Raw genomic sequence first — 57671 nt, forward strand, 5'->3', positions numbered from 1 at the left:
TCCTGTACGCGGCAAGAACGGGACTTATTAGAGTATGCTGCTGTTTGTGGCTTTGAGGTGGTTGGTGTTTGGAAGGAAACAGCCTCTGGAATTAAACACAACCGCTGTGAGCGACAAAAGATTATGGCGTTAGCGCAAAGTCATAGCATTGATGCGATTTTGGTGACAGAGATGACCCGGTGGGGACGTAGCACCATTGACCTGATTGAGACGTTGCAGTCACTCCATAGTTGGCATATTTCCTTAATTGCTCAAACCGGATTGCAATTCGATCTGAATACACCACAAGGCAGGTTAATCGCCCATCTTATGGCATCTTTGGCTGAATTTGAACGAGATTTGCTGCGAGAAAGGGTGCGTTCGGGGGTAGCGGCGGCTAAAGCGCGAGGTCAAAAGTTTGGCAGGCAACCAGGACAACGTGTGAAAGCAGATAAGTTGGCACCCAAAGTTTTGCAGATGGTTAATGACGGGTATTCTTACCGCAAAATTGCCGACAAACTCAACCTCAGCAAGACAACTGTCAATGATATTGTCAAACGCCACAGACAGTCACCAAAGAAATCATCCTCGGAGAAATAAATCTGAAATCCTTATCCACTAATCGTTTCAGCCAAAGCATGGCGGCAAATTCTCTCTTCGCTACTTTTACCCCGTATAGGTACTGAATACCCTTTGTAATTCTGGTGTCTGGTTAGCACGCTCTAACAACTTACCCATCGTTTGTACGAGGGTATCGATCTCGTTGTTATTACTCCGATCTTGCAACTGAAAGACAAAACCGCCTATACTACCTAAACCTTGAATCGCCGGAGGATTTACGGGAAGTACGGTTGCTTCCAGAATTGAAGCAAGGGGTTTTTGGACTTGAGCGATCGCCGCTTGAGCCGACTGGTAAGATTGTTGGCGATCGCCCCAAGGCTTAAGCGGTGTTAAAATCAAACCTTGGTTAGCAGTGTTACCTGTAAAGCCAAAACCACCCAAAGCAAACGTTCCGGCAACTTCAGGATTTTGCAGCAGTATAGTTTCAGCTTGCTCGATAACTTGACTGGTGTAATTGAGCGAAGTGCCATCCGGTCCCTGAATCAAGTTGATAAAATAGCCTTGGTCTTCATCGGGAAGAAAGGCTTGCGGCGTGCGCAGGTAAAGCCAAGCCGTGAGAAATAATGAAGCAACGAACGCCGCAACTAAGACTATTTTGATGCGTATGAGGAAGTGGAGCATCTGCTGATATCTTCGGCGCACCCATTCTAGAAACCGATTCAACCGAGTAAAAATCCAGCCCAAGCTCCTTGGATATCTCGGCTGTTGGCTCAATAGCAAGGCAGAAAGCGCTGGCGTGAGCGTGATGGCATTGAAGGTAGAAACGCCTGTCGCAAAGGCAATGGTCAGGGCAAACTGTTGGTAGAGTTGTCCGGTAGAACCTGGAAAGAAAGCCACTGGAACGAAGACTGCCATGAGTACGAGCGAAGTTGCAATCACGGCTCCAAATAGTTCGTGCATTGCCTCTGATGCAGCTCGCAGTGGACTTAGCCCTTTTTCTTTCATCAACCGCGCAATATCTTCGACAATGACAATGGCATCATCGACGACCATGCCAGTGCCCAGAATAATGCCAAACAATGTTAGGCTGTTGAGGGAGAAATTGAAAACTTTCACAAAGGCAAAAGTGCCGATTAAGGAAACCGGAATCGCGATCGCGGCAATCAGGCTAGCACGCCAGTCTTGTAAGAACACGAAAATCACCAGCACGACCAGGGCGATCGATTCCCACAACGTATTCACTACCTCTTGACGCGACTCTTCGACAAACTTAGTGCCATCGTAAGGAATTTCATAGACAATCCCTGGGGGAAAATTCTTTGCCAGTCGCGCCAATTCAGCTTTAACTCCATTGGCAACACTCAAAGCATTACTGTCAGGTAGCTGAAAGATTTGATAGCCCACTGCCTTACGCTTGCTGTAGCTAGCTGTAGAGCTATAATCTTCGGCTCCTAATTCTGCTCGCCCCACATCTTTGAGCTTGACCAGCGTACCATCTGCACCCGTTTTCAACACCAAATTCTCAAACTCGGTTGCTTTTTTCAACCGACCTTGAGCCTGTACGTCAATTTGATATAGCTGCTCGTTAGGAACAGGCGGTTGCCCAATACGTCCGACTCCCAACTGGATATTCTGCTCGTCGAGCGCATCTACCACGTCTTGGGTAGTCAAGCCGCGACTTGCCATCTGAGTCGGGTTCAGCCACAGTCGCATGGCATAGCGGCGTTCGCCGAACCGAGCAACGTTACTCACGCCCTCGACTCTTTCTAGAGTATCTAGGACGTAGAGATCCATGTAGTTGCTGATGAAGTTCTCGTCGTATTTGTCTGACTCTTGGCTGTAAACGGCGATGCCCAAAATGGCTGCACTCGATTGTTTGCTGACGGAGACTCCCGTTTGTTGTACCACGTCTGGTAGTCGCGGTTCGGCGACAGAGACGCGATTGAGAACGTTCACCAATGCGGTATCGGGATTGTATCCTAGTCTAAATGTCACGGTGATGTTGCTACTACCGTCGTTGCTGCTGGTTGAAACCATGTACCTCATGCCCTCAACGCCATTAATTTCCCGTTCCAATACATTTGTTACTGTTTCTTCTACGACTGTGGCACTTGCGCCCACGTAGTTTGCCCTGACGACGATTTGTGTGGGGCTGATGTTGGGAAACAGTGCTACGGGTAATGTAGTCAGGCTAATCAGTCCGACTAGCAAGATGACGATGGCGCAGACAATAGCGAAGACGGGTCGCTTGATGAAGAGATCGACGAACATGGTTTACATCTCGATGAATGAGGGCGATCGCGGCTTGTGAAGTAGGGGAGGATTGGCTTTGCGAGGAAGAATTGGTGCGCCATCTTTCGCCAACACACCTGAAAATACGAGGACTTTTCCTGGCTGAGGTTAGTCAACCTGGCGCATCGTTCAATGCTTCTTAGTTTGGCGAGCTACCTGCGATCGCCTCACCAATCTCTTGCTTCAGTTGACTCACCCAAGTTTTGATGCGCTCATCTGTTAAGTCTGATTGATTATCTTCATCTAATGCCAGACCGACAAACTTGCCATCGCGCAAGGCTTTAGAATCAGTAAATTCGTAACCATCTGTAGACCAATAGCCAACTGTTTCGCCACCTTGTTCTGTAATTTTTTCTTCTAACATACCCATAGCATCTTGGAAAGTGTCGGGATAGCCTACTTGGTCGCCTTCACCAAAATAAGCTACTTTCTTACTCGTGAAGTCGATGTTGTCAAGCTCATCGTAAAAATTTTCCCAATCGCTTTGCAGCTCGCCAACATTCCAGGTAGGGCAACCGATGATGATATAGTTATAGCCTTCAAAATCACTTGCTTCAGCCTTGGAAATGTCATTTAAGTCAACAACACTATCTCCGCCAAACTCTTTCTGAATTATTTCTGCCGCAGTTTGCGTGTTGCTGGTTTGAGTTCCAAAAAATAAACCAATCTTAGTCATTTCTTTTCCTCATTAGAACTAAAACTAATTTAAATTCTCTAGCTAACTGGAGAGTCAAGGGGGTAAACCAAAATAGAGCTAACTGATGGTGAAGATTTGAAGCATGAAATAGATAGTGCTTAATTGAAAGAAGCACTAAATGTAAAAACTACATTTACAAAGATGTTAGTGGTAAACTTAGAAGCGGCTAATAACCGAGCCTCAGACTGTGTTTATTGCTTTTTCAGCACAGTTTTTAAGGTTGACGTAGTAAACTGGCAGAGCGGTCGCCAGTGAAATAAAGAAGAGCGAGAATATGTCTAAAACCTTTGAAATACTAAGTTTTGGAGTATTTTATAACTCAAATCGTACTAAGCTTTAGTGGCGAACTAGAGAAACAAGAAAATTTGATAGGGGTTTTCGTAGTGACAGAACAAATTTTGTCGCTAAGCCCATACACTTGTCACGTTCAGTTTGAGAATTCGTAGAAGGTGATACAGATACCTGCCGAGTCTAGGATTGCAAACTCTCTTGTTCCCCAAGGCTTCATCTCAAGCTTGCCATTCGGATGAATCATCTCGCTGCCCTTTGCCTGAAGCTCCTCATAAAGTTGCTCAACGTGTTCGACGTGGATGCGAAACGTAGTCCATTCTGCCAGGTGCCGATCGTCGTTCTTTTGAAGGAATATCTCTGCCGAGTCACGTTTGACAATAGCCATTGTCACGGGATCGCCTTCTTTATGGATTGTTATGAAGCCAAGCTGGTCTTCATAGAAAGCTATCGCCTTTTCCATATCATTACCCGCCGGAATAATCGGGCTAATGTTTCCTAGTCGAGGTGACTTGCTCATAATTTCACGATCGATGGCGTTTTTACAGTAAAACAATAAACTTCATTAAGAGAAAAGCGATCGGCTGAGACTTCTAATAATACTCCTTATCAGTAGCTAACAACCCGAAATACGTATGATAATACGCTTAGTAGCATTAATTTGGAAGATGTAAGGACTTCCGATCGCAAGAGGCAATCGCATCCTCCATTTGCTTTTCAGTCTTAACGTCGTTTTTTGTTCCTTTACTAAGCAAATCTCTGATAGCAGTGCCAGCAGACTCGTGGCGAGCAGAAGCTTGTTTACGCACCTTCAATAATAGGGCAAATTGTCTGTTCGGGATTTTCTGGTATTGTCTCCCAACCAGAGAGTAACCCTTTTAACTCTAGTTTGAGAATCTGTAGCTGCTGAATTTGTTGCTCGATTTGGGAAATCTTATCTGACAATTTTATTTGGACATGTTCGCAAGGTAACTCGCCGCGATCGTGAATTTCTAAAAAATCTTTAATTTCTGCTAGACTTAACCCCAGTCTCTGCGCTCGTTTAATAAAGTTTAACCGAGCTAAAACATCAGAACTGAATATTCTAAATCCACCTTCCGTTCTCCCCGTTGTTTTGAGTAGACCTAACTCTTCATAGTAGCGAATTGTTTTAATTGGTACGCCACTTTTCTTAGCAACTGAACCAATTAATTTTGTCTGTTCTTGAACTAACATATTCAACTCATAGTCTCGTAAACTCAGTCACCTCTATCCTAAACTCTCTAGTTGACTGGAGAGGCAAGAGGATAGGCGACATTGATTGATGAACAATGATGTAGATCGGCTCAGTGAAGGGCAGATGCTTTCCCGTTGTTGGCAACACTGGATGGCTGTACTGCGATCGTAGAATCGGCTGCTTGAACTTCGATCGCGCCTCGAAACATATTCATGCCGCAGGTAAACTCGTATTTACCAGGTTTGTCGGGCGTGAACTCAATCGGCGTAACTTTGTTCAAAGGTAGTTCCTGGGCAATATGAAAGTCAGGAAAACGGACTTCTTCAAGGCAGCTGCTAGGGTCTTTACGGTAGAAGTTGAGCCGCACTGGTTGACCTGCACTCACTACAACTCGGCTGGGTTCGTAACCGCCATCTACTGTAACTGTAATTTCTTGAATTCCTGCTTGAGTAGTTGCCTGACGAGATTTAGGCTTGCCCAGCAAGAACCACCATAGCTCTAGCCCAATTAATCCTAAGCCACCAACCGTAACCGCACCTTTTAACCATAGAGGTTGTTTGATACGCTCAAACTGACTGGTGCGTTCTGATTCGGAGCGTTGCATTCCTTCGTGCGGCATTTGTGCCACTGCTGAACCCGAAGCAATTCCTAAAGCCAATCCCAAACTCGCGATCGCACTTGTAATCGCACTCTTATTCACCATTGGAAAACCTCCTGTGTTATTGCTCCTGAAATTGCTCCCAATAGAAATCCAAATCCTGCTAATATAACGAAAAACGTCACTTTCTTGAGCATTGTTACTTCTCCTGGCATATCGGTCGCTTTTCAACTCGTTTTTGGGTGGAAGTTACGCAAACGCAGTGCATTTGTTACTACAGAGACAGAACTAAATGCCATTGCCGCACCTGCAATAATCGGACTGAGCAACCAGCCGAAGATGGGAAAGAGAATCCCTGCGGCAATTGGGATGCCAGCTACGTTGTAGATGAAAGCAAAGAACAGATTTTGTCTGATGTTACGAATCGTGGCACGCGAGAGCTGAATCGCCGTCACAATGCCTTGTAAGTCGCCAGAAATTAGCGTCAGGTCGCTAGCGGCGATCGCCACATCCGTCCCCGTACCAATTGCAATTCCGACATCCGCTTGCGCCAAGGCTGGTGCATCGTTAATCCCATCCCCCACCATCGCCACAACCTTACCTTCTGCTTGAAGATTCTGCACTTGAGTAGCTTTTTGGTCGGGACGAACTTCAGCAAAGACTCGCTTAATCCCCACTTCACGGGCAATAACTTCAGCTGTGCGGCGGTTGTCGCCTGTCAGCATCACCACTTCTAATCCCATTCGTTGCAGCGTGCGGATTGCCCCAGTCGAAGATGGTTTGACCGCATCGGAAATTCCCATAATTGCTTGGACAGTGCCATCGATCGCAATCCAAACGACCGTTTTCCCCAAATACTCCAATCGATCCCACTGTTGTTGCAATTGGCTGGTATTGATGCCCAATTCATTCATCCAACGGTACGTACCAATTTGGATTAGTCGGTCAGATACATATCCTTGCACGCCGCTACCTGCAATTGCTTCAAACTCTCGTGTTTCGGTCGGTTCCACACCCTGCGAACGAGCATATTGCACGATGGCTTCAGCTAAGGGATGCTCGGAATTGCGCTCGACCGATGCCGCTAGGCGCAACAGTTTTAACTCGTTTCTATTTGCCGTACCGTTAACCGTCACGAAGTCAGTGACAGTTGGTTTACCTTGCGTAATCGTACCTGTCTTGTCGAGAACGATTGCTTGCAGTTTGTGCGCTAGCTCCAAACTTTCTGCACCTTTAATTAGAATGCCGTTTTCTGCACCTTTCCCCGTCCCCACCATAATCGAAGTTGGTGTAGCCAAACCCAAAGCACAAGGACAAGCAATAATCAGCACGCCAACAGTGGTAATCAACGCCATCGTCACGTTGCCCATGACGTTGAACCAGATGATAAAGGTGAGAATGGCGATCGCAATGACCGCAGGCACGAACCACCCCGTCACTCGGTCTGCCAATCGCTGAATTGGTGCTTTGGAACCTTGGGCTTGCTGTACCAGCTTGACAATTTGCGCCAAAAATGTATCCTTACCAACTCTTGTTGCTTTAAACTTAAAGCTTCCAGTTTTGTTGATCGTCGCGCCAATCACCTCATCACCAGACTGCTTTTTCACAGGCAAGCTTTCACCTGTCACCATCGACTCATCAATCGTAGAAGCACCGTCTACGATCTCTCCATCAACGGGAATCTTTTCCCCAGGACGTACCAAGACGATATCGCCTAAAACCACTTCGGCAATGGGAACGTCAATTTCTTTTCCATTGCGAATTACCCGCGCCGTTTTTGCCTGCAACCCCATCAGCTTGCGAATTGCTTCTGAGGTTTGTCCCTTAGCACGGTTCTCTAGGAGTCGTCCCAGCAAGATTAAAGTAATGATGACCGCAGCAGCTTCGTAATAAACATCCGGTTGGAGTCCTTGCGCGATAAACCACCCAGGAAAGAAGGTAGGGAACAGGGAATATAAGTAAGCTGCACCCGTACCGATCGCCACCAACGTGTCCATCGTGGCTGTATGGCGCTTGAGGGCTTTCCAGGCGCTAATGAAGAAGGAGCTACCCGCCCAGAACAACACCGGAGCCGTTAGCACAAGTTGTAGCCAGGGATTGTGCAACCACATCGGGATGAAGGGGATGGGTAACCCTGTCATAGCGGGCAGTGACCCAATTACCAAAATGGCACTGACAATGCCGCTAATCCAAACTTTTCGTGTTAATTTTTGGTTCTCGGCTAGTCGTTCCCGCCGTTCCGCATCATCTTCTGGAGCAAGTACGTCGTCTTGCATGGCTATAGCAGAATAGCCAGCCGCATCAACTGCATCCTGAATTGCTGCTACGCCAGTTTTATTAGGATCATAGGTGACTGTCGCTTGCTCTGCACCAAAGTTGACGCTGCACTCACTCACCCCAGGAACAGAGCGGATGGCATCTTCAATATTATTCGCACAGGAGGCACAACTCATGCCTCTTAGTTTCAGGCTAGCGTTTTCCATTTTTGACTCCTTGGCAGATGCAACTGTAACTATGCAACTGAGTAGCCCGCAGCGGTAATGGCTTCCTTTACGGCTGCTTGGGATACCTGGGTTTCGATATTAACCTGCTTGGTTTTCGGATCTGTCTGAACTATAGCTGTAGGATCGATTGCTTTGATTGCCTTGGTAATCGTTTGTCCACAAGCTGAACAAGCCATGTTGGAAACTTTTAATTGGAGTGTCATGGTTCAAATCCCCTTTGGTTTAACTAACTCCATCTTGCAATCTCCAGTTGGCTGGAGAGTCAAGAGGGTGGAGAAAGAATTTTTGTGAGGACAAAAAGTAGGAGCTTGATTAGCTCAAAACCAAGCTCCTATTCAAAACCAGTAATAACGTAGTAACCGAGCGCTTATTAGGCTAACTACGGTTGTTCATTGCTTGGAGCAACTGCTGCATTTGGGCAATTTCAGCACTTTGACTCTCAATAATGTTTTGAGCTAAGTTACGAATTTCACGGTGTTGGGCGCTGTTAACAACCAAGCCAGCCATCATTGTTGCCGTTCGGTGATGGCGAGTCATTTGACGGAGAAATTCTCGATCGAAATCCTGGGCATTTTCCAGCGCTTCCATCATTTCCCTATCCATCATCTCCATCTGCATCATGGCTTGCATCATTGACTCGTCCATCCCACTATCCATTCCCATGTTCATTTCAGTAGTAGGTACTTCAGTGCCATACCACTGTTTATACCAAGTTTGCATCTGCTCAATTTCACGGGTTTGCTCTTCGATAATGGACTGAGCCAGCTTTTTAACTTCTGGGCTTTTGGCTCGGCTGAGAGCCATTTGAGCCATTTCATTAGCGCTTTGATGGTGAGGAATCATCATTTCGATAAAAGGCTTATCTACTTCAGTCCTCATGTCCATCCTACGCTCTGCCGAACGAGGGATCTGCGCCTGAATCTGCTCTTGGGCTTTAGCTATGTCGATGAGAGAAAAAGCTGTAATAGAGGTGCTTGTCAGTAAAGCAATAAGACTGTAGATAGCAAACTTTTTGTTTTTGTTCATTTTTGAATGATATTCAAATCGCAGATAAGTTTGGTACTTTTGCTACTTTTTAGTGTGAATAGGTTTAAGTCAAAGCTATTTTGTGCAGTTGACTAAAGAGTCAAGCGGTGAGGTAGATCTGTTCGCAACAGATTGTGGCAAAAGTTAAAGACATGCGGTTTCAAAATCTGTAGCGATCGCAGTTATTGCACGCGATAGTACTGTCCCTAAAATATCTTGCCGTTTGAAGCAATTTGGGCAGTACTAATCGTGCTCTACCTCTCTGCCTTTGGATAATTAAGCTATGCCTGCAACGCTAGCAACCTTGCGGTATTCCTCAACAGCACGCCGACAAGCTTGAGCGCATTTTTGACAATGGGGGCTGTCTTTGTGCTTCTCGCATTCAGTGGCACATGCTTCGCAGATTTCGATACACGAGCGAACGATTTGAGGAATAAAGCGCGAGCCACGACTAATGTAAGCAGCAGAAGCCCAGCAAATATCTGCACAATCGCGGCAGACGCGAGCGCATTCTGGCATACTACCGAGACACGCATCTTCGCAGTGTTCGCATTCATAGGCGCAGTGAACGGCAGCATCTATAATTGATTGGTAATCTTGATGCGGCATGAGAACTCTCCTAGCACTTAAGTATTAACTTCACGATCGAGCTTAGAGTCTCTAGTTAGCTGGAGAATCAAGACGATCGAGTACTACTAGAGACAGATTTTGGCGATCGTGGTAATGCGTCTGTCCATCCAAGGAGCAGACGGCAAAGACAGTTTTTACGCAGCCATAGCTGTAGCCATTTGACGGCAGGACTCGGCGCAACGGCGGCAGGACTGAGCGCAACGCTTGCAGTGGTCGTGGTCGTGCTTTTCGCACTCAGCCGCACAGCGATCGCAAGCCTCGGCACAAACGCTGCATAACTGACCGTGGAGGTCGGAGTTACGGGACATAAAACGAGCGCAGATATCGCAAGTATCAGCACAATCGCGGCACAGCTTGATACATTGAGCCATCATTTGTACCATGTCGCTATCTAAGCAGGCAGTGGCACAGTTTTCACACTCGCGCAGGCAATCAAGACAAGCTTGAATGCAAGTTTCAAGTTGGGATTGGTGAGATTGAGCAGTTGTCATAAGTTTCCTCCGAAAGCTTTAAAAACAAAATGAAGCAGTCATTATGCTTCTGTAGCTTCACTTTAGAAAGTGGCAAACGCGCTCGCGTCTCTCTAATGGTATGGAGTGAATTTCTTACTGTAGAGATACAGCAATTTCATCCAAATTTCATCTCCATGTGATATCTGTTTTAGCTAATACACGATCGCGAATATTTCACGCTAATTTCATTTCCCTGTGAGAACCTGTAGATATAAGAATAATGAGTAATGGGTGTTAGTAAGACGAAGACCATTAACTTAATTACCACTTTTGTATGACTAATACACGTTTTAAAAGCATTACTAATAAAAAAGCTATTACTCTACTGGTAGCTACTACTATAGTCGTTATATTCCTACCAAAATTAACCGATCGCATTGCCAATTTCTTTTCTGCTCTTACCTTAAGAACCACCAATATCGTCACTGCACCCAAGCTAAAGCAAGCCGTTCAAATCTACAGCAAGCCAGAACAGCTAGGTAACGGAGTTATTCGCTCCTTTATCACGCTTGATGCTAAGAAAAATCCCTCCACAATTGGCGTTACTTTTACTAAGGAAGCACTGTCGAATCTACCAGCAACACCCCGCGAATACGAGCTTTCGCTACCGCCAGAAGCTTCTGCTTCAGCATTTCGCTATGTTGTCATCACTTGGAATCTGCAAGGGCATCAACCGCTTGATGTATATAATCCTCCTCACTTTGACTTTCACTTCTACTCGCTGGGTGCTGAGGAACGAAAGAAAATTACGGCAAATGGGGACGATTTGATTAAGGTATACAAGGCACCCTTAAAGAAATCACTCCCAACAGATTACATTCCAGAGCCTACCAATCCTGCTCCTGGAGAAGGAAGGCATTGGGTTGACAGCAAATCGTCAGAATTTCGGGGTTTACCCTTCACTAAGACGTTCATCTACGGAACATACAACGGAGAAATAGTCTTTGGAGAACCGATGCTGACCAAATCTTGGTTAGAAACACAACCAAATTTTACCGAAGCTATCAAACTTCCAGAAGCATATTCTAAGAGTGCCTACTATCCCACTTCATATAGCGTTAAATACGATCGAACACAACAAGTTTATACCGTGTCTCTCGATCGATTGATGTTTCGTTCTTCAAAATCTTTCTAAGACAAGAGTTAAGCGATCGTCCACATAAGACGAGCGCAGCTCTTTTTGATAGGAAAGTATAAGCTTCAAGACAAGCAAAAAAGCTGAAGTTTATATCTTCAATGTTGAAATACTTTTTACTTGAGTTAGCAATGAAGCTGATATTACTTTCTAAAATCCAAATTCTTGCTTCAGTTGACTCACCCAAGTTTTGATGCGCTCATCTGTTAAGTCTGATTGATTATCTTCATCTAATGCCAGACCGACAAACTTGCCATCGCGCAAGGCTTTAGAATCAGTAAATTCGTAACCATCTGTAGACCAATAGCCAACTGTTTCGCCACCTTGTTCTGTAATTTTTTCTTCTAACATACCCATAGCATCTTGGAAAGTGTCGGGATAGCCTACTTGGTCGCCTTCACCAAAATAAGCTACTTTCTTACTCGTGAAGTCGATGTTGTCAAGCTCATCGTAAAAATTTTCCCAATCGCTTTGCAGCTCGCCAACATTCCAGGTAGGGCAACCGATGATGATATAGTTATAGCCTTCAAAATCACTTGCTTCAGCCCTTGAAACATCATTCAAGTCTACAACGCTGTCACCGCCCAATTCTTTCTGAATTGTTTCCGCCGCAGTTTGCGTATTGCTGGTTTGAGTTCCGTAAAATAAACCGATCTTTGCCATGATTCTTCCTCCTTTCTAGTTAGTATTAGAAATATTTGCATCATCATCCGCAAGTGCAATTGTAAATCTCTCTTTATTGTTTACGTACTTGACAGATAAATACTTCCTCCATAAGAGAGAGCGGATTCTTAAGTAAGTCAAGAGGTAAAAGATAGGCGAAACACTTCTATTGCGTCAAACCTTTAGGCAGAATTAGCTTACGCTATTACAATGAAATTCCAAGTATTTATTCTCTACTTTAGAGGATTATAAATATGGGTTTCATCGCTCTCTTACACGTTTGTAATTTCTAGCTTTCGACAGATAAAGATTTCATGCTAATTTCATATCGATATGCATAGCTATTTTAAAGTCTGGCTTATTAAGAATTTCATACTCATTTCATTTCTTAGTGAGAAAATTAAGTATAAGAGAACTTATCGCTGGTAGAAACTTGCCAGTAAGATTGTTATGGGTTTTGATTACGACCTATTTATAATTGGCGCGGGTCCTGGAGGCATTGCGGCTGCTAGACGCGCTGCTGAATACGGTGCTCGCGTAGCAATTTCAGAACGCGATCAAGTAGGCGGCACTTGTGTCGTTCATGGCTGTATTCCAGAGAAACTGATGGTTTATGCTGCTAGTTTCTCCCATGTTTTTGAAGACGCTGACGAATATGGGTGGGGCAAAGTTCATCGCCGCGTTAGTTGGGATCGATTTATGGCGGCTAAAGACCGAGCGATCGAGCATTTGAGTCAGTTGCATATTCAGCATCTTCAAGAAGCAGGAGTTGAACTGATTTACGGAAATACCAAGTTTTTAGATGCTAGTACTTTGGATATTGAAGGACGCAAAGTTACTGCTGACAAAATTTTGATTGCCGTAGGTGGGGAAGCTATTAAGCCGGACGTACCAGGAATCGAATACGCGATAACATCGCGGCAGATGTTTGAACTCAAACGGCAACCAGAGCATATTGCAATAATTGGCAGCGACCAAATCGCCATGAAGTTTGCCGGAAGTATGAATGGTTTGATTTCAAAAGTCATTTTGGTCGTGCCTGAAGATTGCGGTTTACCAGGTCGAGATGAAGATCTTCGTACTGCCGTTCAAGAAAGCATGACAAAGAACGGTATTCAAATTTTTTGCAATACAAAAGTCAAAAAAATTGAAAGAGTACGAGATAGTTTACGTTTGAGTTTGTCAGGAGATAACCAAGACACTATAACTGTAGATACCGTTCTTTGTGTTATAGGTCGCGTCCCTAATTTAAGCGGTCTCGATCTGGAGAAGGCAGGCGTTGCAGTCAATCGAGGAGCGATCGCTGTAGACGAGTACAGCTATACCAACAAAGCAAATATCTATGCAGTTGGAGATTGTACGAACCGCCCCCACTGGACTCCAGTTGCTATTGCTTCTGGTCGCGCTTTTGCCGATACTGTCTTTGGCAAACAACCCCGAACCGTGAGTTTTGAGTGCATTCCCTCAGCAGTTTCTTCTCAACCCGAAGCTGCTACTGTAGGTTTGACTGAAGCGGAGGCACGGGAAAAATTTGGGGAAGCTGTATGCTGCTATTCTCAAAGATTTCAACCCCTTTTTGACAGTATTGCCGAACCAGAACAGAAAACTCTAATCAAATTAGTGGTCGATCGCAACACAGATCGAGTGTTGGGCGCTCATATGGTAGGTGAGTATGCTGCCGAGATTATTCAATGTCTTGGACTTGCTATTCGCACGGGTGCGACCAAGAAAGACTTCGATGCAACAATTGGCATTCATCCCTCGGCTGCGGAAGAGTTTTTCACCCTGCGCTGAACTCAAATTTAATCGGATACTGGTTGGGGAATCGCGTTTCACTCAGGAAGCATAAAACACGATCGAAATTCCAACGCTTGAAACCTGGGCACTCCTCTTCTTATTTGAGGTGGATCGATGAACAACCTTTCATCTAACGCAGGAAAAGAACTTAGGCATGGAGCTGGCTATCAAAAACAGTTGGCATTGTACTGGTGCTTCTGGCACTGCTCGATATTTACTTCACTGCTTCAAATCTCGGTAGTGGTAACAGCTTGACGCTCGAATGCGTCCAAACGCTCGGCTGAATTCCGCGATCGTCCCATGACCTTTGTAAATCTACGTCTAGAAGGTAGACTCTACGATGCTATCCTGGCAATAACTCATTCTCTGAGTCTAAGCCGACGTAATAACATGGCATTAATCGAAACAACAACCGTCGAAACGCTCATGAAGATAGCACCCACTGCTGGAGATAACAAAATTCCGAAGGAGTAAGCGACTCCCGCAGCTAAAGGAATGCCAATGACGTTGTAACCCGTTGCCCAAAACAGATTTTGCAGCATTTTATTGTAGGTCGCTTTTGCCAACTTCAATGCATAGGTGGCATCGAGAGGACTACTATTGATTAATACCAAATCTGCGGATTCGATCGCGACATTGGTTCCAGCCCCGATCGCCAGTCCTAAATCTGCCTCGGTTAGAGCAGGTGCATCATTAATCCCATCACCCACAAACGCAGTTGGTTTTTCGGCTTTGAGTCTGCGGATAATTGAGGCTTTATCTTGCGGTAGCACGCGGGCATAGTAGCGATCGATGTTTAAATTCTCCGCAACGGTCTTGGCAACTGCTTCTGCATCGCCCGTAATCATCACCACTTGCACATCCATTTCCTGCAATCTCGCGACAGCTTCTCTTGCAGATTCCCGCACTCGATCGGCTAATCCAAACACAGCTAGCACTTGCCTCTCGTCCATGAGGACAATCGCGCTTTCTCCCCGCGACTCACTTTGCTCTAATCCTGCTTGTAAGGCTGCTGGGAATGCCAGCTTCAATTCGCGCACCCATTCAGGTCTACCGACTCGATAATGTTGGTTGTTTACTGTGCCTTCTACACCGCTACCAGGAATTGCTTGAAAATCTTCGCCTTTCGTAAATTGAATTTGGCGACGATCTGCTTCCTGCACGATCGCTTGAGCCAGAGGATGTTCGGAGAGCGATTCTAGCGTTGCCGCAATTCCTAACGCTTTGAGTTCATCAATTTTATCTGTATAAATTCGTTGAACCCCAAATTGTCCTTCCGTTAACGTTCCAGTTTTATCGAACGCAATTGTTTGAATGTTTCTTGCTCGCTCAAACGCTTCTCGACTGCGAACCAAAATTCCATGTTTCGCCGACATTGCTGTTGCATTAACAATCACCAGTGGAATCGCTAAGCCTAATGCGTGCGGACAAGCAATCACTAATACCGTTACAGCACGATTAATCGCAAAAGTAGTATCAGGACCAAATGCCAGCCAAACAATAAAGGTCAGCGTTGCAACTGCGATCGCAATTAGCGTCAACCAATACGCTAGTTGATCTGCTAATGCTTGATAGCGGCTTTTAGAGCTTTGCGCTTCCTCAACCAGGCGCATGATTTGACTGAGAGTAGTTTGTTCGCCTGTTCGAGTGACTTTCACGGTCAACGCGCCATCTCCATTTACGGCTCCGGCAACCACTTCATTGTTGACTTGCTTGGTGACTGGGCGGGATTCGCCTGTGAGAAAAGCTTCATTCACACTCGAAGCACCTTCTGTGACTTCGCCATCGATCGGAATTTGTTCGCCAGGACGAACTAGAATTAAGTCATCGTGTTGTAGCGTATCGACCTGAACATCCTCAACTCGTCCATTGACCAAACGATGTGCCACGGTAGGCACGAGTTCTGCTAAATTCTCTAAGGCTCGACTTGCTCCCTGAACCGATGCCATCTCGATCCAGTGCCCTAGCAGCATGATGTCAACGAGTGTCACCAATTCCCAATAAAATGGTTCGCCTCTCAGTCCAAATGAAACAGCAAGACTGTAAATAAAGGCAACAGTGATGGCGAGCGCAATCAGCGTCATCATGCCAATCTTGCTGTGAAATTCACGCCATGCCCCTCGCAGAAAAACCCAACCGCCATAAAAGTAGATGACTGTGCTGAGAATCGGGGCAACCCACTCTGAACCAGGAAACGCGATCGCGCGATACCCAAACCACATTTGAAACATGGGCGCGTAGTACAACACGGGCAAACTTAGCACTAGGCAGATGAAGAATCGTCGCTGAAAGATTTCTGGACGATGACCTGCGTGCTTATCATGGTGGGAATGTTGCTGTCTAGCTTCATGCAAATCCTGACGGACATCAGCAAGCTGCCTCTGATGTTCATCATGTCCAACGTATTCTTGCTGGGGTTGTTGATGTCCGTGTTGCTCGTGATTGTGTCGCATAAGTTTCTCTATAAAAGTGCAGAAAAATGTAGATAGTTCAAGACTCTTAAAATAATGTATAAGAATCATCCATCTCAAGTTGTACGGGAAAAGCCAGATATTCGGCACTAAAAAACGATTTGCTTGCCTGAAATGAAAAATAGTGATGGACAGATGTTGAATGCTGTTCACTACATTATCTCTAGTCTCTAACGAGATGCACCAGGAGCAAGTAGCGATGGCTCAGGTTCCATAGATGATGACCCCGCTGGAGTAGCACCGTTGTATTGGATACCGTAAACCTCTCGAAGCATCCTTCGCAGCTGCGTAATTTCATCTGCTTGTTGAATGACGACATTCGAGGCAAGTTCTATAAATTCATTATGATAGGCGCGATCGATAATTTCTCCAGCGAACTCGATCGCACCCCAGTGGTGTGAGGTTAATGTCTTCATAAACTCAATCTCGAACTCGCTACCATTTAGCGACTCCAACTGTTTCACGACATTTCTGCCAAAATTGTTTGCAGTGGGTTGATAGTTAATTCCATACCAATTATTCAACCACGATCGCATTGTTTGGATTTCTTGTTGTTGGGCTTCAATCACCTGCTCGCAAAGCGATCTTAATTCATTGCGCGAAGCTTTCTGCACGCATACTTGCGCCATCTGAACTGCAAAGTTATGACCGTCAATCAGATCTCTGAGCAGGCGAATTTCTACTATTGTGAGTCTATTTCTTGGCGCGGGTGCGTCTGCCTTAGCTGGTATCTTGGTAGCAACGAGCGTACCAAAAGTAAGTGTCATCGCTACCAGCAGATGAGTGGTAAATTTAGCAGCCCAGTTTTGTTGTGTGTTACTATTAAAAAACATAACAGTGTTGATTCAAGTAAGTAATTGGAATTACACAGACATTAGGCGCTCCGCTCGAAATCGAACGCAGTCAAGGACGCAACAATTGAAAGCAATTCTTCATAGAATTAGCAATGTTAAAGCAAAATCTATGAGGATAGCTTGTTGGAACGGTAAATAAGTACCGTCTGTAAAGTTTTCAGGCAAGACACCTAAAGCAATCTATTCACCTTAAAGCAGGTACAGAATACCCACTTTAACTGTAACTTTTGGGTTATTTGTAGTTTGTTAGACCCGTAGCTCCAGAGGCAAGTTCAGCATAGAACGTGAAGAATGCTAATTCATCGTTCTGAGGTGAGAGTCAGAATTTCTTCCTATTGAAAGACAAGCATTTCATCTCAATTTCATCGCCGTATGCGGTCTTTGCTACGAAGAATAAAAAGGTAGCCTTTTATACTTGAGTCAAATCATTCGTTCTTCTGACTAACGCGGGCTTTGACCTTGCTTTGTCGAAATAGAGGTGCGATCGCGGGCGAATGAAAAATTTCATCCAAATTTCATCCTGCTTTGCAATACTTAATGCTTGGGGCAATGCGATCGCCCTGTCGAGCGAAACCTTGTCTTGCGTTAGCAGTCAGTTACGCTGGCAAACATAACCGTTGACTCTCCAGCTAACTGGAGACTTTACACTGAGAAAGGAAATTCTCAAGCAATAGATGGATACAAAGTCGTTTATGCAACCTAATTCTGGAAAAAATAAGTTTTTGGCGTTAAGTCTGGCTGCGATCGCCACAATAACAAGTGGTTTACTGGCTGCTAGTTTTGCTATTTCAGCAAAGGATAGTACAACTTCAAACAATTCCAACGCTCATGCCAAGCAGAACATGCAGCATGGCGGTGGCATGATGCAACATAGTGGCGGTATGATGAATCACAACATGGGAATGGATTTAGGTCCAGCCGATGCTAACTACGATCTGCGGTTCATTGATGCCATGAGATTGCACCACCGAGGAGCGATCGCGATGGCGAAAGAAGCACAGCTCAAATCAAAGCGTCCTGAGATTAAGAAATTGGCAAGCGACATTATCGTCGCCCAAAACCGTGAAGAAAATGAGCTACTGGGGAAGTGGCGACAGCAATGGTATCCCCAAGCTAGTAAAGAGCCTGTTGCCTATGGCGGTAAGGACAAACCTGTAGTGCCAATGACAAAACAACAGCAGCAAAGTATGTCAATGATGATGGACTTGGGAACTGCTGACGCTCAGTTTGACTTGCGCTTTATGAATGCCATGATTGCTCACCACGAAGGGGCGGTGATGATGGCTCAAGATGCTTTGCAGAAGTCGAAGCGACCCGAAATCAAACAACTGGCTAATGAAATTGTCACTTCACAACAAAAAGAAATCACTCAAATGAAGCAATGGCGCAAAGCTTGGTATAACCAGTAAACCAGTCATGCAGTGTAGAGCTGAAAACGCATACACTACACTGCTTAAAGCTATGACAACAAAGATTCCTAGCCAAGGGATGCGATTTGAGCGCAAGTATGGCGATCGCGCTGAAGGTGAAACAGACTATCATCATTTGGCTAATTGTGGATAGCTATTTCATCTTGATTTCATCTGCATAGGAGAAACTAGATACTTAGTAGTGCAGTTGTAGTGCTGTGCTAGCTTCAGGCAAAAAGTAAAAACCTGCTCGATGCCAACACGGTAAACTTTGCTTCTACGGTACACAAGGACATTTCTAGTGATGCTCAAACCATACCGTCCCCAATCATCTGCACCGCTTCGCCGCATCTCTGGGGCGATCGTCAGTCTCGCAATCCTGATAGCTCCAGTTACTGTGCTAGCTCACGGCGGACACGGAGACGAATTTCAAGGAGGAGGAAGCGAGGCAACTCAAACAGCTGACTCGATTCAAGTTGATGCCGAGACTGCCAAGCGGCTGGGAATCAAAGTAGAACCAGTTAACCGACAGAGATTAGCAGTAGGGCTAAAAACGACCGGACAAATTGAAACTCTGCCCAATAAGCAAGTGGAAGTCACGACACCAATTTCAGGAGCTAAAGTAGCCCAGTTGTTAGTGCAGCCTGGTACTTACGTGCAATTAGGTCAACCCGTTGCCGTTATCTCTACTCCCGATTTAGTAGAACTGCGCGTAACTTCTCAGGAAAAGCGAGCCGAGGCACAAGCAGATTTGCAAAAAGCGCAAGCAGACCTGAGACTAGCACAACAAAACTATCAGCGTTTCTCGCAAATTGCCGCAGCAGAAATCGCCCAGGCACAAAGCCAAGTAGACTTTGCCCAAGAAAAGTCTGACAAAGACCAAATTTTATTGACTAAAGGTGCAATTCCCCGTCGCCAAGCCCTAGAATCCGAAACTCAGCTAGCCGAAGCTAAAGCTAAACTTACCACAGCAGACAGCCGTCGAGACGTAATCGCAGCCGAAGCAGATCTCAAACGCGCTCAGTCGTCCGTGCAAGTGGCTCAGTCCCGCCTCAACCTCAGCGATGCTGCATATCAGACTCGACTGCAACAACTGGGTGCAAAAGCCAATGCTCAAGGACTGGTGACAGTTACGGCTCCCATCTCTGGTAGAGTTGCCGATCGCGAAGTCACTATCGGTCAATCTTTCCAAGACGCAGGTGGCAAGCTGATGACAATTGTGAACGACAGTCGGGTTTATGCTACAGCTAACATCTATGAAAAAGATTTAGATAAAGTTAAAAAGGGTCAGTCAGTCAAAGTCACGGTTGCTTCCATGCCTAATCGCACTTTCACCGGACGCATTGCCGTAATTGGCTCGGTGGTGGAAAGTGAAACGCGGGTCGTACCTGTCAAAGCCGAGATCGATAATTCTAGCGGAGTTCTGAAGCCAGGAATGTTTGCCCAACTAGAGGTGCTAACGGATCGGACATCGACCGCACTCTTGGCAATTCCCAGCTCAGCTGTGGTGGAAGCTAATGACAAGCAGATGGTTTACATCCAAAATGGCAATGCTTACCAAGCAGCTGAAGTCACTCTAGGTCAAACATCTGGAGACATGGTTGAAGTGAAAAGCGGCTTATTTGAGGGGGATGCGATCGTTACCCAACGTGCGCCCCAACTTTACGCACAGTCTTTACGGGGAGGTGGAAAAGGGGCTCCAGCAGCAGACGGAGAAGCCGAAGCACCTCAAGCAAGTAACCTAGGAAAAAGCCCTGCCTCTACAACAGCAGGAGCGCAATTTCCTTGGTGGTTGGCAGGAGCAGCAGGGGGATTAGCAATTGGTACTGCTGCTTTCGCAGCAGGTGCTATTTGGTCTGGTCGTCGCACCAAATCTGGGCTCGTGCCAGCATCTACAGGGGCTGCATACGAAGCAGATGAGTATTCTACCAATGGTAATGGTTCTACTAGATCGACTTACCATACCTCCAAACCAACCGAGCGAGTAGAATCTGTTTCGAGTGAAGAATCATCCTCGATGAACGATAACCATCATCCAAGGAGCCAGCAGTCGGAAGTCAGAGATTGGAAGTAAAGATATTCTTTAACGGTTCCACTTTTTTCTGGGAAAAGCGTCGCTCGTTGCTACATTGGAAGCATTTTACTCAAGCTAAAAGATTCTTCCCGATTGCCGATTTTAGTTTTTGCTGCTGCGTACAATTGTATTTTTGATTAAATCAACGTGAAAAGAATCTATTTTCAAAGTGGATTTCATTTCAATTTCGTCTTCTTGTGGAAAATTGAATAGAGTAACTGACCGCTAACATCGTGACTCATCTAGTAAGGATGAGTAGTTTCAGAAAGCAGCTATCTCTCGCTCAAAGTTTAGAAAATGCTTAACTCTATCCTCAAGTGGTCGATCGTTCAACGCTGGCTGGTTGTTCTAGGTGCAATTATTGTCACTGTATTAGGAATTTACAACCTAACGCAAATGCCCTTAGATGTTTTTCCTAACTTTGCGCCGCCCCAGGTTGAGATTCAAACAGAAGCACCAGGACTGGCTCCAGAAGAAGTCGAGTCTTTAATTACATTGCCAATTGAAAGTGCTATCAATGGTACGCCTGGAGTCACAACGGTACGCTCGTCCTCTGCGGTTGGAATTTCTGTTGTCAAAGTAATTTTTAGCTGGGACACTAATGTATTTCAAGCTCGCCAGTTGGTGACAGAACGATTGCAGCAAGCACAAAGTAAGTTGCCTCAGAACATTGAGCCACCGCAAATTTCTCCAACTAGCTCTCCCATTGGCACAGTCCTCCAATATGCATTTACTGCTGAAACTACGCCGTTAATGGAAGTCAGGCGGCTGGTCGATCGCGATATTACTAACCGTCTGCTGGCAGTGCCAGGTGTTTCTCAAGTCATCGCTTATGGGGAGATATGTCGCCAGTATCAAGTGTTGGTTGACCCTGCTAAGTTAAAAGCCTTCAACGTCTCCTTGGCGGAAGTCACCGAAGCAGCACAAACAGCGAATACCAATGCGGCTGGGGGCTTTCTCGTTAGCCCAGACCAAGAATTATTAATTCGGGGATTGGGGCGAATTTCATCAATCGAGGAATTGAAGCAGTCAGTAGTTACTGCCCGCAATGGCAAGCCCGTACTATTGAGTGATGTAGCTGACGTGCAAATTGGCGCAGCCTTGCAGCGGGGTGATGGTAGTTTAAACGGTCAGCGAGCAATTGTGGTTATGGTTAACAAGCAACCCCAAGCTGATACTCCGACCGTGACAAAAGCGATTGAAGCCGCGATTGAAGACATTAAGCCCAGCCTGCCTCAAGATGTTAAAGTTACCGTTTCTTTTCGCCAGCAAAACTTCATCGACGATGCAATTAAGAATGTTGAAGATTCCCTGCGCGACGGCATCATTATTGTTTCCGTTATCTTAGTGCTATTTTTGATGAATTGGCGTACCGCCGTCATTACTCTCAGCGCCATTCCTTTATCAATACTGATTGGACTGCTAATTTTGAATTGGTTTGGACAAGGCATCAACACGATGACTTTGGGAGGACTAGCAGTGGCAATTGGCTCGGTGGTGGATGACTCAATCGTAGATATGGAAAATGCCTACCGAGGGTTGCGGAAAAACCAGCTAGCAGGAAATCCAGTTCATCCGTTCCAAGTGGTCTATGACACATCAGTAGAAGTGCGCGTTAGCGTGCTATTCTCCACGATAATTATCGCTGTTGTTTTTGCCCCAATTTTTACGCTGACTGGAGTAGAAGGTCGAATTTTTGCCCCAATGGGGTGGCTTGACTTGGTATCGATTTTTGCTTCAACCCTGGTAGCAATGACGCTCTCGCCAGCCTTATGTGCCATTTTGTTAGCCAACCGCCGATTACCAGAGGAAGAAACTTGGATTTCACGCTGGTCTCAACGGCTGTACCGTCCGCTACTCCGATTTTCCATTCGCGTTCCGAGTGTGATTCTGGCGATCGCAGTGGCTTTATTTGTCGCATCCGCGATCGTTTTGCCGTCGCTCGGACGAGTGTTTTTGCCAGAGTTTCAAGAGCGATCGCTTGTCAATGCTATGTTGTTATACCCTGGTGTTTCTTTGGAAGCCACAAATAAGTCGGGATGGCAAGTTCAAGAGGCGCTTAAAGGCGATCCTCGGTTTGAGTCCGTGCAGTTACGCTCTGGACGTGCGCCTGGAGATGCAGATGCGGGTGGTGTCAACTTAGGACACGTAGATATGGAAATTAGCGATGAAGGAATGAAAGACCGAGAAGCAACGATTGAAAAGGTTAGAGCCGAATTTGCGAAGTTACCAGGAGTTGCTCCTAGTATTGGTGGTTTTATTTCTCACCGGATGGATGAGGTATTATCTGGGGTGAGAAGTGCGATCGCCGTGAAAATTTTCGGTCCCGAACTTGAGGAACTACGCAGTATTGGCGCAGAAGTTCAGACAGCCATGAGCAGCGTTCAAGGTGTCGTAGATTTGCAGCTAGAACCCCAAGTGCCAATCAAACAGGTACAAATTCAATTCGATCGTCCAGCTGCGGCTCGTTACGGTCTTTCAGTCGGTCAACTAGCAGAAACGATTGAAACGGCATTAAACGGGCAAGTCGTCTCCCAAGTGCTGCGAGAGCAACAGTTATTCGATTTGTTGGTGTGGTTAAAACCGAGCGATCGCAATAATTTAGAAACTATTCGCAACTTGCTCGTCGATACTCCTAACGGACAGAAAATTCCTTTAGCTACTGTTGCTAATATTGACTACGGTACTGGTCCCAATACCATCAATCGGGAAAATGTATCGCGATTAATTGTTGTTTCTGCTAATGTATCCGGTCGAGATTTAGGTTCTGTTATTGAAGATATCCGAGCCAATGTTAAACAACAAGTGCAACTGCCATCGGGTTACTTTATTCAATACGGCGGTCAGTTTGAATCCGAGCAACGGGCTACCCAAAACTTACTAGTATTCGGCACATTGGCTATTGTCGTTATTGCAGTTTTAATGTACTTTGCCGTCAAATCCATATCTGCCATGTTAATGATTATGATTAATTTACCCTTGGCTTTGGTGGGAGGCATTTTTTCAGTGGCTTTGGGTGGTGGTGTCCTCTCGGTAGCTTCAATGGTGGGATTTATCACTTTGTTTGGAGTCGCCACGCGCAACGGCTTGCTGTTAGTAGAAAACTATAACGCCAAGTTAGCAAAGGGAATGCCGTTGAAGACAGTTCTATTTGAGGGTTCTATGGAACGATTGGCAGCTATTTTGATGACAGCACTTACATCAGCACTAGGCATGGTTCCACTGGTGATTGGTAGTGGAGCGGGTAAGGAAATTTTGCAACCTTTAGCGATTGTGGTGTTGGGTGGATTATTTACTTCTACGGCATTAACCCTGTTAGTTCTTCCGGCTTTGTATTCTCAATTTAGTAGGTTCCTGATACCTAAGCGAAACGTCTCAATTGTAGAGGATAGTAAAGTAGTTAGAGCAGTCTCAGAATAATGCTGGAAAGTCTTAACAACTGTCTTATGTGCTGAAAACTTTTAGGACATTTAATCCAGATTTCACTTTCTCCTGAGATATTAATTTAGTAGACAGATTTTTAGATGCGATCGCTACCTATCTTAACTGAATGAATAGCCTTGGTAAGGAGCTATTTCTGGAGAATCTTAAAAATTACAGGCTCATCTCTCAATCTTGCAGGCTTTGCCCTGTAAAGGAAAGACTATGGTAAAAGTTAATCGCCGACAGTTTATCATCCTCAGCACTGCTAGTGCAGTGACTGCATCAGTCGCTAGCATTGCATTGGCACAAAACAACAGGAATCCCTTCAAATCCCAAGCCTTGTCCCCAAAATTTTACAAAAGTGCTGGCAGTTTACTAAAGCTTGACTTGGAAGCAAGTTCTCGCCCTATAAGTTTGGGAGGCAAACGAGCATATCTTCTGGGCTATAACGGACAAGTACCCGCTCCTCGGCTCGAAGCTCAAGCAGGAGATACAGTCCGCATCCGCTTCACTAACAACCTTACCCAACCCACTAACCTACACTATCATGGGTTACACGTTACCCCCGTAGGCAACGCAGATAATGCTTTCCTCGACATTCCACCCAGAGAGAGTTTGACCTACGAATTTACGCTCCCGAAAAACCACCCATCCGGCACGTTCTGGTATCATCCCCATCGTCACGGCTATGTGGCAGAACAGGTATTTGGTGGATTAGCAGGTTTATTTATTATTCGGGGTGAGTTGGATGAGATTTCTGAAATTCAAGCTGCGAAAGAGGAATTTTTAATTTTACAAGATTTTGCTTTAGATGGAAACGGACGGATTCAGTCTCCAAACCATATGGATATGATGATGGGGCGCGAGGGAGAACTACTGACTGTCAACGGTCAAATCAAACCTACTTTCTCCATTGCTTCTGGTGGCTTACTACGCTTGCGATTCCTCAATGCTTCACCTTCTCGGTTCTACCGCCTCGCTCTCGAAAACCATCCCTTCTACTTAATTGCTACAGACGGGGGAGCTTTAGCCGAACCTGTGGAACTCAAAGAGCTGCTACTTGCGCCTGGAGAACGAGTAGAGGTATTGGTGCGTGGGGAAAGAGAGCCAAAGCAGTACCGCTTGTTAAATTTACCCTACAACCGAGGTGGGATGGAAATGATGGAAGATGAAATGAATATGATGGGTGGTAGCAGCCACATGATGGGGGGAAAGTCCCAGGTAAATCCCCAAATTTTAGCAACTCTGACTTATCAAGGTTCTGTCTCTACCTTACCTTTACCCAAACAGCTCATTCCTGTAGAAACTCTCCCAGAACCGAAGACAGTCAGACGGTTAGAATTGTCAATGGAGGAGAAAATGACTCCTGGTATGGGGATGAGCTTTACATTCAACGGGAAAGCTTTCGATCCAAATCGCATTGATGCCCAAGTTAGGTTGAATACAGTTGAAGATTGGGAATTAGTTAACGTCGATCCAGACCGCATGGATCATCCTTTCCATTTGCACGTCAATCCTTTTCAAGTCATAACGCGCAACGGAAAACCAGAACCCTATCGCGCTTGGAAAGATACTGTTCTGGTGCGTGGAGGTGAAACTGTCCGCATCCGCATTCCCTTTCGCGATTTTTCTGGTAAGACCGTTTATCACTGTCACGTTCTCGATCATGAAGATCTAGGAATGATGGGGATTGTGAATATACAGGCTTGACACTATCAGTCATTTAGTCATTCCAGCTTTGTATTCTCTATTTGACAAGTTTTTAGTTCCCAGAAAGACCATACCGATACAAAATATTGAAGCTGCTCAAGGTTCACCTGTATAAACTTACTTGTCAGCTAGTTTTTTCAATCTTTAACCATTTCAACTCAGGAGTCAATCAATGAAATTATTGCAATTTGGCGCGATCGCTCTAGGTAGTGTAGGAATGCTCGTTTTAGGGGCTTTTAGCCATAGCGATCGCGCCACCAGTTACGCCAGCAGCTCAAATACTAAAGCTGCGGAAATTGTAGTGGCAAAGAATGAATTAGTCGAGAAAGCAGGTACATCTAAAGATAGTAAAAGTAAAAAAGGCGGTCAGGTTGTAGAGGCAGGTGCTTACCATCTAGAACTAGTACCTGAAAAAGAAGCTAATGGAACTCACTTGGATCTCTATTTACAGAGAGGGGACAATCACGAAGCAATTCCTAACGCTAAAGTCACGGCTCAAGTTCAGTCGCCTGACGGAACGCAAAAAAACTTAAATTTTAAATACGATCCCAGCGGGAAGCACTATACAACCTTGCTGCCTGGGAAAGCAACTGGTCAGTATCAGATGAAAGTTACTGCCGATATTAAGGGTGAAAAGGTAAACGGACGTTTTAGTTTTAAGCAATAATCCGAGCAGACTGCATTGCCGATCGTCGTCATATTTCACCAGTACAGTCAAAGACACGGCTTTTGTGTCCTTGACTGGCAGGTTAATGCTTAGCTTAACTGCACTCGGCTCAGCAGCATGGCATCGATCGCCACATTGACAGTAGACAAGCTCATAACTTTTTAACTATCTTCTAATGACTGAAACTAGGCAGTCATTAGAGAAAATTTATAGCAAAATATTAGCTTTATACCGATATTTCATCCTGATTTCATCCCGACCTGCAAATATTGAATATATGGAAGTATTATCGCGACCAGTCGTAGGGAACGCTGTGCTTTCTACTACTTAACATCTGTAACAAGCTGTGAAGATTCTAGTTGTCGAAGATGACGAAGCTGTTGCAAACGTGCTGTCTCTACTTCTCTCCAGGCATAACTATGCTGTGGAAGTTGCTGCAGATGGGCAAATAGCTTGGGAATTAATTGAAGTTTATGACTACGACCTCATTTTACTCGATGTTTTATTGCCAAAACTAGATGGCATTAGTCTTTGCCAGCGGCTGCGATCGCACGGCTATCAGATGCCAATTCTGCTGCTTACAGGTCAGGATAACAGCCAAGATAAAGCAATTGGGTTAGATGCTGGAGCAGACGATTATATTGTAAAACCGTTTGAACAGCAGGAGTTACTCGCTCGCATCCGTGCTCTACTACGTCGAGCAAGCGTTAATCCTGCTCCAGTTCTAGAGTGGGGAAGCTTGCAACTAAATCCAGCAACGGGTGAAGTGACGTATGCAGAAAATTTGCTGTCACTCACCCCTAAAGAGTATGCGCTGCTGGAACTATTTTTACGCAATAGTCGGCGAGTGTTTAGCTATGGTGCGATCCAAGACCATCTATGGGCATATGAGGATGTTCCTAGTGAAGATGCCGTTAGAACTCATATCAAAACTTTACGACAAAAACTCAGAACAGCAGGCGCTCCGGCTGATTCGATCGAGACTGTCTATGGCATTGGTTATCGCCTAAAACCCTTAGAGTCGAAAGCTAAAAATCGTCAGTTAGAATCATTTAACTTGCCATCCACTGCTAAGGACGAACCTATTGAGCAGCAGACGCTAACAGCCCTGTCCGGAGTTTGGAATCGATTCAAAGCAAGAGTTAACAAACAGATAGAAATACTCCAACAAGCTGCTACTGCTTTAATGAATCAGGCATTGGATCGGGAGTTGCGGCAGCAGGCAGAACAGGAAGCCCACACCTTAGCTGGTTCGCTGGGTACATTTGGTTTTACTGAAGGTTCCCAACTAGCTAATCGTATTGAGCGGCTGCTTCAAGCGGGCGAATCTCTAAAGCAAAACGAGATCGTTTGCCTGTGCGAACTGGTGGCTGCTCTGCGCCAAGAAGTCAAACAAGCCCCTGAAGAATTGAATGTAGCGACTTACGAGGAACCGATCGATGGTAGCGATCCTCGCCCCCTATTATTAGTAGTGGATAGCGATCGCCCTTGGGCAGAACAGGTCGTGAAGGAAGCCGCTAGCTGGGGATTTCGAGGAGCGATCGCTTCAACCCTCGTTCAAGCAACAGCTAGACTGGAAGAGCAAAGCCCCACCATTGCCCTGTTCGATCCTACTATTGCCCAACCTACAGAAGACAGCCTAACGTTGCTAGTAAAACTTAACAACTGGACACCCCCCATACCAGTATTGGTCTGTACTGCCCAAGGTAGTTTAACCGAACGATTAGAAGTGGCTAGACTCGGTGGACAAGCCTTTTTGCATAAGCCAGTCACTCCAACCCAAACGTTAGAAGCAGTTCTACAAGTACAGCAACGAGTAGAAATGTTTCGGCAGATAGGAATTTGCGGCGTTACAGCAGTCCGTGTCATGATAGTAGACGACGATCCAAAAATCCTGGCAGCTCTACGCACCTTATTAGAGCCTTGGGGATTGCAAGTCACGACTCTGGAAGATCCACAGCAATTTTGCCAGATTCTAGAAGCAACGCTACCGGATTTGCTAATTTTGGATGTCGGAATGCCGAACGTTAGCGGCATCGAACTCTGTCGAATTGTCCGCAACGATTCCCACTGGGGTAGTTTGCCCATTATTTTCTTGACGGCTCATATAGATAGCTCCACCGTGAATCAAGTGTTTGCTACAGGCGCGGATGACTTCGTTAGTAAACCTATTGTAGGTCCAGAATTAGTTAGCCGCATTCTCAATCGCCTAGAACGCATTCAACTCCTGCGGAGTAGAACCGAGATCGACCAGATGACAATGGTGTATAACCGTCAGAAGTCCGTGCAAGCCACCAACCAACTGCTTTGCCTAGCTCGTCAACAAGGTCAACCGCTTTGTTTAGCATTTCTAGACATAGATTGCCTGAAGCAAATCAACGACCGCTATGGCTACAGTACTGGAGACATTGTACTGCGTCAATGCGGGCAGTTACTGCGGCAGATTTTTCAGCAACAGGCTGTGGTAGCCCGTTGGGTTGGAGAAGAATTTGTCGTTACCCTATACGGCGCAACTAAAGCGGAGGGAGTAGAGAGACTTTTTAGAGTCTCGCAAACTCTACGTCAGCAAAGGTTTACATCAACTGACAGAGATCGTCAGTTTCGGGTTACGGTCAGTGCTGGCATCGCTCAATATCCTGATGACGGAACCGATCTAGATTCTCTATATCGTGCTGCACGAGCCGCTCTTCATCAATCTAAGTTAGCTGGATGCGATTGCATTTTCTCTGCGGGAACCTCTAGCTCTATTCTCGCTTCCTCATAACTTCCTCAGATTGTCTGCCTAAGCTCAGAAAGTAAGGGAAAGTTAGCACCCCGTTCTAGACGATTTCTATGAAAGAAATCGGATTGGGGCAGCAGCATTTAGCGTTCCCTTTGATTGGATTGCAGACTGAAAGACAAGCCGAGCCGGAGGCAAGAAAACAATGAAAGTAGGCGAATTTTGCCCTCTCGCACCTCTAAATCCAACTCTCCGAAAAAAGAATATAGAAAAAACTTTTAAAAGGTAAAAGATGAAACTTCGATTGAAATATTTGCGGGAAATGACTAAGCGATTCACACTTCTTCTCATATCCTAAATGCCCTATGTTTCAAAAAATCCTCACAGCACTGGACAAATCTGAAATTAGCAGGCATGTTTTTGAGGAAGCTCTTGCTTTGGCAAAAGCTAATGGAGCTAGTTTGTTGCTGTTGCACGTTTTATCAGTTGACGAAGAGGATAATCCTCTTGTTGCCGGACGTAATAGTTGGAACTACGACCCAAAAGCAATCTGTGCCGCTGTAGAAAGCTTTCAAAAGCATTGGCAGGAGTACGAACAGCAAGGGCTAGAGTTATTGCGATCGCGCACTGCCCAAGCAACTGCTGCTGGGGTGAGGGCAGAATTTACCCAAAATCTCGGCGGTCCTGGTGCATGTATTTGTGCAGTAGCTCGTGCCTGGGGTGCCGATCTGATCGTAGTGGGACGGCGGAGACTTTCGGTTTGGCGCGAATTAGTGCCAGGTAGCGTCAGCAGTTACGTGCTTCACCACGCTCCCTGCACCGTGATGGCAGTGCAGTATCCTGTTAAGAAAAATATACCTACTCTCCGCCCTCAGCCATTAAAGTTACTATCCTGAATAAATTTTGATTGAACTCCCTTGAACCCACAATGCTTGTGTTAAAAGCGTTACGTTGTTGCAACTTACTTTGAATCTGGGAACGGGCGCTAGGGAAGCCTCTTGTTGACTCGTCCACTCATAACTTCCTCATAGTCTTAACTTAGGATCGCAACTAAAGACAATTTCGGTTATTCATCTAGTCAGGTGAAGCTATGAATAAAGTATTAATTTATACTCTCTTAGGATTATTGACCGCTAGCGCGATCGCCAGTACCGCTATAGAGGGCACGCAAGCTCAATCTCCAAGAACGCAACAAGATCTGCATCACCCCTCTTCTGCTCAAGCTACCCCTCTCGCCGAGGGACGATGATGCAGGAAGTCGATCGGCACTTCATCGAAATGATGATACCCCATCACGAGGATGCGGTGGAGATGGCTAAGCTGGCATTAAGCCGCGCCAAACGCCCAGAAATCAAAAAACTGGCTTCAAACATCATCAAAGACCAAAATCGAGAGATCGAGCAAATGCAGACCTGGTACAAACAGTGGTACGGCACTGAAGTACCTGCTGCACCGATGGCTGGCATGGGAATGATGGGCAGAGGGCAAGGAATGATGGGAACGTCTATGCGCCCAGGTATGGAGATGCATTTGGACACTTTGAAGGATGCCTCTGACTTTGATCGGGCATTTATCCGCGAGATGATACCCCATCACCAAATGGCAGTGATGATGTCGCGGATGGTTGTTAATAGCGGTACTCAGCCAGAACTTCGCAACTTAGCTCAATCCATGATTAAAACTCAAACTGCTGAAATCGAGCAGATGCTGCAATGGTATCGAGCCTGGTATCAGGCTACTCCTAGACAAAGTTACTAACCAGAGCATAGAATAGTGAACAGTTTAGGCAGCTGCGTAAGCAACATGTTTCTCGTGGAAGAAGTTTTGCACAACGTGAGGGAAACGTTGTGTACTACGTAAATAGCTGCGGATGTTGCCAATCATCTCGGTTTTGTTTTTGGCGCGTTGCCGTCCGACAGCATTGGCTTTAATATCGTGGTTGAGTAACTCATCAGGGTTTAATTCGGGACTGTAAGCAGGTAAGAAAAACATGCGGATGCGGTCGGAGTGTTTTTCTAGCCATTTATGCACTGCACGAGAACGATGCACTGGATGACCATCGACAATCAAAAATACCTTCTGGGCGCTATGACGAACCAAACGACGCAGAAAATCGAGCATGACTGTAGTGTCAAAGCGTTGTGTAAACACTTTGAAGCATAACTTGCCACGATTGGTAATAGTTGAGATTAAATTACAGCGAAACCGTTTGCCTGTAGCCGATACAATAGGTGTTTGTCCAGAACGCCCATAACTACGTCCGGCTTGATAGTCAGAACACACTCCCATCTCGTCACCCCAATGAATTTCGGCTCCCTCGCGGTGAGCATCTCGACAAATTTGGGGATATTCAGTCTCTAGCCATCGCTGAACCGCCAAAGGGTCTTGCTCATAGGCACGTCGCAGTGGTTTTTGTGGCGTAAAGCTCCATTTTTTCAAATAACGTCCAACTGTCCACACTGACACTGATAGCTCAAATCGCTTTGCCAGAAACTGTTGCACCGCTTCGCGCGTCCACAAATAGAAGGGCAATCCTAATTGATCCGGACACTTCTGCTCAATTAGCCTGACTGCCGTTGCTGCTTGATGAGGTAGCAACCGCGAGCTAGAGCGTGGACCACGCTTTTTTGCTTTTAATGCTTTTGCTCCCTCTGTCGCTGTAGCTTTTGTCCAATGATGTATTGCCGTGCGCGACACCTGAAATACACGCGATGCCTCTGATTTACTCATGCCATTTTCAATCGCATTCACGACTCGATACCTTAGCGCTTCTTGGGCAGAAGCTGACATATGACGAGCGTCTTTGAGTTTCATCACTGACTCCGGACGTGTCTACACCTACCATGTTAACTAATCTCTGCTCTGGTTAGTAACTTAGTTTTCTTGGCTATCTTGGGGCGGTCGGGCGATCGCTAGTTCCGAGCGACCTACCGCTTTAATCTTGGCGGTCTTCCCATCGAGACCCCTACCTCTACCCTGAACCCATTTTTTCTTGCATAGCTACAAGAGGATAGTTAAATATGTTTGGATTTCTTAGGCGTAAGCGCAAACAAAGCAACGACCAGATGGCGCAAGACCCTATTTGCGGCATGACAGTTGAGAAAGCTACCGCGCTCAAGTCAGAGCGGGATGGGGAGACATATTATTTTTGCAGTCCCCACTGCCAGCGTACTTTTGAGTCACAAACAGCAGAATAAAGCAAAGCCAGAACTCCCTCTAAAACTCATCCAAGGAGCTGACAGAATGGCTACAAACCACTCGCATCACGGACATAAGCATGGAAGCGCAGTAGCACCGAATCCAAATGAGATGGCGAAAGACCCCATCTGCGGTATGGTGATTCCCAAAGCCACATCACTAAAGACGGAACGAAGTGGGCGCGCTTACTATTTTTGCAGTCAAAGTTGCCTGAACACGTTTTTAGATCCCGAAAGAGAACTCAAATCGATGCGCAAGCGCGTCACCATTGCCTTAACGGGAGTGCTGCTACTGGCGATCATGCGTGCCGCTGCTTTCATTGGTCTGGCAGCAGGTGTAACTTTAGTGACTTGGGTTCCCATTCCAGCCCTACCTTGGTTCACTTGGGGCGTGTGGCTATTCATCCTGACTACACCAGTTCAGTTCATCGGTGGGTGGTCGTTTTACGTCGGGTCGTGGAACGCCATTCGCAGCCGCCACATCAATATGGATTTCCTGATCGCGCTAGGCACAACGGTTGCTTACATCTACAGCGTGGTCGTAGTCTTTTTCCCTAACATCCTACCTGTCAAAGTTGCCGAGCGCGAAGTTTACTTTGAAGTATCTGCCATTATCATTGCCTTTGTTTTGTTGGGCAAGTACATGGAGGAAATCATCAAAAAGAATTCCTCAGCAGCCATCCGCAAACTATTGGATCTAAAGCCTGCAACTGCCAAAGTGATTCGGGACGGCATGGAAATGGAAATTCCAGCAGAGAGCGTCATGGTTGACGAAACGATTGTCGTTCGCCCAGGAGAGCGAATTCCCACGGATGGAGTTGTTTTAGATGGGGCTTCTTCTGTGGATGAATCGATGCTAACCGGAGAATCAATTCCGGTAGAGAAAGGAGCGGGAGCAGAGGTGATTGGTGGAACGCTAAACCGCACGGGACTTTTCCACTTCCGAGCCACCCGCGTGGGGGCAGAAACAGCACTGGCACAAATCATCAAGTTTGTAGAAGAGGCGCAAAACAGCAGTGCTCAAGTTCAGCGGCTGGCAGATACAGTGACTGGTTACTTCGTTCCAGCAGTCGTCATTATTGCGGTACTTGCCTTTGTGGGCTGGTTGCTAGTAGGGAATTTTCCGCAAGCCTTACTGTCATTTATTGCGGTACTAATTATTTCCTGTCCTTGTGCTTTAGGAGTAGCCACTCCTGCTGCTCTGATGGTAGGTGTAGGCAAAGGTGCGGAAAACGGCATTTTGATCCGAGGTGGTGAAGTTCTAGAGCGGGCGCAAAAGCTTTCTACTGTAGTTTTTGATAAAACTGGAACGCTGACTAAAGGCGAGCCTAGCGTCACGGACGTGGTTCAGTTGTCAGAACGTCCAAAAGATGAAGTTCTGCGGCTAGCGGCTGCGGTGGAAATAGGTTCGGAACATCCTTTAGGTGAGGCGATCGTGCGGGCAGCTAAACATCAGACGATAGATATTCCTAAAGTCAATAATTTTGAAGCGATTCCCGGACACGGTATTCGAGGAGAAGTCAATGGCGATCGCGTCATCTTGGGCAATCGCCGTTTGTTCCAACAACAAGGCTATTCCTTGACTCCAGAGGTGGAAAGCCGATTGTCTCAATTAGAGATGGATGGCAAAACTGCCATGCTGGTTGGTTGCAATGGTCTACTAGTAGGGATTGTTGCAGTAGCGGATACGCTCAAGCCCGAAGCCGAACAAGCAATCGCCGCCCTGCGTCGTGAAAGAGTCAAAGTTGTCTTGCTGACTGGAGACAACCAACGCACTGCGGAGGCGATCGCCCGTCAAGTGGGGATCGATCGGGTGATTGCCGAAGTGTTACCTAGCGATAAAGCCGAAGTTGTGAAGAGAATCCAACAACGCGGCGAAGTAGTTGCAATGGTAGGTGACGGAGTAAACGATGCTCCTGCACTCGCGACCGCTGATATTGGTATTGCTATTGGCTCTGGTGCCGATGTTGCCAAAGAGACAGGGGGCATTATTCTAGTGAAAAACGACGTGCGCGATGTCGTGGCAGCAATTCGCCTTTCCCGCGCCACCATGCGTAAGATTAAACAAAATCTGTTCTGGGCTTTCATCTACAACACAATCGGGCTTCCCATTGCTGCCTTCGGTTACTTAAGTCCAATTATTGCCGCAGCTGCGATGGCTTTGAGTTCTCTATCTGTGATTGTTAATTCGTCGCTGTTAAAAGGATTTAAGTTATCCAACACATAGTCATAGATCGGTAATGAGAGGTTTTTATGAGTTACCAGCGCCAGCATTATCCCGTTTCACTTAATAGCTTATCTACAAAGCAAGCACTGTTCGTCGCCTTCGCTACCTCCACTTTTTTGCTAGTAGCAGGTTATCGCTTACCTATAGTTTCTATTTTGCTCTTTGCTTTGCCCCTGGGGGTTCTCTTAATGTCCCTTCCTCTGTCAATGTCATCTTTTCATAAAAAACCAGTCGAAAACCATTCACCCTTGATGCTACCTTCAGTAGATCGATAACTAGAACTGTAATTTTCGAGTCGTACTTTGCTGGGAATTTATAGACAAGTCTGGAATTTCAATTACTACAACTTGAAAAAACTTTATGGCTCACCAACACAATCAATCTAGTTCTAAGATCTCAATTGTCAAAATCGCCTTGTTTGTCTTCCTCGCTGTTATTGTCTTTCTACTGATAACAGAGCATTGGGCGCATATACTTGGTCTCCCACCATTATTCTTACTTTTGGGACTATGTATACTCATGCATTTATTTATGCATGGCGGACACGGTGGGCATGGCGGTGGAAGTGGAAATAGTAATGGTGGTAGCAACATATACCGCCCCTGAAATGCCTGTATGAGTAAGTCAATCTAAATAGTAAGAAAGGTACAACCATGAGAGATATACCCGCTTACGGACTTTGGCTTTTGGTTATCGTTAATTCACTAGTATTCATCATTTTTGCTTTCAGCTTTACCAAACCAAAAAGTCCCCGCGATTGGCGCTCGTTTGGAGCTTTTTCTGCCTTTATTGTGGCGCTGTTTACGGAAATGTATGGCTTTCCATTGACTCTTTACTTACTATCGGGCTGGCTGCAAACTCGCTATCCAGGGCTGGATATTTTTTCCCATGATGTCGGACATCTTTGGTGGACGTTGTTGGGTTGGAAAGGCGATCCCCACTGGAACCCAATTCACCTTTTAAGCAATGTACTGATTTTTGGTGGAATCATCTATCTTGGTTCTGCCTGGGAAGTTTTATATAAAGCTCAGCGAACTCACACGCTGGCAATAAGTGGACCCTATGCGACGATTCGCCATCCCCAATATATTGCTTTCATCACTATTCTGCTGGGTTTCTTGCTCCAGTGGCCTACAATCTTGACACTACTCATGTTTCCGGTGTTGGTATTGATGTACGTGCGATTAGCACGCCAGGAAGAGCGCGATGCACTAGCTGAATTTGGCGACGAGTATCGACGCTATGCCGAGAATACACCAGCTTTTTTCCCCCGTTGGGGTAGCAGAAGCGATCGCAGAGACAAACACTCCTAAATTTTAAAGTGCTGTCGGAAGGAATTACAAAAGTGCTGAATCATAAGTCTCGATCGATAACTAGTTTTAAAAAATCAAATTAATTGGAGGTCTACTATGTTATCAAACACTCACGAGCGGGAAGACCGTCACCTAAATAGGAACTCTACTAAATTAAGAATGCGATCGCTCTCTATTGCCACAGCGATCGTCACGGGTTTGGTCTATGCCATTTGCGTCCTGTTTATTGCTGTAGTGCCAAAAGCAGCAATGGCTTTTTTCAGCTATATCCTTCACATCGACCTAACCAATTTAGCCAGAGTAGTTACCTGGGGAAGCTTTATAGCTGGACTTCTATTTTGGTCGCTTGGACCGGCTCTATACGCTGCCCTATTAGCTCGGCTCTATAACAGTCTTGCAACTAGGTAAACTTCAACTGTATTTCTCATTTGTTGAGAGCGAACTACACGGAAAAGTTGTTGAATGAAATCACGAAAGCCGCGCCATGAAGCCGCTCGTACAACTTAAAAAAAGGTAAAGCGATCGCCAGCATTCGCTTATCAAGCCAGATCCGCTATCGCTGACTGTTGCTACAAGCAAGATCGTAGCATTACTTTATGTCATCGGTATCTTGTTTTTCATCCTAGTGCCAAAAACAGCGATCGCGTTTTTTAGTGATGTTTTCCGTTCTGAACTCACCCAGATTACCGAGCCGATGAATTGGAAACTCTGTATGGTTGGTCTTCTTCCCTTTTTCCTAGCCATGAGTACCGCCATTGTCGTGGTGGTTCAAATCCACAACTATTTCAAGCAAAGATAATCGAAATTTATTACAGATTGGGGGTGAAACTATGAGCGATTTAATAGTCATCGGTTTCAAAGACGAATTTAAGGCAGATGAAGTGCTCATTGATTTGATGAAACTACAGCGGGAGTATCTGATCGACTTAGAAGATGCTGCTGTTGTTGTCAGGAATGAAACAGGCAAAGTCAAAGTTAAGCAAACTCAAGAATTAGTATCTTCTGGGGCACTGAGTGGAGGTTTTTGGGGATTAATATTTGGTTTTTTGTTCTTTCATCCCCTAATTGGTTGGGCGCTTGGCGCTGCTGTTGGAGCGCTTTCAGGAACGCTGACTGATATTGGGATTGACGACAATTTCATTAAAGAAGTTGGCGACACCATTGAACCTGGAACATCTGCCCTTTTTATACTTGTGAGAAAGTCCACACCAGATAAGGTTCTAGAAGATTTAAGCAAATTTGAAGGCAAAGTTTTGCAAACTTCTTTATCGAAAGAGGATGAAGCAAAACTGCAAGAAGCATTAACAAAAAGTAAAGCAATTCAACAATAGCTTGACACGCTTTTGAAATGCTCGGTCAAAAGCAGATTCATAGCTACCTAAATGCTCTAGTTGTAGCGATCGCGTTTTCTAAAACTCAGTCTGAAACTGAGGAGGTTTTCATGTTTGATAAAATCATCGCTGCTACAGATAGTTCAAAAGCTGGTAAACGTGTTTTTGAGAAAGCACTTAACCTAGCAAAGCTAACCGGAGCTAGCCTCATGGTGTTACACGTTTTATGCCCCGATGAAGAGGGCTGTCCAGATCCATTAGATCCCTTAGAGGTTTATTATCCAGGCAAAGATAAAGAAGCCACAGAACGTTACCAAAAGAAGTGGGAGAAGTTCTCTCAGCAAGGATTAGAGATGGTGCAATCGTTTGTAGCAAAAGCAACTGCCGCAGGTGTATCCGCTGAGTGCAACCAGATTTCCGGCGCACCCGGTCAAACCATTTGTGAGATTGCTCATACATGGAAAGCAGATTTAATTGTCATCGGACGGCGGCGATGGCTTTCAGGTTTGGAACGGTTAGTTCTGGGTAGTGTCAGCAACTATGTACTCCACCATGCTTCTTGCTCGGTGCTAACCGTGCAGTAGTTAATCACCTCAAGATAAAAAATCAATGGAGGAGATTATGGTAGAACGAACTGGTATTTTGGGAAAATTCCTTGCACTCGTTCAAGGGGAAGTTGCGGCTGACACTCTAGAAGCCTATCGGCGGGCAGGTCAAGCGGTTTACGATCTGCTCCGGCAAGTGGAGGAACGCCGTTTAGCTCTAAAAATTCAATCCTTAAATCCCTGGACGGTAGATCCGGCAACCCAAGCTCAATTTCTTTGTGCCTGGAATGCTTTTGTACTTCAAACCCTTGGGGATCGGTTCTTAGAAGCTGACTACGAAGCAAATCCTACCACAGCAGGGTACGTGCCACCTATAACGGCAGAACAGGCGTTGGCTTTTTACACTCAAGTTGAGAGTTGGTTGAATCGAGCGTATCAAGCTGGAATCAATCCAGATTACCGTTTGGATGCGAGTCTGCCAGCAAATTTACCAGCTTGGGGTGGAAATGAGTCTTGTCCAAACACTCATCTAGATGGCACGATCGCTGCAACCCGTCTACTGCGAACTCATACCGAAGCTGCGATCGCAGCATTTGAATCTGAAGCTTTGCCAGCGGATAAGCAAGTTGTTGTGAATCAAATCCACCAGCTTCTGGCAAGTGCAACCAGCGAGGCGGAATACGCCGAACAACTCTGGGCACCTAATCTACCGCAAGAAGTGCATGAGAAAGTCGAGCAACATGCGAAATCTGCCCTAGAGCAGTACTATCACCTGGGACAAATTCTAGCAATGCCGCAGTTGCTCGATCGCAGCCAGACTTTTGAAATGCGATCGAGTTCATCCTTTTCAGCCAGTCAGAGATCGCGACCGTTACCAGGAAAAGCTGGATTCGATCCCTGGTGTCTGACCGATCCGGCAGTGCGCGACGACTGGCAGAGACCTGCCGAAACGGAAGAGGCGATCGATCTTCTTTGGAAGTACGATCCCGAACCAGAAAAAACGCTAGCGATTCAGACAGACATTGATTCTGCTCTGGTACGAGGCGACATTACTTACGCAACCAATCGTTCTGGCGCACGCTTGGGTCACTACTACTGCTGCCCCTGGGCACCGATTTACGTGGTGAAGCATCTTGTCAAGATTGGCGATCGGCAAATCAGCACTTTGCAAGAGTTTACACTAGATGTTTCAGCCGAAGCAGTATTTGACGGTGGCGCGTTCAAACGTCAGATCCTAGTTGGCTCTTTTCAATCCTCACCGGATTTAGATTACTGCGCGCCTCGTCCTAGCAATCGACATAGAGCATCTCGTCGTCGAGGTTGCTAATCAGAGCGGATGCATCGCAAAAGTTGAGTGAAGTGATATTCAACCTTGGGCAACTCAAGCTGACAGAATTAGGAGGGCAAGTAAAGTTATGGAAGCAATGCAAATAGAAGCAAAATCGATAACGACTCAGCCGTCTAATTCACTTCCTCCGAACTATCAGGGGATTGAAACTTCTCCTGCGCTGAATGCAGCCTTCCCGATCGCGATCGGCTTTACAATCGGCTTTGCGATCGTCTCGGCGGTTGCTGCTTCAATTTATGCCCGTATTCCCAAGCAGATGCAGCAGCGATCGTTTAGCTTCAAACCGCGTCACAAGGTTCCGTGTCATCGCTGTCGATATTTTAGCAGTAATCCCCATCTCAAATGCACCGTTCATCCAGTAACCGTGCTAACCGAGAAAGCAATTGACTGTGCGGATTACCGTCCAAATAGCGAGACGGAACGGGTTACATGAAAGTACCACCGTGGTTAAGACGGTCGGTGCTAACGCGATCGTTCTATTAAATTAGCAATTTTTAAGCTATAGGCGCTATGGCAATACCATAAAAATGTTTATTGTTCGAGGAACGATTTTATGAAACCGGACTACCTGATTGTCGGTAGTGGTTTATCGGCATTGGTCTTTGGTGCTTTGATGGCAAACTCCGGCAAGAGCGTGCAAATTCTCGAAGCTCACGAGCATCCAGGGGGCTTTGGACACACATTTACAATGGCTAAAAAATATACGTTTAATGCCCAACTCCACTATGTTTGGGACTGCGGTGAAGGGCAAACAGTTAATCGGGTACTCAAAAAACTGGGTTTGGATCGGGACGTGACCTTTGAGCGATATGACCCGAACGGCTTCGACCGTATGCGAATGCCGAGGTATGCGTTGGATATTCCCTCAAAGCCGGAGGAACTGATCCAGCGATTGTCCGTGATGTTTCCTGGCTATAGCGATCGCATTCGCCGATTCATCAACGAAGTTGAGAAAACTGGCGCAGGCTTGAAAATACTCGCCCCGCCGATCGAACCAACCGAACTCCTCAAACATCCAAATGAAGTATTCTGTGCCGTCCAATATTATAACAGCACGCTCCAGGATGTATTTGACAAGTTTCAACTGCCGCAAGCTGCTCAAACCCTATTAGCCTTGCAATGGCTTGATTTTTTACTACCTCCAAATCAACTTTCGTTCTATGCCTGGGTCGCATTGTTTAGGGGCTATCAAGCAGGTGCATTTTACCCAACTCAGCATTTTGAACACGTGATTAACTCGTTCGTCAACGCGATCGAATCGCGTGGGGGACAAGTGTTGCTCAACCATGAAGTCACGAATTTTAGAGTCGCAGACAAAACGGTTACGGGAGTTGAGGCGATGGATCTTACCACCCATCAAACTCATGAATTTACTGGCAATACCGTAATTTGTAACATCGATCCTAAAAAAGCCGCCAAAACGATCGGTGAGGACAAGTTCTCCAAAAAAGTGCGCCGAAAACTCAACTACGAGTATTCTGCGTCCAACTTCATGGCTTATTGCGTTGTCCGAGACCTGGATCTTCGAGACTATGGGTTTGGTAAGTGGAATCTCTCGCATACAGGACATCAGGATTTGAATGAAGCCTTTGCTCAAATGTACGAGCGCAATGACTTTTCTAATCCTAGTTTTGCCATTACAACGCCTACCTTACTCACAGATGCACGGCGGGATTGTCCAGAAGATTGTCAAATTGTCGAATTCCTCACTGTTGCCAACTACAAATACTTCAAGCAATTACGAGAAAGCGATCGCAAAGCCTACAACCAAAAAAAGCAAGAAATTTTAGATTCCATCCTGGATGTCGTGGAAAAACACTACGTGCCGAATTTTAGAAAGCACATGGTCTTCCACATCACGGGCAGCCCTACCACCAACGAACGCTTTTGTTGGTGTCCCTATGGAAATTCCTACGGCTCCAGTTTGACCCCACGCAATATGGGTCTGGGGCGACTGAATCACGAAACTTCACTCAACCATTTTTATTTCTGCAATGCCTCATCCGGCTACCCAGGCTTTGCTCCCACAGTTTGGACGGGAGCGCTGCTCTATCAACGATTATCTGGCGACGCGATCTTAGGCAACGGTTAAACAGAGGCTCGCATATCATCCATTTCATCAATTAAGAGGTCAACCATGAGAATCGCTGTCATTGGGGGTGGAGCCAGTGGTATTGTCACAGCCTACCTGCTCGATAAACAAGGGCATCATGTCACCGTTTTTGAACGCCAGCCTATTCTAGGGGGGCATATTCGGACGCTCAACAAAAACGTGAAACCAAACCAATCCGATTGCAATGAAGTTTTGGAAAGTGGAGCACTCGAATTTCCAACTGTGTTTCACAACTTCATCGCTCTCATGCAAGAGCTAGGAGTGGAACTAGAACCCGTCAATATCGGTTCAGCCATGTTTCTCAAAGATGGTAGCTGCTTTTTATCGGGAGTCACGATCGGGAAAAACTTTACAGGTATCCGGCGCTCGATCGAATCTTTGCGGCTCGATACCATCTACGCCCGTTCCGCTGGGTTATGGCTCAAAACGCGATTTGCTGACCTGCAAGATTTCTACGATCGCCCGCTCTCGCAATACTTGAAACGCCCGTGTATCCGCAATACATGGCTAAAGTTGCTCGTCATGTACAGCTACTCAATGCCTTTTGAACTCATTAATGATTTTCCAGCAGAATTGGCGATTCCTGTTTTGCGCGACAATATCGCAGTCAACTGGGTCAGAATTAAAGGCGGCGTGTATTCTTATATCGAAAAAATCCTGGCACGATTTAAGGGTGAAGTTTTACTGAACGTAGAAATTGACCGTATTTTTAGAAGCTTAGATGCTGTGAAAATTGTGCGATCGACGGGTGAAATTCAGGAGTTTGATAAAGTCGTGTTTGCTACACCACCCGATCGGGTGATGGTGCTGTTAGCAGATCCGACCGATGCCGAAATCAAAAGATTTTCTGCCTGGAAACCTAACTATGCAACTACCTTAGTTCATACGGATGCTTCCATGTACGCCCGCTATGGCATCCAACAACCCTCAGAATTTGATTTCTTCCAGACAGACAGCCGCTGGGGATATAACGGCTACCTGAATCAACTTTGCGGCATCTCGCCGCCTCAGCATTATTTCTTATCGTTCCAACTAGAGGAGTTAATTGCCGACGATCGCATCATTCACGTTCAGGAACACCATACCCCGTTATATACCACTGAGTCTTTTCGATACCGAGATGAAGTGATTGCCACCAATGGGGAGAACAACACGTACCATGCAGGAGCCTATCTTGGGGATGGTCTGCATGAAGGAGCTATTACGTCTGCCCTTCGAGTCGCTCAACTCATCGGTTAAGTTCGGCTCGCTCGATTGAGTAAAGAGGAAAGGCAGCACAAGCAGAATTTTTGAATTTGTTGGTATATTGAGCGCGATCGCACTCGGATGAGGAAAAAGTTATTGAGTTAAACGCACTCGGCTCGTTGTAAGTACAGACGCTGTTCCCATGAGATAGAGGTCAGTAAAATTAAATTATGGACAAGAATCGCAATCAATACATTCCAGCTCTCAAATACGACTGGTTGACTCCTCTATACGATCCTTTACTAAAGTGGACTATGGGTGAGTTCGCCTTCAAGCGCCAATTAGTAAGGCAAGCTGGGATTGAAAAAGGCAATCGAGTCCTCGATCTCGGCTGCGGTACGGCAACGCTAACTCTGCTAATCAAAAAAACTCATCCTGAAGCAAAAGTTGTTGGGCTTGATGGCGATCTAAAAGTACTTGAAATTGCTAAAGCTAAAGCTGTAAAAACTGGTTTGAAAATTGCTTTAGATCGGGGTATGGCTTTTGAACTTCCTTATCCTGACAATTCGTTTGACCGAGTTCTTTCAAGTCTTGTGTTTCACCATTTGACGCGAGACAACAAAGTTCGCACCTTAAAAGAAGTGTTTAGAGTCTTAAAACCAGGTGGGGAGTTGCATGTAGCTGATTGGGGAAAACCTCAAAACACGTTAATGCGTGTAGCATTCCTGCTCGTACAGATGCTTGATGGCTTTAATACCACAGCAGATAGCGTCAAGGGATTACTGCCAGAATTATTTAGTCAAGCTGGATTTGAAGACACTCAGCAAACAGATCGACACATAACCCTATTCGGTACTCTCGCTTTGTATAGAGCGCGGAAAACTAAATAACTTTTGGGTTTTGTTTGTATGGCAATAGATAAGCAATGCCAGGAGAGAATATTCATGAGCACTATCTTAAAAGACCCAGTTTGTGGCATGACCGTTCAGCCTAAGACAGAAGTGACTGCGTTTTACCGAGAGCAAAAAATTCACTTCTGCTCCGATTTTTGTCGTAATAAGTTTTTTGAGTACCCAGAGCGATATACCGCAGCATTAACTACCGCTAACTACGAAGAGGCTAAAGAGAATCGACGGATTGCATATTTTTCGATGGAGGTGGCTATTGGTTCCGCCATGCCAACTTACAGTGGCGGCTTAGGTGTACTGGCTGGCGACACTTTGAAATCCTTTGCCGATCTACACGTTCCTGCGGTTGGGGTAAGCCTCCTTTATCGAAAAGGTTACTTTAACCAAAAACTGGATGAGTGGGGCAGACAACAGGAACAACCCGTCCAGTGGAGTCTCGATCGCTTCCTACATCCTTTGCCTGCAACTATTCAAGTAGACATCGAACAAAGAAGCGTGCAAGTTCGAGCTTGGCAGTATGACATTGTTGGTTTGAGTGGCTACAGCGTCCCCTTGATTTTGCTAGATACTGATGTTGAAGGAAACACTGATGGCGATCGCACCCTCACAGATTTTCTTTATGGTGGAGACGAGCGATATCGGTTAGCTCAGGAGATCCTGCTGGGAATTGGTGGGGTGAGAATGCTCCACGTCTTGGGGTACAACGCGATCGAAAGATTTCACATGAACGAAGGACACGCTAGTTTGCTGGTTTTGGAGTTGCTGAAGAAACGCAACGGCGAGAATGCAGAGGCGTGGGATTTTAGCAGCATCAGAAACCAATGTGTCTTTACTACTCATACCCCCGTGCCCGCAGGACACGACCAGTTTAACTATGGTTTGGTGCAGTATAGTTTGGGGCAGATTATACCGTTCGACGTACTGCAAATGCTGGGGGGACGCGATCGCCTCAACATGACCGTACTGGGGCTGAACCTAAGCCACTACGTCAACGGTGTAGCCAAGCGGCACGAAGAAGTATCCCAGGAAATGTTTCCAGGTTATCCTATCCATCACATTACAAATGGAGTCCATTCGTGGACGTGGACTTGCGACAGTTTTAGATCCCTTTACGAGCGATACATTCCTGGCTGGAGCAACGATCCATCGATGCTACGACACGCAATCAGCATTCCTCAAAAAGAGATTTGGTCAGCTCACTTGGCAGCTAAAGCGCGTCTGTTTGCTCTGATTCAGGAACGAACTCATCTTTCGCTATCTGTAGACACTCTCACAATTGGTTTTGCTCGTAGGGCAACGCTTTACAAGCGAGCAGACTTAATTTTTTCGGATATCGATCGGCTTGTGGAAGTTGCCAAACAAGTCGGTCCAATACAATTTGTCTTCGCTGGTAAGGCACACCCTAAAGACAATCCTGGCAAAGAGGTAATTCGACGCATATTTGAAGTATCGCACCAACTACAGGGGCAGATACCTGTAGTTTTCTTGGAGGATTACGACATGGAACTATCTAGGCTAATTGTATCTGGAGTGGATCTTTGGCTCAACACGCCGCAACGACCTTTAGAAGCTTCTGGGACATCGGGTATGAAGGCAGCACATAACGGCGTTCCTAGTTTCAGCATATTGGACGGTTGGTGGATTGAGGGGCATATCGAAGGAGTTACTGGCTGGGCGATTGGTAGCAAAGAACCAGAGCTTTCCAAGTCAGATGACTTCAACCGCGACGATGCCGAGGATTTGTATCAAAAATTGAAAAAGGCGATCGCTCCAATGTTTTATCAGGAGCGCGAGCGGTGGGTTGATATCATGCGACACGCCATCGCGCTGAATGCCTCATTTTTTAATACCCACCGCATGGTACAGCAGTACGTTACGAATGCCTATCTACCATAGCTTTATGAATTATCTACCATCTCCATTTTGGAGTATTCCTACTGCGAATTTGCTGGAGGAACTTCAGACGACTTCCCAAGGCTTGACCAAAGAGGAAGCTAAACAACGACTCATGCACTATGGAGTCAATCTTCTCAAGCCCAAGCGGAAATCGGATACCTTGACACTCCTGCTAGCACAATTTCAAAGTCCGATCGTCCTAATTTTGATATTTGCTGCTGGATTGTCTTTTTTCGTCCACGACCACATTGACGGTTTGATAATCTTGGGAATTGTTGGTGTTAGCGGTCTGCTAGGATTTTGGCAGGAACGGGGAGCCGCTAATGCTGTCGAGAAGTTGCTGGCAATTGTCCAAGCTAAAGTCAGCGTCCGGCGTGATGGAGATCGTCAAACCATTCCTGTAGAAGAGATTGTTCTCGGAGATATAACTATCTTGAATGCTGGAGGAACAATCCCTGGAGATTGCCTAATTTTGAAATCCAAAGACCTCTTTGTTGATGAGGCAGCTTTAACAGGAGAAACTTATCCGGTTGCTAAAATAGCTGGTATTTTGCCAATAGAAACTCCTCTAAGTCAGCGTACAAATGTCCTTTTCATGGGAACGCATGTAGTCAGCGGTACGGCTGAAGCAGTGGTTGTACGTACAGGTAAATATACAGAATTCGGTCAAGTCTCCGAGCGGCTAAAACTCAGAGCGCCAGAAACAGATTTTGAGCAGGGGATTAAGCGTTTTGGCTATTTCTTAATGGAAGTTACGCTCATGCTAGTCATTGCTATCTTTGCGATTAACGTCTACCTAGCACGTCCAATTTTGGATGCCTTTCTCTTTTCGCTAGCTTTAGCGGTTGGATTAACCCCACAATTGCTACCAGCAGTTATCAGTGTCAACCTAGCTCACGGTGCTAGACGCATGGCTCGTCAAAGCGTAATTGTCAAACGTTTGGCTGCAATTGAAAATTTTGGCAGTATGAACGTACTTTGCTCTGATAAGACTGGCACCCTAACTGAAGGAGCCATGCAAATACACTCGGCGCTAAATGTAAATGGCAATGAAAACCAGGAAGTTCTCTTCTACGCCTACCTCAACGCCTTCTATGAAACTGGCTATGTAAATCCAATCGATGAGGCAATTCGCAGCCATTGTCAGTTCGACCTATCGGGGTATCAAAAACTTGACGAAAGTCCCTATGATTTTATTCGCAAGCGATTGAGCGTCCTGGTTGCTAAAAATAGTACTCATTTGCTAGTTACCAAAGGGGCGCTAAAAAATGTGCTAGAGGTTTGTTCGTCGGTGCAATGCCCAAATGGGGCGATTGCCGACATTACTCCCTTGTTGGAATCGATCCAGCAACGTTACGAGGAATTCGGCAGGCAGGGCTTTCGTACTCTAGGCATTGCTTGCCGAGATCTTGGTTCTACCACAAATATCACCAAAGCTCTGGAAGCTGAAATGACTTTTCTTGGATTCCTGCTTTTCGCCGATCCACCCAAGACAAGTATTACTGGCACAATTTACCACTTAGAGAACCTTGGAATTTCGTTGAAGATTATTACGGGTGATAACCAACGGGTGGCTACTAAAATCGCTCAACAAATAGGAATGACAAACTTTGATATTCTCACAGGTTCAGACTTGCATCAAACCAGCGATGCAGCACTGCTCAAACGAGTCAACGAGGTGAATATCTTTGCCGAAGTCGAACCCAACCAAAAAGAACGTATTATTCTGGCACTGAAAAAAGCTGGCAACGTAGTAGGATACTTGGGAGATGGGATTAACGATGCTTCAGCCATACACGTCGCCGATGTTGGTATTTCTGTCAACAGTGCCGTGGATGTGGCGAAAGAAGCGGCTGATATTGTGCTACTAGAAAAAGATCTTGGAGTGCTAGTGCAAGGGGTTCAAGAGGGGCGGACGACCTTTGCTAACACGCTCAAGTATGTGTTTATGGCAACCAGCGCCAATTTTGGCAATATGTTTAGCATGGCGGGTGTCTCGCTGTTTTTACCCTTTCTCCCCCTGTTACCCAAGCAAATTCTACTGACCAATTTACTAACTGATTTTCCAGAGATGACAATTGCCACTGACAGCGTAGACCGAGACATGGTTAGTAAACCTCGCCGCTGGAACATTCAATTTATCCGTAACTTCATGCTTGTATTTGGGCTAATCAGTTCTGTGTTTGACTACCTCACTTTTGGGACACTATGGTTTATCTTACATGCCACACCGGAGCAATTTAGAACTGGTTGGTTTATAGAGTCAGTTATTTCTGCTGCGGCGATCGTGTTAGTGATTCGCACCCGCAAGCCTTTTTTCAAAAGTCAACCCAGTAAGTATTTATTGACAACCACGCTAGCGATCGTTGCTATTACTTCTATACTTCCGTACGTTCCTGTAGCAGGATTGCTCGATCTTCAGCCTCTACCTGCTTCATTTCTTTCATTGCTAGGAGTAATTGTTGCAATTTATATGGTAACAGCAGACCAAATGAAGCAAATTTTTTACCAATATACAAAGTTTTAAAGCATTATCTGAATCAGAAGTTATTTTCATAACTTCCTCATAATTTTAATTTACTCTAACTGAGGACGACTGTAAATATATACTGAGTGAAATACAATCAAAAAAATATTTCATTGTATTTGCGTTTCTACTATAGAGTTTTTTACTATCGAAAAATTATTTTTAAATAGGTGAAATTTCATGTACGACTGTAAGACTGAAACACAAACCAATTCCAACTTTCAAGCTAGTCATATCAGCATATACAAGCTAGTTAACAATCTACTAGGCATGATAGTTATGTTTGTAGCTTGTTTGCTGATTTGCCATGCACCTAGTTTAATGAATGCATTTATGGGACATCTCTCTCACTGAAACCACTGCTCCATTCTAGCCAAAACATTTGCTCCTTGACAGTTGTACAAATTACTTATGAATGCTCTACGCACAACTTTTTTGATGGCACTACTCGTTATTTTATTTGTCCTGGTTGGACGGGTTCTCGGCGGACAATCTGGGATGACGATCGCTTTCATTCTGGCATTAGCAATGAACTTCTTTAGTTACTGGTTCTCAGATAAACTTATTCTCAAGCTCTACAAAGCTCAAGAAATTCAACAAGCCGATGCGCCTCAGTTATGGGAAATAGTTGCCCACCTTGCTAGCCGTGCTAGATTGCCAATGCCAAAAGTCTACATAATTCCATCAGAGCAGCCCAATGCCTTTGCCACAGGTCGTAACTCCAAACATGCAGCAGTTGCAGTCACAACGGGCATCATAAAGATACTCGACTGGAAGGAGTTGGAAGGGGTAATTGGTCACGAACTGGCACATATCAAGCACAATGACATTCTGACTGGAACAATTGCTGCTACGATCGCTGGAGCAATTACCTATCTGGCTCAAATGGCTTACTGGCTACCTATAGGACGCAGCGACAGTCGCAATGGCAATCCGTTTGTAGCACTGCTTTTGCTAATTACCGCTCCTATTGCAGCTGGGCTAATTCAGATGGCAATTTCGCGATCGCGGGAATTTGAAGCCGACGCAGGTGGAGCTACAATCTCCGGTAATCCACTAGCATTGGCGAATGCCCTCCGTAAACTTGAAGCAGGTGCGCGGGCAACTCCAATGAATAATGCCACTCCCGCCACAGCACACCTGTTTCAGGTTAGTCCTTTTAGCGGCAGACATGGCATTTCTAATCTTTTCTCTACCCATCCCTCAACTGTAGAGCGTATTCGCCGACTAGAGGCAATGGCAGCAAGGCTCTAACAGCAGTGGCAATTTCGAGACAACTACTGCTAGAGGATAAAAGTCATATCCCCGATAATAAACCGTGGGATACATGGGATACAACAGTAACCAAGACAAATAATGCTCTGTGGAATTCTATGTTGGAAAACTTATTTAACTTCAAACGATTAATGGTTTATCTAGCAGTTGGGATTGAAGCAAGTGCTGCTTTACTAATTGGACTGGCTACCATTGAAGCAACTGTTCGTGCGATCGAGTTGTTTTTCTACAATCGCAATTCATCTGAAGATTTCAAGGAGATAGTGCGGCTGCGTTTTGGTACGTGGCTCGCACTATCTCTTGAGTTTGAGCTTGCAGCTGATATTGTCCGCACTACTATTTCTCGTACGTGGACTGAGTTGGGTAATTTGGGAATAATTATTATTTTAAGAACTACCTTAAACTTTTTCCTTCAGAAGGAAATCGAGAGAGTAGTAAAAAGAAATTATAAATTAGTTAATTCGAGACAAATGATAAATAAATAGAAAATAAAATTTAAATAATGTATGTTTTTTAAATAGAAACATTTGCCAACAATATAACATGTTTTAAACAAGTATTATGTTAAATAAATTCATCTCTCAATGGATTGTTCGTAGCCTAGCTACCCCAGAAGCGAATCTATTTATATTCTCTTTTCTCATTAATTTTGTTTATGAAGTTTGGCAAGCCCCTTATTATGAATTCTATGGAAATCCCTCTTTTTTAGACAAAATCAAAGATCTCACTCACTGTACTTTTGGTGATGGTGTCATTACCCTTATTAGTGGTTGGATCGTCAGCGCATTAGCTCGTTCTCGCTACTGGATACTCAACCCAAGGCGAAAATTAACGCTGCTTTTTACTGGTACTGGTTTGGTTATCACTCTCATTACAGAAACCTACCGGGTGAACGTTTCTAAAACTTACGGAGTTCCAGTTTTAGCCGTACCAGGTCTTGGTATGAGTTCACTTGCTGTAGTTCAGTGGATGATTTTGCCGCCTTTAGTACTTTATTTTGCACGCCGCCAGATGATGAGTTGGGAAATGGATAGAAGAAGATGAGCCAAACCAATATTAATTTTTATGCTGTGTTTCTTGACTCTTCAGCTGAGAGGAGAACTTAAGATCTTGACTAGATTCGATAGAGCTACCCTCTAATTTTCCAAGCTTGACTGTTCAATTACTGAATGGAGATCATTTACCGCTATGAAAGCACAAAGAATGACTGATATCCGGTGGTATCTGAAAGGTGAATGGTTCGATGTCTGTAGCTGCAAACTACCATGTCCCTGCACGTTTGCTCAAGAGCCAACTTACGGTGACTGCTTATTCACGCTAGTATGGCAAGTGCATGAGGGACAATTCGACGACATCAATCTCGACGGTCTGAGTATCATCGCTATCGGAGAGGTGGAGGGAAACCAATGGGTGGAAGACCTCACTCCGTCTATGAAATTGCTATTTTACATTGACGAGCAGGCTGACGAACGCCAGCGCTATGCCCTCGAACAGATCTTTACAGGTAAAGCTGGAGGTTGGCCAAGCCAGTTCAGCAAGCTATTCAGCGAAATTCGCGGGATTGAGTTCGCGCCCATCGAAGTTAAAGTCGCAGACGACCTGAGCTATTGGCACGCCGAGATTCCTGGGAAAGTTATAGCAGATGTTGAGGCACTCTCTGGACCAACAGCAGACCCGAACCGTCGCGTTCAGTTGTACAATCCACCTGGTTCTGAGACTGGTCCTGGACAGGTTGCCACTTGGGGTGTTGTAAAGGAGAGTCACGCCATTGGCTTTGATTATTCCCATCCCTTTGAGGGACAGTCGAGCAAACATATTCCTTTTGATTGGAGAATGCCTTAATAGAAGGATTAGCTGGCGATCGCCTCAAGGGATCGCGTATTTCTCAGGCAGAAACACGGGTTCCTCATAACTTCCTCAGAATCTTTCTTTACAGTGAAATCAGCCCGTGACAGGGAATGCTGTCACAACTCCATGTGAAGCAGCAATCGAACTAGCTTCAGCAGTCAATTTGGATTTCAAGTATGGACTGGCGTTTGAAAAATTGGCTATTGAAAGGTTCCAGACGATGGCTCGTCATTTTGGCAATCGCTACAGGAATCTCCTCTACTACTGTTGCTACAGTCTATACTCTCTCGCGTTATCGCCTCTTACCTTCCAGTCCTGCGCCAACTGCTTCACCAGCCGCTCCCATTACCAGAACAGTGACAGCATTGGGACGTTTGGAACCCCAAGGAGAAGCCGTTCACCCAGCTACAACTGGTTCTCTAGAAGGAACTCGAATTCTCCAAGTCTTGGTTAAGGAAGGGGATAAAGTTCGAGCTGGACAAGTTCTTGCGATTCTTGATACCCGCGATCGCCGTCTAACTGCCTTGAAAGAAGCTCAGGAACAAGTCAAAGTTGCCCAGGCACGTTTGGCGCAGGTTAAAGCTGGAGCTAAAGCTGGAGAAATTAACGCTCAAAAGGCAACAATTCAACGGATGGAAGCTGAGTTACAGGGAAATGTAACAGCTCAGGAAGCAACAGTGAAGCGGTTAGAAGCAGAATTGAGTAACGCTGAAACTGAATACAAACGCTATCAACAGTTGTATCGGGATGGTGCAATTTCAGCATCTACTCTCGATAGCAAGCGTTTAACTGCTGAAACTGCTCAGAAAAGGCTGGAGGAAGGAAAAGCAACCCTCAAGCGAGTTCGAGAGACAGTACAAGCACAACTGAACGAAGCTAGAGCTACCCTCACTCGCATCGCTGAAATCCGCCCTACTGACGTACAAACAGCTCAGGCAGAGGTAAACCAGGCGATCGCGGCGGTGGACAAAGCAAAAGCCGATCTGGAGCTAGCATACGTGCGATCGCCGCGAGACGGTCGAGTGCTAAAAATTCATACCCGCGCTGGGGAAGTGGTAAGCAACCAAGGAGAAGGAATTCTCAAACTCGGTCAAACTGACCAAATGTACGTGGTAGCAGAGGTGTATGAAACCGATATTGGTAAAGTTCGCCAGGGACAACGTGCTACGATTACCAGCGATGCATTCGCGGAGAAACTACAAGGTACGGTAGACCAAATTGGTTGGGAAGTAGGCAAACAAGACATTCTCAATACAGACCCAGATGCTGCTACGGATGCCAGAGTTGTAGAAGTCAAAATTCGTCTGGATTCCGTCTCTAGTCGGCGAGTGGCTGCCCTCAATAACCTACAAGTGACCGTGGAGCTTGAGCCATGAGTCACAAACTATTTCTAGCTTGGCTGCAACTTACTAGGGAAAAAGCTAGACTCCTGGTTGCAACAGCAGGGATTGCCTTTGCAGTTATTCTCATGTTCATGCAGTTAGGGTTTCAGGCAGCGTTATCCGAGAGCGCAACTCGCGTACATGAAAGTCTCAATGCGGATCTGGTGATGATTAATCCTCGCTCCCGCGCGCTGATGAGTATGAACAATTTCTCCCGACGGCGTTTATATCAAGCTCTCGGTTTTGATGGAGTAGAGTCTATCAACTCCGTATATGTAGGTTTGGGAACTTGGAAAAGCCCTGCAAGTCAACGCGATCGCGCCATTTTAGTCTTGGGCATCGATCCCAGCAAAATAACCCTACACATTCCAGAAATTAATCAATACCTGAACAAATTAAAGCTCGATGATGTTGCGATCCTCGACCGAGTTTCTCGCCCTGAATTTAAGCCATTTATTACTGAAGTAGCTCAAGGTAATACGATCGCACCTGAAATCAACGGTCGAAAAATTAAGGTAGTAGGTTTATTCACGGTTGGCTCTTCTTTCGGTTCCGACGCGCTTTTAATTACTAGCGAACTAAATTTTTTACGTATTTTCAAAACTCGCGCAGCAAGTGACATCAACATTGGGTTAGTCAAGGTCGCTCCCAATCGAAACATTGGAAGAATTGCTCAGGCAATACAAGCTAGTCTACCGAAAGATATACAAGTACTAACCCATGATGAATTCGTACAATTTGAGAAAAATTATTGGCAAAAAAATACAGCCATCGGATTTGTTTTCACACTAGGAACTATCATGGGTTTTATCGTAGGCAGCGTGATTGTCTATCAAGTTCTTTATACAAATGTCTCCGACCATTTAGCAGAATATGCGACATTAAAAGCGATGGGCTATAAAGATAGTTACCTGCTAATAATGGTATTTCAAGAAGCATTGATTTTAGCTATTCTAGGCTATATTCCTGGATTTGCTCTAACACTAGGTCTGTACGATTTGACTAGAAAAGCTACCAGCCTACCAATGGCAATGGATACATGGAGAGCATCTCTAAGTTTAATTTTGACAATCTTAATGTGTTTTATTTCTGGAGCTATTGCTGTACGTAAATTGCAAGCAGCAGATCCGGCTGATATTTTCTAATAAATACGTTATGAATCAAAAACCAGTTGTTGAAATCCAACATATCAATCACTACTTTGGTCGTGGTGATTTAAAGAAACAAGTTTTATTTGATATTAATTTAAAAATATTTGCTGGAGAAATTATTATTATGATGGGACCATCAGGGTCAGGCAAGACTACCTTGCTGACTTTGATTGGTGGTTTAAGATCCGTTCAAGAAGGTAGCCTTAAAGTATTCGACCGCGAACTCTATGGAGCAAGCTTAGACCAATTAGTGCAAGTCCGTCGCCAGATTGGTTATATTTTCCAATCCCATAATTTGCTTAAATTCTTAACTGCTTGGCAAAACGTACAAACATCCCTTGAACTTCACAAAGATATTCCAGATGAAAAACTCCACTCCCAAGCAGAAGCAATGCTTAAGGCAGTAGGCTTGGAACATCGAGTGAATTACTATCCAGAAAATCTTTCTGGGGGACAGAAACAAAAAGTAGCGATCGCTCGCGCTCTAGTCAGTCATCCCAAACTCGTTTTAGCCGACGAACCGACTGCTGCTTTAGATAGTAAGTCGGGGCGAGATGTAGTGGAACTGATGCAGCATCTGGCTCAGGAGCAAGGATGCTCTATTTTAGTGGTGACGCATGATAATCGCATTTTGGATATTGCCGATCGCATCGTTCGTATGGATGATGGTCGGCTCGCACCAGAGGCATCTTTTGTAGAAAACAATACCTAAAAGTGCGATCGCATAAGTAGTTCGAGTTGGGTATTGATTTTGGCATAGCTGAAAGAAGGGATGAAAACACATCTACAAAACTGGTATTGCCGCTAGACTGTCCGATCTCAATACCTTACAGAATCGACGGAGTTAGAAATGCCTAACCAATGCGTAATTGCTGTGTATGACAGCGTGTCAAAAGCAAAAGAAGCCTTACACTTATTGGAGCAAAATGACTTCCCAATCGATCGGACTTCTCTGATTACCCAGAATCGAGAAATTGAAAAGGAATTGCATCGCCCTACGGATAATGCTGAAAACGCAGATAAGCTCGGCGCTGTTGCTGGTGGTTCCTTGGGTTGGGTAATTGGGGTTCTTGCTGGTGCGGCTGTTGTTTGGATTCCTGGTGTGGGACCAGGGCTGGCAGTCGGACACATAGCTAGCACTGCACTACTAGGTGGTATTGAGGGTGTCGTAGCTGGTGCAACTGGAGGAGGAATGCTGGTGACGTTAGTAGACTGGGGCATTTCTCGGCAACACATCCGCAAGTACGAAAAAAAGCTTAAGGACGGTAATTACTTACTAATGGTTGATGGCAGCACCAAGGAGGCAGCTCGTGCCAAAAATATCTTGAAAAACACCGAGCAAAGGAAATAAATCTCCACAAGAAAATACTCGCGTAAGTTTTGCCCGCAAGGATTTCGAGAAATGGTGAAAATTTTCACGTTGATTTCATTTGAGTCTGAGATTGTTATTAATAGGATTCGTTCTCCACCTGAAATTTCAACAAGAAATTCCAGAAAGACTTTGATTTTGAACTAGACGTATTACAAGGAGATGTCTTATGGCAACGATGGAAAAATGCATTCAAGATTGTTTGGATTGTCTGCGCGAATGTGAAAACTGTGCCAATGCTTGCTTGAGCAGCGATATGGCGCAGATGATGGCTGAATGTATCAGACTATGTGGAGATTGTGCCGATTTGTGCGCTCTGTGCGCGCGTTTCCTGTCACGAAAATCCAGTCTCTCTGCTGAAGCTTGCCTTGCCTGTGCTAAAGCCTGCGAACTCTGCGCGGCTGAGTGCGAGAAGCACAGCGCCCATGCCGAGCATTGTAAAACCTGTGCCGAGGCTTGCCGACGTTGCGCTCAAAGCTGTCGCGAAGTAGCACATGCAGCTTAAGAGTTAACAATTGTTCTGGTTTAAAACATTTGGATGGGGCAGATGAGTAAGTCTGCCCTTCTGCAATCAACGATTAACTCAGTACTGATATGCTCAAAAATAGAGGATTAATCTCATGCTATTGATCTTTAGCTTGATTGCAATAGCTGTAGTGGCATTCATTTGGCTGCGTCGTTCTGGACATCATGGTGGAAATCGTGGCGGACACCACGGCAGTCATGGTAGCGATCGCGGAGGGCACGGCAGTCATCAAAGCCGCCATAGAGGAGGTGGAGGTTGTCACTAATCCTTTGTGGACTCTGTAATGAATAAAAAACTACTCCTACTCCTTTTCTGCGTGTTTGTCGTCTCGATCGGCTTTGGTGTAACATTGCCAGTACTGCCCTTTTATGCTAAGCATCTCGATGTGGCAGGAGTATCTCGTGAAACAATGGCGATTCATATCAGCCTTTTGACGAGTGTTTATGCCCTGATGCAGTTCATTTTTGCTCCGTTCTGGGGGCAACGGTCAGATCGGGTTGGCAGACGACCCCTGATCTTACTAGGAATTGCAGGTTCTGCGATTACTCAAGTGCTATTTGGCTTCGCTACTTCATTAGGAATGCTATACGTTGTGCGAGCAGTGGGTGGATTCTTATCTTCTGCTACGCTACCTGCTGCAACTGCTTACGTATCCGATCTCACGACAGAGAGCGATCGCAGTCGAGGCATGGCGTGGCTTGGCACGGCGGTGAGTCTTGGCGTTATCGCTGGTCCAGCGTTCGGAGGACTTACCACCCGCGAAGATATACATTTCACTGTAGGTTTTGTAGATTTCAAGATTGAGAACTTCGCACCTCCATTCTTTCTATCAGCGGTGCTAATGCTCCTCATACTCGCGATCGCTGTGCGATGGTTGCCTGAATCTCTAGCTTCACGAGCGGTAATGACCTCCAGCAATAAATTAGCCTTCAGGTGGAGAACGCTGGAAGGTAAACTGCTTCTACTTTTAGTTCTAACAGCTGTTGCACAGTTCGGACTAACGATTTTTGAAGCTACTTTTGCACTCTATGCTCAGGAGAAATTGGGTTATGGTCCGGTGCAAACAGGAATTGTTTTTACGATCTGTGGGCTGGTGATGGCTGTATTTCAGACTATTGCAGTTGGCTATCTTTCAAATAGAATGAACGCAGTTGCTCAAATTGCTTCTGGTTTGAGCTTGATGGGAATTGGCATTATACTCTTGTTGCTGGTACGGAATATGCTTCTAGTTTTCGGAGTTGTTGGCTTATTAGCACTGGGTATGGCATTGGTTACTCCCAACCTCTCAGCCCTAATTTCAAAACGAAGCGGTCAACACACTGGTAAAGTGTTAGGAATGCAAAATGCTGCTAACAGTCTCGGACAGGTAGGTGGTCCGATGCTAGGAGGTGTACTCTTCGCATGGCAACCAAATGCACCATACCTTTTTACCGGAGCCTTTTTGGTTAGTATCAGTCTTGGAGTTATCTGGCAAGCGAAAAGTAGGCGGCATTAATTGATTAATTATTTAAAAATGTCATGGGATGAAATCCCTCGTTAGAACATAAGTGTGAGCAAAGTTTAGCTTGGAGACTAACAATGCCCGTTGAAAAAGATGGAAAACCCAATTCCCCTAATCCTCAACACTTTGGTAGCAGTCTATTGACGCTCCTGTTTTTCCTTTTTCTCTTCCACTTTTTCATTGCCCCTGGAATGCGTTCTCCAACAACTGAGGTTTTGTACAGCCGATTTCGCAAGGATGTGAAAGATGGTAAGGTTGCTCAAGCACTATTGGCAGAAAACCAGATTCAATATACTCTCAAGGCAGATTTACCCAAACAGCAAAAGCCCCAACCAGACAATTCATCCACGCCTCCATCTAATCTGCAATTTCCTCAAACCGATGGCTCAACCTCGGCTCCCGCCAAAATCTACACGACTACGCCCATTCCAAACGATCCGAGCTTGCCTCAGCTCTTGGCAGATAATAATGTAGAATTCGGTGCGCTGCCACCCGATCGCAATGCCTGGATCGGTACGCTTTTAGGGTGGGTAATTCCTCCCTTGATCTTTTTTGGTATCTGGGGTTTGCTGCTCAACCGTGCCCAGACAGGTGCAGGTGCAGCCCTAACCGTAGGAAAAAGCAAAGCCCGCATTTATTCGGAAGGACATACTGGAGCCACATTTGCTGACGTAGCTGGAATCGATGAAGCGAAAGCAGAACTTTGGGAAATTGTGGAGTTTTTGAAAAACTCTGCTAAATATACTCGTGTTGGAGCCAAAATCCCCAAAGGAGTGCTTTTGATTGGCGCACCAGGGACGGGCA

General features: G+C 45.5%; 53 protein-coding genes and 1 pseudogene (2 of these 54 cut by a window edge). 40 read left to right on the forward strand and 14 right to left on the reverse strand.

Annotated elements, in window-relative coordinates:
• Positions 1 to 579, forward strand: partial view of a recombinase family protein gene (locus M5J74_RS30545; protein WP_015155286.1) — the 3' portion only. The gene continues 48 nt to the left of window position 1, outside the view; only the last 579 of its 627 coding nucleotides appear in the window; its start codon lies off the left edge, out of view; its stop codon occupies positions 577 to 579.
• Positions 580 to 651: 72 nt separating this feature from the next.
• On the opposite strand, the pseudogene M5J74_RS30550 reads toward M5J74_RS30545, so the two are convergent.
• From M5J74_RS30550 to M5J74_RS30595, 10 genes and pseudogenes are all read right to left on the reverse strand, one after another.
• Positions 652 to 2811: pseudogene (locus tag M5J74_RS30550) on the reverse strand (efflux RND transporter permease subunit); the annotation flags it as partial.
• A gap of 160 nt (positions 2812 to 2971) precedes the next feature.
• Positions 2972 to 3508, reverse strand: a complete 537-nt coding sequence (gene fldA, locus M5J74_RS30555; protein ID WP_250017302.1) for a flavodoxin FldA — start codon at positions 3506 to 3508, stop codon at positions 2972 to 2974.
• A 448-nt stretch (positions 3509 to 3956) separates the two neighbouring features.
• Positions 3957 to 4337 (reverse strand): VOC family protein, encoded by a 381-nt coding sequence (locus M5J74_RS30560; protein ID WP_250017303.1) that lies wholly within the window; start codon positions 4335 to 4337, stop codon positions 3957 to 3959.
• Between the two features lie 281 nt (positions 4338 to 4618).
• Positions 4619 to 5032, reverse strand: coding sequence for a heavy metal-responsive transcriptional regulator (locus tag M5J74_RS30565; RefSeq protein WP_250017304.1), 414 nt, complete (start codon positions 5030 to 5032; stop codon positions 4619 to 4621).
• Between the two features lie 110 nt (positions 5033 to 5142).
• Positions 5143 to 5736 carry a cupredoxin domain-containing protein gene (locus M5J74_RS30570; RefSeq protein ID WP_250017305.1) on the reverse strand — a complete coding sequence of 198 codons (594 nt, stop codon included), beginning with the start codon at positions 5734 to 5736 and terminating at the stop codon, positions 5143 to 5145.
• Between the two features lie 122 nt (positions 5737 to 5858).
• Entirely contained in the window at positions 5859 to 8114 is a 2256-nt protein-coding gene (locus M5J74_RS30575; RefSeq protein ID WP_250017306.1) for a heavy metal translocating P-type ATPase, read from the reverse strand.
• Between the two features lie 29 nt (positions 8115 to 8143).
• Positions 8144 to 8338: a heavy-metal-associated domain-containing protein gene (locus M5J74_RS30580; protein WP_250017307.1), complete on the reverse strand. Its 195-nt coding sequence runs from the start codon at positions 8336 to 8338 to the stop codon at positions 8144 to 8146.
• A 172-nt stretch (positions 8339 to 8510) separates the two neighbouring features.
• Complete coding sequence (locus M5J74_RS30585; RefSeq protein WP_250017308.1) at positions 8511 to 9161, reverse strand: DUF305 domain-containing protein; 651 nt, start codon at positions 9159 to 9161, stop codon at positions 8511 to 8513.
• Positions 9162 to 9437: 276 nt separating this feature from the next.
• Positions 9438 to 9770, reverse strand: a complete 333-nt coding sequence (locus M5J74_RS30590) for a four-helix bundle copper-binding protein (RefSeq protein ID WP_250017309.1) — start codon at positions 9768 to 9770, stop codon at positions 9438 to 9440.
• A gap of 155 nt (positions 9771 to 9925) precedes the next feature.
• Entirely contained in the window at positions 9926 to 10282 is a 357-nt protein-coding gene (locus M5J74_RS30595) for a four-helix bundle copper-binding protein (RefSeq protein WP_250017311.1), read from the reverse strand.
• 295 nt (positions 10283 to 10577) lie between these two features.
• Between M5J74_RS30595 and M5J74_RS30600 the strand changes: the two genes are divergently transcribed.
• On the forward strand, positions 10578 to 11438 hold the full coding sequence (locus tag M5J74_RS30600) for a DUF5602 domain-containing protein (RefSeq protein ID WP_250017312.1): 861 nt from the start codon (positions 10578 to 10580) through the stop codon (positions 11436 to 11438).
• Between the two features lie 150 nt (positions 11439 to 11588).
• Here M5J74_RS30600 and fldA (M5J74_RS30605) read toward each other — a convergent pair whose 3' ends face one another.
• Positions 11589 to 12101 carry a flavodoxin FldA gene (fldA, locus tag M5J74_RS30605; protein ID WP_250017313.1) on the reverse strand — a complete coding sequence of 171 codons (513 nt, stop codon included), beginning with the start codon at positions 12099 to 12101 and terminating at the stop codon, positions 11589 to 11591.
• A gap of 450 nt (positions 12102 to 12551) precedes the next feature.
• On the opposite strand from fldA (M5J74_RS30605), the gene gorA reads away from it, so the two are divergent.
• Entirely contained in the window at positions 12552 to 13895 is a 1344-nt protein-coding gene (gene gorA / locus M5J74_RS30610; RefSeq protein ID WP_250017314.1) for a glutathione-disulfide reductase, read from the forward strand.
• A gap of 362 nt (positions 13896 to 14257) precedes the next feature.
• On the opposite strand, the gene M5J74_RS30615 is transcribed toward gorA, so the two are convergent.
• Together M5J74_RS30615 and M5J74_RS30620 are read right to left on the reverse strand one after the other, a co-directional pair.
• Entirely contained in the window at positions 14258 to 16351 is a 2094-nt protein-coding gene (locus M5J74_RS30615; RefSeq protein WP_250017315.1) for a heavy metal translocating P-type ATPase, read from the reverse strand.
• A 188-nt stretch (positions 16352 to 16539) separates the two neighbouring features.
• Positions 16540 to 17202 carry a DUF305 domain-containing protein gene (locus M5J74_RS30620; RefSeq protein ID WP_250017316.1) on the reverse strand — a complete coding sequence of 221 codons (663 nt, stop codon included), beginning with the start codon at positions 17200 to 17202 and terminating at the stop codon, positions 16540 to 16542.
• 713 nt (positions 17203 to 17915) lie between these two features.
• On the opposite strand from M5J74_RS30620, the gene M5J74_RS30625 reads away from it, so the two are divergent.
• From M5J74_RS30625 to M5J74_RS30660, 9 genes are all read left to right on the forward strand, one after another.
• Complete coding sequence (locus M5J74_RS30625; protein ID WP_250017317.1) at positions 17916 to 18632, forward strand: DUF305 domain-containing protein; 717 nt, start codon at positions 17916 to 17918, stop codon at positions 18630 to 18632.
• A 304-nt stretch (positions 18633 to 18936) separates the two neighbouring features.
• Positions 18937 to 20706 carry an efflux RND transporter periplasmic adaptor subunit gene (locus M5J74_RS30630; RefSeq protein ID WP_250017659.1) on the forward strand — a complete coding sequence of 590 codons (1770 nt, stop codon included), beginning with the start codon at positions 18937 to 18939 and terminating at the stop codon, positions 20704 to 20706.
• A 297-nt stretch (positions 20707 to 21003) separates the two neighbouring features.
• On the forward strand, positions 21004 to 24126 hold the full coding sequence (locus tag M5J74_RS30635; protein WP_250017318.1) for an efflux RND transporter permease subunit: 3123 nt from the start codon (positions 21004 to 21006) through the stop codon (positions 24124 to 24126).
• Between the two features lie 225 nt (positions 24127 to 24351).
• Entirely contained in the window at positions 24352 to 25839 is a 1488-nt protein-coding gene (locus M5J74_RS30640; RefSeq protein ID WP_250017319.1) for a multicopper oxidase family protein, read from the forward strand.
• A gap of 172 nt (positions 25840 to 26011) precedes the next feature.
• Complete coding sequence (locus M5J74_RS30645; RefSeq protein WP_250017320.1) at positions 26012 to 26506, forward strand: hypothetical protein; 495 nt, start codon at positions 26012 to 26014, stop codon at positions 26504 to 26506.
• A gap of 346 nt (positions 26507 to 26852) precedes the next feature.
• The gene (locus M5J74_RS30650; protein WP_250017322.1) at positions 26853 to 29270 is read left to right on the forward strand and encodes a response regulator; all 2418 of its coding nucleotides are present in this window, start codon (positions 26853 to 26855) and stop codon (positions 29268 to 29270) included.
• Between the two features lie 320 nt (positions 29271 to 29590).
• Positions 29591 to 30121: a universal stress protein gene (locus M5J74_RS30655; protein WP_250017323.1), complete on the forward strand. Its 531-nt coding sequence runs from the start codon at positions 29591 to 29593 to the stop codon at positions 30119 to 30121.
• Between the two features lie 194 nt (positions 30122 to 30315).
• Complete coding sequence (locus M5J74_RS33760; protein ID WP_371934109.1) at positions 30316 to 30474, forward strand: hypothetical protein; 159 nt, start codon at positions 30316 to 30318, stop codon at positions 30472 to 30474.
• Positions 30471 to 30983: a DUF305 domain-containing protein gene (locus M5J74_RS30660; protein WP_371934110.1), complete on the forward strand. Its 513-nt coding sequence runs from the start codon at positions 30471 to 30473 to the stop codon at positions 30981 to 30983. The genes M5J74_RS33760 and M5J74_RS30660 overlap by 4 nt, the downstream gene beginning before the upstream one ends.
• 24 nt (positions 30984 to 31007) lie before the next feature.
• Here M5J74_RS30660 and M5J74_RS30665 read toward each other — a convergent pair whose 3' ends face one another.
• Positions 31008 to 32039, reverse strand: a complete 1032-nt coding sequence (locus M5J74_RS30665; RefSeq protein ID WP_250013510.1) for an IS630 family transposase — start codon at positions 32037 to 32039, stop codon at positions 31008 to 31010.
• A gap of 206 nt (positions 32040 to 32245) precedes the next feature.
• On the opposite strand from M5J74_RS30665, the gene M5J74_RS30670 reads away from it, so the two are divergent.
• From M5J74_RS30670 to ftsH, 28 genes are all read left to right on the forward strand, one after another.
• On the forward strand, positions 32246 to 32422 hold the full coding sequence (locus M5J74_RS30670; protein ID WP_250017324.1) for a YHS domain-containing protein: 177 nt from the start codon (positions 32246 to 32248) through the stop codon (positions 32420 to 32422).
• Positions 32423 to 32534: 112 nt separating this feature from the next.
• Positions 32535 to 34649 (forward strand): heavy metal translocating P-type ATPase, encoded by a 2115-nt coding sequence (locus M5J74_RS30675; RefSeq protein ID WP_371934117.1) that lies wholly within the window; start codon positions 32535 to 32537, stop codon positions 34647 to 34649.
• A 360-nt stretch (positions 34650 to 35009) separates the two neighbouring features.
• On the forward strand, positions 35010 to 35255 hold the full coding sequence (locus M5J74_RS30680; protein WP_250017326.1) for a DUF2933 domain-containing protein: 246 nt from the start codon (positions 35010 to 35012) through the stop codon (positions 35253 to 35255).
• 47 nt (positions 35256 to 35302) lie between these two features.
• Positions 35303 to 35962, forward strand: a complete 660-nt coding sequence (locus M5J74_RS30685; RefSeq protein WP_250017327.1) for an isoprenylcysteine carboxylmethyltransferase family protein — start codon at positions 35303 to 35305, stop codon at positions 35960 to 35962.
• 96 nt (positions 35963 to 36058) lie between these two features.
• Complete coding sequence (locus M5J74_RS30690) at positions 36059 to 36370, forward strand: DUF5676 family membrane protein (protein WP_250017328.1); 312 nt, start codon at positions 36059 to 36061, stop codon at positions 36368 to 36370.
• Between the two features lie 151 nt (positions 36371 to 36521).
• On the forward strand, positions 36522 to 36761 hold the full coding sequence (locus tag M5J74_RS33765) for a DUF5676 family membrane protein (RefSeq protein ID WP_371934118.1): 240 nt from the start codon (positions 36522 to 36524) through the stop codon (positions 36759 to 36761).
• Between the two features lie 31 nt (positions 36762 to 36792).
• A complete protein-coding gene (locus M5J74_RS30695) occupies positions 36793 to 37293 on the forward strand; it encodes a DUF1269 domain-containing protein (protein ID WP_250017329.1) in 501 nt (166 codons plus the stop codon).
• 110 nt (positions 37294 to 37403) lie between these two features.
• Positions 37404 to 37877, forward strand: a complete 474-nt coding sequence (locus M5J74_RS30700; RefSeq protein ID WP_250017330.1) for a universal stress protein — start codon at positions 37404 to 37406, stop codon at positions 37875 to 37877.
• A gap of 37 nt (positions 37878 to 37914) precedes the next feature.
• The gene (locus M5J74_RS30705; protein ID WP_250017332.1) at positions 37915 to 39165 is read left to right on the forward strand and encodes a hypothetical protein; all 1251 of its coding nucleotides are present in this window, start codon (positions 37915 to 37917) and stop codon (positions 39163 to 39165) included.
• Between the two features lie 88 nt (positions 39166 to 39253).
• Positions 39254 to 39619 carry a hypothetical protein gene (locus M5J74_RS30710; protein WP_250017334.1) on the forward strand — a complete coding sequence of 122 codons (366 nt, stop codon included), beginning with the start codon at positions 39254 to 39256 and terminating at the stop codon, positions 39617 to 39619.
• 120 nt (positions 39620 to 39739) lie between these two features.
• Positions 39740 to 41278, forward strand: coding sequence for an NAD(P)/FAD-dependent oxidoreductase (locus M5J74_RS30715; protein WP_250017336.1), 1539 nt, complete (start codon positions 39740 to 39742; stop codon positions 41276 to 41278).
• 45 nt (positions 41279 to 41323) lie between these two features.
• The gene (locus M5J74_RS30720) at positions 41324 to 42538 is read left to right on the forward strand and encodes an FAD-dependent oxidoreductase (RefSeq protein WP_250017338.1); all 1215 of its coding nucleotides are present in this window, start codon (positions 41324 to 41326) and stop codon (positions 42536 to 42538) included.
• A 176-nt stretch (positions 42539 to 42714) separates the two neighbouring features.
• Positions 42715 to 43374 carry a class I SAM-dependent methyltransferase gene (locus M5J74_RS30725; RefSeq protein WP_250017339.1) on the forward strand — a complete coding sequence of 220 codons (660 nt, stop codon included), beginning with the start codon at positions 42715 to 42717 and terminating at the stop codon, positions 43372 to 43374.
• A 54-nt stretch (positions 43375 to 43428) separates the two neighbouring features.
• The gene (glgP, locus tag M5J74_RS30730; protein WP_250017341.1) at positions 43429 to 45288 is read left to right on the forward strand and encodes an alpha-glucan family phosphorylase; all 1860 of its coding nucleotides are present in this window, start codon (positions 43429 to 43431) and stop codon (positions 45286 to 45288) included.
• Between the two features lie 4 nt (positions 45289 to 45292).
• Entirely contained in the window at positions 45293 to 47815 is a 2523-nt protein-coding gene (gene mgtA, locus M5J74_RS30735) for a magnesium-translocating P-type ATPase (RefSeq protein ID WP_250017343.1), read from the forward strand.
• A 411-nt stretch (positions 47816 to 48226) separates the two neighbouring features.
• On the forward strand, positions 48227 to 49069 hold the full coding sequence (htpX, locus tag M5J74_RS30740; protein WP_250017345.1) for a zinc metalloprotease HtpX: 843 nt from the start codon (positions 48227 to 48229) through the stop codon (positions 49067 to 49069).
• A 5-nt stretch (positions 49070 to 49074) separates the two neighbouring features.
• Complete coding sequence (locus M5J74_RS30745; protein WP_250017347.1) at positions 49075 to 49575, forward strand: DUF1622 domain-containing protein; 501 nt, start codon at positions 49075 to 49077, stop codon at positions 49573 to 49575.
• 76 nt (positions 49576 to 49651) lie between these two features.
• On the forward strand, positions 49652 to 50134 hold the full coding sequence (locus M5J74_RS30750; protein WP_250017348.1) for a hypothetical protein: 483 nt from the start codon (positions 49652 to 49654) through the stop codon (positions 50132 to 50134).
• Positions 50135 to 50278: 144 nt separating this feature from the next.
• Positions 50279 to 50932 carry a DUF1326 domain-containing protein gene (locus M5J74_RS30755; protein WP_371934111.1) on the forward strand — a complete coding sequence of 218 codons (654 nt, stop codon included), beginning with the start codon at positions 50279 to 50281 and terminating at the stop codon, positions 50930 to 50932.
• On the forward strand, positions 50917 to 51042 hold the full coding sequence (locus M5J74_RS33025) for a hypothetical protein (RefSeq protein WP_256498803.1): 126 nt from the start codon (positions 50917 to 50919) through the stop codon (positions 51040 to 51042). The genes M5J74_RS30755 and M5J74_RS33025 overlap by 16 nt, the downstream gene beginning before the upstream one ends.
• 72 nt (positions 51043 to 51114) lie before the next feature.
• Positions 51115 to 52314, forward strand: a complete 1200-nt coding sequence (locus M5J74_RS30760) for an ABC exporter membrane fusion protein (protein ID WP_250017350.1) — start codon at positions 51115 to 51117, stop codon at positions 52312 to 52314.
• A complete protein-coding gene (gene devC / locus M5J74_RS30765) occupies positions 52311 to 53465 on the forward strand; it encodes an ABC transporter permease DevC (RefSeq protein ID WP_250017352.1) in 1155 nt (384 codons plus the stop codon). The genes M5J74_RS30760 and devC overlap by 4 nt, the downstream gene beginning before the upstream one ends.
• A gap of 10 nt (positions 53466 to 53475) precedes the next feature.
• Positions 53476 to 54183: a DevA family ABC transporter ATP-binding protein gene (locus M5J74_RS30770; RefSeq protein WP_250017354.1), complete on the forward strand. Its 708-nt coding sequence runs from the start codon at positions 53476 to 53478 to the stop codon at positions 54181 to 54183.
• Between the two features lie 138 nt (positions 54184 to 54321).
• Positions 54322 to 54822 carry a hypothetical protein gene (locus M5J74_RS30775; RefSeq protein WP_250017356.1) on the forward strand — a complete coding sequence of 167 codons (501 nt, stop codon included), beginning with the start codon at positions 54322 to 54324 and terminating at the stop codon, positions 54820 to 54822.
• A 187-nt stretch (positions 54823 to 55009) separates the two neighbouring features.
• On the forward strand, positions 55010 to 55345 hold the full coding sequence (locus tag M5J74_RS30780) for a four-helix bundle copper-binding protein (protein ID WP_250017358.1): 336 nt from the start codon (positions 55010 to 55012) through the stop codon (positions 55343 to 55345).
• Between the two features lie 115 nt (positions 55346 to 55460).
• Positions 55461 to 55631 carry a hypothetical protein gene (locus tag M5J74_RS30785; protein WP_250017359.1) on the forward strand — a complete coding sequence of 57 codons (171 nt, stop codon included), beginning with the start codon at positions 55461 to 55463 and terminating at the stop codon, positions 55629 to 55631.
• Positions 55632 to 55649: 18 nt separating this feature from the next.
• Positions 55650 to 56861: an MFS transporter gene (locus tag M5J74_RS30790; RefSeq protein ID WP_250017361.1), complete on the forward strand. Its 1212-nt coding sequence runs from the start codon at positions 55650 to 55652 to the stop codon at positions 56859 to 56861.
• 83 nt (positions 56862 to 56944) lie between these two features.
• Positions 56945 to 57671, forward strand: the 5' end (the start) of a protein-coding gene (gene ftsH / locus M5J74_RS30795; RefSeq protein WP_250017363.1) for an ATP-dependent zinc metalloprotease FtsH. 1262 nt of this gene lie beyond the right edge of the window; the window shows 727 of its 1989 coding nt (coding positions 1-727); its start codon is at positions 56945 to 56947; its stop codon lies beyond the right edge, outside the window.

It is taken from the genome of Chroococcidiopsis sp. CCNUC1, from assembly GCF_023546805.1.
GTDB lineage: Bacteria > Cyanobacteriota > Cyanobacteriia > Cyanobacteriales > Chroococcidiopsidaceae > Chroococcidiopsis > Chroococcidiopsis thermalis.

What these genes read in the sequence shown, in the direction of transcription:
- M5J74_RS30630 (WP_250017659.1), top strand. Translation starts at nt 18,937, where the DNA reads ATGCTCAAACCATACCGTCCCCAATCATCTGCACCGCTTCGCCGCATC.
- M5J74_RS30755 (WP_371934111.1), top strand. Translation starts at nt 50,279, where the DNA reads ATGAAAGCACAAAGAATGACTGATATCCGGTGGTATCTGAAAGGTGAA.
- M5J74_RS30690 (WP_250017328.1), top strand. Translation starts at nt 36,059, where the DNA reads ATGTTATCAAACACTCACGAGCGGGAAGACCGTCACCTAAATAGGAAC.
- M5J74_RS30775 (WP_250017356.1), top strand. Translation starts at nt 54,322, where the DNA reads ATGCCTAACCAATGCGTAATTGCTGTGTATGACAGCGTGTCAAAAGCA.
- M5J74_RS30625 (WP_250017317.1), top strand. Translation starts at nt 17,916, where the DNA reads ATGCAACCTAATTCTGGAAAAAATAAGTTTTTGGCGTTAAGTCTGGCT.
- M5J74_RS30700 (WP_250017330.1), top strand. Translation starts at nt 37,404, where the DNA reads ATGTTTGATAAAATCATCGCTGCTACAGATAGTTCAAAAGCTGGTAAA.
- M5J74_RS30680 (WP_250017326.1), top strand. Translation starts at nt 35,010, where the DNA reads ATGGCTCACCAACACAATCAATCTAGTTCTAAGATCTCAATTGTCAAA.
- M5J74_RS30665 (WP_250013510.1), bottom strand. Translation starts at nt 32,039, where the DNA reads ATGAAACTCAAAGACGCTCGTCATATGTCAGCTTCTGCCCAAGAAGCG.
- mgtA (WP_250017343.1), top strand. Translation starts at nt 45,293, where the DNA reads ATGAATTATCTACCATCTCCATTTTGGAGTATTCCTACTGCGAATTTG.
- M5J74_RS30695 (WP_250017329.1), top strand. Translation starts at nt 36,793, where the DNA reads ATGAGCGATTTAATAGTCATCGGTTTCAAAGACGAATTTAAGGCAGAT.
- M5J74_RS30585 (WP_250017308.1), bottom strand. Translation starts at nt 9,161, where the DNA reads ATGAACAAAAACAAAAAGTTTGCTATCTACAGTCTTATTGCTTTACTG.
- M5J74_RS30760 (WP_250017350.1), top strand. Translation starts at nt 51,115, where the DNA reads ATGGACTGGCGTTTGAAAAATTGGCTATTGAAAGGTTCCAGACGATGG.
- M5J74_RS30710 (WP_250017334.1), top strand. Translation starts at nt 39,254, where the DNA reads ATGGAAGCAATGCAAATAGAAGCAAAATCGATAACGACTCAGCCGTCT.
- M5J74_RS30575 (WP_250017306.1), bottom strand. Translation starts at nt 8,114, where the DNA reads ATGGAAAACGCTAGCCTGAAACTAAGAGGCATGAGTTGTGCCTCCTGT.
- M5J74_RS30785 (WP_250017359.1), top strand. Translation starts at nt 55,461, where the DNA reads ATGCTATTGATCTTTAGCTTGATTGCAATAGCTGTAGTGGCATTCATT.
- M5J74_RS33760 (WP_371934109.1), top strand. Translation starts at nt 30,316, where the DNA reads ATGAATAAAGTATTAATTTATACTCTCTTAGGATTATTGACCGCTAGC.
- M5J74_RS30615 (WP_250017315.1), bottom strand. Translation starts at nt 16,351, where the DNA reads ATGCGACACAATCACGAGCAACACGGACATCAACAACCCCAGCAAGAA.
- M5J74_RS30600 (WP_250017312.1), top strand. Translation starts at nt 10,578, where the DNA reads ATGACTAATACACGTTTTAAAAGCATTACTAATAAAAAAGCTATTACT.
- fldA (WP_250017313.1), bottom strand. Translation starts at nt 12,101, where the DNA reads ATGGCAAAGATCGGTTTATTTTACGGAACTCAAACCAGCAATACGCAA.
- M5J74_RS30595 (WP_250017311.1), bottom strand. Translation starts at nt 10,282, where the DNA reads ATGACAACTGCTCAATCTCACCAATCCCAACTTGAAACTTGCATTCAA.
- gorA (WP_250017314.1), top strand. Translation starts at nt 12,552, where the DNA reads ATGGGTTTTGATTACGACCTATTTATAATTGGCGCGGGTCCTGGAGGC.
- M5J74_RS30780 (WP_250017358.1), top strand. Translation starts at nt 55,010, where the DNA reads ATGGCAACGATGGAAAAATGCATTCAAGATTGTTTGGATTGTCTGCGC.
- M5J74_RS30705 (WP_250017332.1), top strand. Translation starts at nt 37,915, where the DNA reads ATGGTAGAACGAACTGGTATTTTGGGAAAATTCCTTGCACTCGTTCAA.
- M5J74_RS30670 (WP_250017324.1), top strand. Translation starts at nt 32,246, where the DNA reads ATGTTTGGATTTCTTAGGCGTAAGCGCAAACAAAGCAACGACCAGATG.
- M5J74_RS30660 (WP_371934110.1), top strand. Translation starts at nt 30,471, where the DNA reads ATGATGCAGGAAGTCGATCGGCACTTCATCGAAATGATGATACCCCAT.
- M5J74_RS30590 (WP_250017309.1), bottom strand. Translation starts at nt 9,770, where the DNA reads ATGCCGCATCAAGATTACCAATCAATTATAGATGCTGCCGTTCACTGC.
- M5J74_RS30565 (WP_250017304.1), bottom strand. Translation starts at nt 5,032, where the DNA reads ATGTTAGTTCAAGAACAGACAAAATTAATTGGTTCAGTTGCTAAGAAA.
- devC (WP_250017352.1), top strand. Translation starts at nt 52,311, where the DNA reads ATGAGTCACAAACTATTTCTAGCTTGGCTGCAACTTACTAGGGAAAAA.
- M5J74_RS30750 (WP_250017348.1), top strand. Translation starts at nt 49,652, where the DNA reads ATGTTAAATAAATTCATCTCTCAATGGATTGTTCGTAGCCTAGCTACC.
- M5J74_RS30620 (WP_250017316.1), bottom strand. Translation starts at nt 17,202, where the DNA reads ATGTTTTTTAATAGTAACACACAACAAAACTGGGCTGCTAAATTTACC.
- M5J74_RS30685 (WP_250017327.1), top strand. Translation starts at nt 35,303, where the DNA reads ATGAGAGATATACCCGCTTACGGACTTTGGCTTTTGGTTATCGTTAAT.
- fldA (WP_250017302.1), bottom strand. Translation starts at nt 3,508, where the DNA reads ATGACTAAGATTGGTTTATTTTTTGGAACTCAAACCAGCAACACGCAA.
- M5J74_RS30570 (WP_250017305.1), bottom strand. Translation starts at nt 5,736, where the DNA reads ATGGTGAATAAGAGTGCGATTACAAGTGCGATCGCGAGTTTGGGATTG.
- M5J74_RS30715 (WP_250017336.1), top strand. Translation starts at nt 39,740, where the DNA reads ATGAAACCGGACTACCTGATTGTCGGTAGTGGTTTATCGGCATTGGTC.
- htpX (WP_250017345.1), top strand. Translation starts at nt 48,227, where the DNA reads ATGAATGCTCTACGCACAACTTTTTTGATGGCACTACTCGTTATTTTA.
- M5J74_RS30790 (WP_250017361.1), top strand. Translation starts at nt 55,650, where the DNA reads ATGAATAAAAAACTACTCCTACTCCTTTTCTGCGTGTTTGTCGTCTCG.
- M5J74_RS30560 (WP_250017303.1), bottom strand. Translation starts at nt 4,337, where the DNA reads ATGAGCAAGTCACCTCGACTAGGAAACATTAGCCCGATTATTCCGGCG.
- M5J74_RS30580 (WP_250017307.1), bottom strand. Translation starts at nt 8,338, where the DNA reads ATGACACTCCAATTAAAAGTTTCCAACATGGCTTGTTCAGCTTGTGGA.
- M5J74_RS30645 (WP_250017320.1), top strand. Translation starts at nt 26,012, where the DNA reads ATGAAATTATTGCAATTTGGCGCGATCGCTCTAGGTAGTGTAGGAATG.
- M5J74_RS30640 (WP_250017319.1), top strand. Translation starts at nt 24,352, where the DNA reads ATGGTAAAAGTTAATCGCCGACAGTTTATCATCCTCAGCACTGCTAGT.
- M5J74_RS30675 (WP_371934117.1), top strand. Translation starts at nt 32,535, where the DNA reads ATGGCGAAAGACCCCATCTGCGGTATGGTGATTCCCAAAGCCACATCA.
- M5J74_RS30720 (WP_250017338.1), top strand. Translation starts at nt 41,324, where the DNA reads ATGAGAATCGCTGTCATTGGGGGTGGAGCCAGTGGTATTGTCACAGCC.
- M5J74_RS30725 (WP_250017339.1), top strand. Translation starts at nt 42,715, where the DNA reads ATGGACAAGAATCGCAATCAATACATTCCAGCTCTCAAATACGACTGG.
- glgP (WP_250017341.1), top strand. Translation starts at nt 43,429, where the DNA reads ATGAGCACTATCTTAAAAGACCCAGTTTGTGGCATGACCGTTCAGCCT.
- M5J74_RS30635 (WP_250017318.1), top strand. Translation starts at nt 21,004, where the DNA reads ATGCTTAACTCTATCCTCAAGTGGTCGATCGTTCAACGCTGGCTGGTT.
- M5J74_RS30770 (WP_250017354.1), top strand. Translation starts at nt 53,476, where the DNA reads ATGAATCAAAAACCAGTTGTTGAAATCCAACATATCAATCACTACTTT.
- M5J74_RS30655 (WP_250017323.1), top strand. Translation starts at nt 29,591, where the DNA reads ATGTTTCAAAAAATCCTCACAGCACTGGACAAATCTGAAATTAGCAGG.